A 55,337-nucleotide genomic window follows, 5' to 3' on the forward strand; every position below is an offset into this window, starting at 1 on the left:
GAACACGCGCCTGATCAAGGCCGGAATCGCGACGATTCCCGATATGGAGACTCTTCAGGAGTGTGTTGCCTACGAGAACGCCCACCAGAACCGGACGCAGATTCTGCGCCGGCTCAAGTGGAAGGCTGAAGAGCTGCGTGAGGACGAAAAGTAAGCCCTATTCTTAACCAACACACTCTGCGTGAGTTCCCCTATTGTTGGTTAATCCGCTGTACTTCGGTTTTTCGGGCCCCTGAAAGGGTGCGGGGCAGCCAGCAGCGGCCTCGCGAGCCTAATCATGTCCCTCAAGCTGAGCTCCAGCGCCAGCACCGCCCGCGAAATCGCCGCCGCCAGACAAACAGAGTTCGTGGCGTTCCTCCACCGAGCTCCCTTTGCCGGCGATGCTCTCGCCCTCGGGTTTCTCCCCGGGTTTCGGGAAGACTGTGGGTATCAGACGGATCAGTACCTGAACCTCGAGATTCCCGTTGGGATGCTCGACAACGATTTCCGGAATCCCGATCTGGAGCGGTTCGTCGACCGCTTTTTCGAGTACAAACCAGAGGTCGGGGTCATCGGGGACGTCGACGATATCGACGACGTCGACGCCCACGTCGCTGCTGCTCGTGAGATCCAAGCGAGCTATCCTGAGGCCGAGCTCATCGTCGTTCCGAAGTCACGGGCGGTGATCGACGCGATACCCGAGACCCTCGTCCTCGGGTATTCACACGGGTACGCCGACCGTCTAGCCCAAGAGTTCTCCGATCCGGCTGATTGGAGAGGACGGCGCGTCCACATCCTCGGCGGGAGTCCGCCCAAGCAGCTCCACGCCATTCGACAGCTGACCAGGCCGACACTCACCGACGAGCCACCAGCCGACATCGTCGGCGTTGACTGGAACGGACTCCATCGTGGCGCACAGTTCGGTGAGTTCTGGACGGCTGACGGCTGGGACGACAGCGGTCGCAACGCCGACCACGTCACCGTGCGAAAGACGGTGCGCCATAGTCTCGCTCGCATCCGCGAGTTCTGGCAGTCACATGGGATCTGGCCCGAGACGACACCAGAGGACGCTGGGTTACACTTCGAGTACGAGGGACCGAGTCCTGCCGATCTCGAAAAGGGAGCTTGCACCGAATGCGGAGCGAACGTCTGGCGAACACGTCGCGGCCCCTTCGTCGCTGAATACGATACCGGTGCAGTCTGTGGGTACTGCAGTTACGAGTGCTACTTCACCCATCGCCATCGGAAGGACCTCGAGGAGATCGCTGGCGAACAGAGTGTCTACATCCCCCCAGCGTGACGCAGCGTGCTGTTTTTCGAGCCCGGGGAGGGGGCGGAGGCTCGGTCGTGAGCCTTCGTCCAGAGGTGACTTTCCGTGAGCCAGCAACAAACTGTAGACGACGTTTCAGTCGATGAGATCCCGATCGATATCTCGAACACCCAGTCCGGAGAGATAGAACCAGCCGACGTGCCCGGAGAAATCGAGTCGATAACCCGTGGTTTAGCAAGCGAACAGCCCCCGACGAACCCACTGGTCGTCCTCAAGGCGGGTCGCTGGTGGTACATTCACGGCAAGGGCGGAACAGATCCTGCCTTCCGGTGGGCTATCGAGTGGGCACGTCATCTGGCGACCGACACGCCTAACGACGTCGAGCGGTTCGACGAATTCCTCAAGTACCTCGTCACGGTCGGCTTCGCTGACGAGACCCACGAACTCCGATAACCGAGAGGGTGGTTTTTGTTCGCCCCCGAAGGGGTGCGGCGCGTTCTGAACTGATGCAGTCCCGGTAAACTCGATTCGGTGAACACAATGGCTACGACCAGTAATTCGTCGGTTTCCTTCGAGGAGACCGACACGCGAGATGACGAGATGAACAGCACCATCGAACAGTGGATCGACGACCTCGCCGCCGGCGTCGACGACGCGCAGGCTAGCGCGGAGTTCCAGGAGTGGCTTGACGTCCAGAGTCGATTCCACGACTACTCGTATCGGAACACGCTCCTCATCAAGCGCCAGTGTCCCGAGGCAACCCGCGTGGCGGGCTACAATACGTGGAGATCGGAGTTCGACCGGCACGTCCAAGAGGGCGAACAGGCGATCTGGATCTGGGCACCGATCATCACCAAGCAATGTCCGGAGTGCGAGAATTCGCCGAGTTACCACGAGCAAAGCGACTGTGACTATGACGAGACGCCACCCGAGGAGTGGTCCAAAGGACTGGTTGGATTCAAACCAACAGCAGTCTTCGATGTGTCTCAAACCGAGGGCGAACCGCTCCCCGAGTTGGAAACCGAGGCCACTGGTAACGCCGACGACCTGGTGCCAGCGCTCCTTGATGCGGCAGCTACGCTCGATGTCGACGTCCGCGTCGTCGACGCTGCTGAGTGGGAGCATGGCGACGCGAAAGGCGTCTGCAAACACCGGAATCTCCACGAGTTCCAACCCGTCGTCGAAGCGAAAGCCCGCTCGAATCAGGCCGATCTCGCCGTGACGCTGATTCACGAGTACGCCCACGCACTGCTCCATTTCGATGTCGACGACGAACCCGAGCGTGCAAAACGCGAGATCGAAGCCGAAGCTGTTGCGTACATCGTCGGGCGGTATTTCGACCTGGATACGAGCGGTTCAGCGTTCTATCTTGCCGCGTGGCAGGACGACGATGCGGAGAGCATTCAGGAGCGTCTCGGCCGGATCAGTTCGACCGCTCAGGAGATCATCGACACAGTTGTAGAGGGCTGAACACCCCCTTCCCGGCTGTTAACCAACGCTGGAGGGTACTCTGTCGACATTGTTGGTTAATTCGTTCCGCGTCCCGATCCCGTGTGTTTCGATCGGTCCCGAGACATACCCATCGACAGTCGATGTTATCGTTCAGAATCGATTCGGCGCTGCTGGTCACGAAGGAACTCAACGACGGCATCGATATCCTGTTCGGGAACCGTTTGCTGTTCGAAGACTCCTTTGAATGCATCTGCGAAATCCTCCGACGTGAGGCGGTTGAGGACAGTCTCGATGCGACCAGCGAGCTTCTCGGACTCTCCGCGATGCAGATGAGTCGCGATCCGGTCGAAATCTGCGCCAGCAGCCAGCACCACCAGATCCCGAGAGTCTGCCTTGCGGCCACTGTGGAGTTTCACCGCGAACAGCAACTCCCGTTCCGGAATCCTGGCTGTTACCGGGCGTCCGGTTCGCAGTTCCTCGGTGACAGAGTGCTGGGCCAGATAGCGATACGACCATTCAGCTTCCGTCTGGCGACAGCCCAGCGCGTCCACCATCGCGTCGAACTGAACCGGATTCCCGATATCTTTCGTAAACCGGATAGTCCGGCCCTCGTAGAGTTCGTTTCGCTCGACATCGGCCGTTTTCTCGTAGCCGCGGTCGGTGAGAAGGTCCGTGTAGTCGTCGACCGCTTGGGCCGGAATGACGACGTCGACGTCCGTGGTAAAGCGTTGATTGAACGCCGCGATCGCCCACCCACCGACGAGCACGTACGGCAGGTCAGCGTCGATGACTGCCTCCAGCGTATCCAGTAGTTCGTCTTCGCGTTCACCGAGGCTCATGCATTGAGACGCGGATCCTCGTGGGACGCGTCGATATCGCGGTCGTACTCGTCGGCGATCATCTCCAACGCCGGCTCGTAGTTCACCCGGTACTCCAACATGTGCTCGATTGCCTCATCTAACGGAATGACCGGATTGCCGTCGACCCACTCGCGAGTGATCTCCCCACTCGTCGGGAACAACACGTACGAGACGGTGGCGTCGTAGTCGGTCGCGTCCGGCCGCTCTTCGATCCGGCTCGGAATCCCGAACTCATCAAAGAACGCCGTCCACCGTCCGATATCCCGGTCGGCGACCTGGATGAAGATCGGGTAGTCGTCGTGGCCGCGGGCGATCTGATAGCCGCCGTGGGTCCAGACGTAGACGGCGTCGATTTTCGTGTACGCAAAAGGCATCCCGGCGAAGTGCGGAATGACGTAGCCGTCGTCGATCGAGGGGGGAACAGCGCGAGAGATGGCCGCGACGAGATCGTAGTAGCGATCCCTGACAGCGTACTTCTTGATGTAGACGCCGTCCTCACGTCGGATGAAGCCTGCGTCCTCCAACCGCTCGATCCAGTCGTAGACCCACGAGTAGGAGCCGTCGATCTTCTGGGCGATTCGCCGGATCGAGTCGCCCGGCCGGGCCGCGACCATGATCTTCGCCGCGGTCTCGTCGACGTACTCCATCATCGCTAGTTATCGGTATCGCATCTAACTGTATTAGTCTTGTCCCCCGTATTCCCGATAGAGTTATCTCTATACAGATATACTATTCTTGGTTCCGGTAGTCCGATCCGGCGCAGCATTCGAGCAGAGAGGGGTTAACCAACAGAGGATACGATTGATCGGTATTTGTTGGTTAAGTCTATCAGCGCCCGCCGAGGGGCGGAGGCGCACTCCCGTCTCCACCGACCCATGACCGACCGATATCTAACGACTGTTCTCGACGAGGCAGAGCGAGTCGCAGAGCACCACGAGCAGGTCGCCCAATCTTCAGACAATCCGAATCACGAGTATCTCCGGTACGCCGTCCTTCGGCTGCTCGAAGACGAGGCTGACGAGACATCGGTGGAGATACCGCAGATCGACGGCCTGACCGTTGGATACGGGGAGGATAAGGCGATGTGCGAGAGCTGGGACGACGACGTCGAGTGGTGGGAGACGGTTCCGCCGCAGGCGGAATGTACTCGCTTTCGGATGTTCTACCCCGACAAGCACGAGGCTGTTCCGCGAGTCATCGTCGACGTGATGGCAGCACTCGGGGCGTGGCGTGTCTGGACTGGGAGCGCTGCCGCCTGTGGCTCCTACGATCATCGCGAGCGCCGTGAGGTCCACTACCTGTGGCCGGAAGGCCATCCGGTGGAGGAAGTACTCCACGAGCGGCTCAGTGGCCCTGCGGAATCCGTCGCTCCGGACGGGGGCCGAACGGGCGACGTTCGCGACCGGCTGGTCGTCGACGAGAATACACAGTCGCAGGACGATCTCGAGCCCCGCACGGCGCGTGCCGTCGCTGAAGCGATGGACGTCTCGCTCCTCTCGAAAGGTGGCCGCTACGAAGTACAGTCCGCGTCCGGAAACCGGTACGAAGTTGACGTCGTCGACGAGTCGTGTTCCTGTCCCGACTGGCAGCAGCGCTCACCCGAAGGCGGCTGTAAGCACCTGCGTCGCGTCGATCACGAGATCAAACAGGGTCGTGTTCCACGTCCGGATGGTCGGCTCCCAACGACCTCAGGGTAAATCGCCATCTTTCTCGTCGGAATCGCTCTTCTGATACTGGGTAGTGTGGCGGCACACTAGGCTTTTCACGGTCGGTCACATACCGGGAGGTATGAGCAGCGACAGAATTGACGCCGAAAGCAAGGTGTCTGGAAACCAGGCAAATATCCCCGCCCGGATTCGGCGTGAACTCAATATCGACGATGGTGATCAGCTCCGTTGGCAGCTCGAGGACGACGGGAGCATCCGAGTCCACGTCATCCAACAGCAAACCGGCACGTTCGCCGACTTCGACGGCTATGCCGGTGAGGAGCCGACCGATGTCACGAGCGAGCACGACGCCTGGGGCGTCGACGTCGAGTAAATGCCCCGTGCACTGATCGATACGACAGTCCTCTTTGCCGCCGCATACCGGCGGGATGGATCCCACGATGCCGCGCTTCCCGTGCTCCAAGGCATTGACAATGGAGCGCTCCCGGAGGCAGTCGTCCTCGACTACGTGCTCGCGGAAACGCTAAACGGCCTCACGACCCACGCCGGCCACGACGCAGCCGTCGATCTCCTCGATCGAATCGAAGAAAACGCCCGCTTCCACATCGATTCACTCACCACCGACGCCCTCGCGACCGGGAAGGCCCTCTTTCGCCAACACGAACCGCTCTCCTTCGTCGACGCCTGCATTATCGCGTATATGCAAACCGAGGGGCTCGGCTACCTGTATGCGTTTGACGACGATTTTGACGCTGTCGAGGATGTCTATCGGCTCGAGACAGCAACGAATCCCTACGACCCGAACTAACCCTGGCAGACGCCACGGCTGGCGACAACGTTCGGTCTCAGGCTAGTCGCACCTCGTAGTCAGCCGCCAGCTCCTGGAACTCGTCCCACTCCGGGAGCCGCTCGTCGTCGACCTCGCCGTGCGTCTCGAGGTAGCGCAGCAAGGCGTCGATTTCGTCTTCGAGCCCATACTTCGCCGCCTGCGCTCGGAGGTCCGCCTCGTCGACGTCGACGTGGCTGAGCAGGAGGAGACAGTACGAGCGGTGGCGGCTACCGTCGTCAATCAAGAGGGTGTGACAACAGAGCTCCGCCGGCGAGACTTCGTCAAGTTCCTCGGAGTAGACGTAGTAGCTATGGCCGGTGAGCAGGAACTGGAGGTCGAAGACCGCGAACCGAGCGAGGCCGGTTTCGTGGAACGCCTCCGCGTCGATCTCCGTCTCGGTCTGGACGAGGAATTCGTCGTAGTCCTCCCAGAGAATCGTGCCCTTCGGGGCAACGGCTTCGAGGCGTTGGCGATGCAGATGGTGTGCGAGTTCACGGGCGAACGCGTGGAGGCGGTCGAAGTTTGCATTAAAGTCATAGCGGCCGTCGTCCGTCCCGACGAGCCCACGGTCACGAAACCGCTTGAGGACCCGGTTGACCGTGTTGCGGTAGTTGTCGCTCCGGTCGGCGATCTCGGAGACGGTTCGCGGCTGGTCGAGGTAGTACAGCACCTCGAGTGCCTTGCCGGTCAGCAGCTCGGGGAAGTCGATATGGGAGTGCTGGCGGACAAGATCCTGGTAGCGTTCGACGGCACGAGCATCCGACGGGATGACTCGTTTTCGGCGGCCGTCGCGTTCCGTGTAGACGAGCCCCTTCTCGACGAGGTTGCCGACGGCACGAGAGAGGTAACTCTCGCTGTGGTCGAGCTTCGTCGCGAGCTCAGAGATCGTGTCGCCGCGGTCGACCGTGGCGAGGACCTCCAGTTCGATGCGCCGGAGCACGGTGTAACATAGTACGAAACTTGTATATAAAGAAGTTTCGAGTAGTGTTACAGTCAGCAGGCACGAGAGTCGTCTCCATCGTCTTAACCAACAAAACTATGGGCTCGTGGGTCGTGTTGGTTAACACGAGAGTAGCCGATGTCCTACGAACCCCCGACCCCACCGGCGAACCTCCCGACGGAGATCGTCAACACGCTCAACGAGTCGGATCCGGAGCAGCTCCGAGATGTTGCGACGTACGCTGAAGCGCTCGCCGAGCACAAGGAACGGGAGGCCCGTCTCGAGGAGTCGGCAGATCAAGAAGAGGTCGAAGAGCGACCAGACGATCTTCCGGACGACGTCCCGGCCAAAGCAACGATCACGATCAAGGAGATCAACGACAATCGCTACTACTACTGGCAGTGGCGGGAGGGAGAGAAGATTCGTTCTCAGTACAAGGGCCCAGTCAACCCGGACGAGTAAAACCCGGTGAGGGAGGACACCCACCCCACGTTTCCGTCGTAACTGGATGTTGGTGGAGGGGGTGACGCTGATTTCGAAGGGACCACACCCCCACGTTTCCGTCGTTTCTCCACGACGGCGTAGGGAGAGGCTACGATAGTGCTATGCAGCCACTAATTCTGTTGACCTAGAACCAATCTAGAGATGAACTAACTTCTGCAACACATAGATTAAAGTAGTATAGCTGAGAAACGCTCATTAAGTGAACTTCGACCAACGAGGGGGCGAAGACTTCGCCCCCTCAGATGAAACGATCCTTTCCAGCTGCTTCTGTAGACGGCCAGTATTGGATGGCTAGGCCGCTCTCGTCTTTGGTATCTCGTCGTGGATGTCTTCTTCGAGTCCCCTCCCCACCTGTTCGGTGATTACGACGGAAACGTGGGGTGTGTGGGTTCGGGATTCGACATCGAGGCGATGCTTCCGTCTACGGGTTTCCTCTCTCACGTCGGAAACGCGGCTATATTGTCAGCAATCCAATTCCACCGAATGACGGCATTTTCCGGCTGATATCGGACAAGGAACGTCGGAAACGTGGGGTGGCGTTCTCCACTAGATTTATACTCCCCCCGCTCACACCGTGTGATATTCAATGACGCCCGACTCTTCACCCAGTTCTGTCGACGATCCACTCTTTGAATCTGGGCATCGCATCTTCGCGAACAAGGATCTCCTGAAAATCGGCCACGTGCCGGAGGCTGACCGGATTGTCGGTCGCGACGAGGAAATCTCAAAGCTCGCGAAACGTCTCAACGGTGCTGTCCACGGGTACTCCCCGGAAAACGTGATGATCTACGGGAAAACTGGGACCGGTAAATCTCTCGTTTCAAAACACGTCTGCCAGCGAGCTCAAAATGCCGCTCAGGATGGCGTCGAGATTGGAACAGCGTATATCGACTGTGCTGAAGACAACACGGAGACTCAGGCGATCTCCTCACTGGCCGCGAAGCTGAACGATGAACCTTCGACTGGAATCTCCGTCCCCCATACCGGCCTCAGTACGTCGAAATACTACAAACTCCTCTGGAAGACGCTCGACGCTCAATTCGATTCTGTGATCATCATCCTCGACGAGATCGATCTGATGAACGACGACAGCGTGTTGATGAAGCTCTCGCGCGCTGAGGAGGCGGGGAAAATCGACTGTAGCGTCGGTGTCATCGCGATCAGCAACAAGATCCAGTACGTCGACAACGTGAACGAGCGCGTGAAAAGCAGCTTCCAGCACAAGGAGCTGTTCTTCAAGCCATACGACGCCAACCAGCTTCGGGAGATCATGTTCAACCGCGAGGACGCCTTCCAGGACGGCGTCCTTTCCGAGGACGTGATTCCGCTCTCGGCGGCCTTCGCCGCGCAGGAACACGGCGATGCTCGGAAGGCGATCGACATTCTTCGTCACGCCGGGGAGGTCGCCTACGAGGCCGGGGCAGAGCAAGTGACGGAGGAACACGTCCGCCAGGCACAGCAGCACGCCGAAAAGGACCGGTTCAGAGAACTCGTGAACGGCGCACCCACGCAGGCGAAGGCGGCGTTGCTGGCGCTCACGGAACTGAGTGTCAACAGTAACGACGATGCGTTCCTCACGAGTCGGGTGTACGACCAGTACGAACGCATCTGCAACCATCTCGATATGGATATCCTCTCAGTCCGTCGGTTCCGCGACATCCTGAAAGAGCAGGCCTTCCTCGGGGTTGTCGAAATCGAGAAGATCAACAAGGGGAGTGCGGGGGGCATCCACCTCCAGAATCGACTCATCGAAGATCCCCAGGTCGTCCGCGAAACGATCCTCGAGGACAGCCGGATGCAGGACTGGACTCGCGAGTAGTAACCCCCTACTACTGAGTGGGTGCGGACGACGGAAATTTGGGGTGGGGCGTGAGGAAACGACGGAAACGAGGGGGGTCGAAAATTACGTCGGAAACGTGGGGTTGGATCGAAACGACGGAAACCAGGGGTGGGTCCACTACGACAGTTCGTTGGAGGCTCCGAACGAGCTCAAAACGGCGTCCCTCTCACCGGAGAGCTCTCGACGAATATCGGTTCGGTCCCACCCGAGCGGTGAAAGCACGCTCTCGACCGCTCTGACCAGCTGCGTCTCGTAGTACGAGGCGTCGTAGGTCTCGATCTCCTCGTGGGCGAGGGCGACCCGGTCTCGCGAGGATTTCTCGTCGTCGACGACCACGTACTCGATATCCTGGCCCGGATGGACTGCCAGGTCCTGCTCGCGGGCTCGCTTCAAGGCCGCCACGTTCTGGGTATTCTGTGAGTAGCCTTCCAGCGGCTTGGAGACACGATTCCGCTCGATGAGCCGCTCCACTGCTACGTTGCCCGCCTGCAGTTCATCGATTGCTCGTTCGAGACGCCCGAGCACCGCATCCGGTGACCGCGTGGTATCGAGCCGGTCGAGACAGTCCCGCTGGACGTCCTCGATGAACGGCGGGGTCGAGCGCTGCCGGGCTTCGATGCCTCTGATCTTGAAGTCGTCGTCGCCGGCGACCTTCCCGAAGTACTTGGTTAGCGCGCCGGCGTCGCTCTCGCGCTGCGGTACGAACGCGACCCAGTCGTACTGAGCTTCGTGTTCGAGCCGAATCTCGACGCGTTCCGTAATTTCCGTCGCGAGCGTCTGGAGGTCCTCGCGGTCCTCGTCGTTGACGTCGGGGTCCGGAGTCACCCAGATGGAGTCAACGATGCCGTGGACGACCCGCCAGCCGCCGGCTTCCAGCCGCTGTTTCGCCGTCAGGAGAATCTCGCGAGCGAATGCGTTGATCGCTTCGTGACACTCGATGCGGCCGAACTTCGCGTTGCTGAACCCCTGATAGCCGAAGCAGGCGACGAGGATCCACTTTAGCGCTCCCGACCGCCCTTCGAGTTCCGCCAGCCGGTCCTCGTCGGGGTCGTCCCGTTCCTTCTCGTGACGGATGGCCGCCTTGATCTCGTCGCGAGCGTCGATGATCGGCTGTAGCACGTCGACGAGGTAGCCTCGGTCGTCGCAGATCGAGTATCCGAGGCCGGGGACGTCGTCGCGGTCGCTGTGGCAGTCACACCGGATGACGTCCGGCGAGACGTTCCGGGTACAGATGATGTTTGGATACAACGAGGAGAAGTCAAGCTCGTGGACGTTCTCGTGGAGGCCGACCTCGGGCGCGAAGATGAACCCGCCGCGGTCGGCATCGTGGAGCGTCCCCATCGGCTTGTAGAACTCGTGGCGCCAGGAGTTCCACGGGACGAGGACACCGCGGTCGTGGGCCTCGCAGATCTGGATCGCCGTGAGCACGTTCCCGATCGACGCCCACGCGAGCTCCTGGACGGGCTTTTTCGAGCGCGACACGAGGTCGAGGACGCCCTCGAGGTTCGTCTCCCCGTAGAAGAACGTGTTCGATTCGTCGATGATCACGCGGCCGGGCACGTTGTACCGCGCCGGGAGTCGTGACACCGAATGTTTGTACCAGCCCTCACCGTCGTGGCCTACAAGTAGTGAACAGGATAACTCGAAGGAAATGACATCAGGCGATTCCTCCCGCCGCCCGGTCACCGGCAAAAACACCGAGTGGATGATACCCTCAGACCAGATGATCATCCGGCGCTACAAACCCCTCCGACACTTCGCCGGCACACTCGAAAACGGGTTCCGCGCCGGCCAAGCCGAGGGATACGAAGAACGCGAGGGCCAGGCCTCTGAACCAGCCCGTGAACACGAGAAGCAGCGTTCGGAGCGAACCGAATCGATGATTCTCAACAACGGCGAGGAGATGGATCTTGCCAGCGGAATAGAACAGGCGCGTGAAGCGGCCCGTGAGAATTACTACGCGAGCTGTTGGCGGCTCGGGACGGATGAGGACCCAGAGATCTGGGAGGCGTACGCAGATGGTCGAGGAGTAGCGATCGAGACCACATACCGGCAGATAGAGGAGTTCATCGCGCCCGATCAAGAGGATCTGTATATGGGTATCGTCCGGTACTTGGATTACGAGGAGGAATTTACGCCGACCGGGATTCCGTACGTCCTGTACTTCTACAAACATCGAACGTTCGACAGCGAGCAGGAGTTCCGGGTGCTCACGAACCGGGGCGGCAACCCGATAATCCGGACGGACGGCCAAGAGATGCCACCCGAGAGCAGGCCGGACAATCCGTCGCACGTCAACCTGTCTGCGGATATGGATGCGCTGATCAATCGCGTCATCCTTTCGCTGGGAGCTGATGATGAGCTCCGGGCAGAGGTCGAGGAGACATTAGATGAGCACGGTGTGTCGGCGCCGGTGGTGCCGTCTCGACTGGATGATCCGGCACCGCATCATGAGACGTATGATACTGAACTCGGTGGGGCGGCTAACTACGAGGCCAGCGAAGGGTACCTGGACGACTTGATTGACCGTTTTGTTGAGGAGACGGACTGGGATGTCTGGAACACTGTGGACGTCATCCAGCTGAATCAGCGTGAGAAGCTGCATCCACGCACGGTCTTTGTTGAGTGTTTCCGGTACGTGGATGATCTGCCGGATCGGTCGGAGTACGGCCAGGAGCATCTGAACTACGAGGTCCGTGCGCACCGGGTCGTTGACGGTGAGTACCAGGACACGTTTCTGAATGATCCTGCGGAAGAGACAGATGAGGAATTGGCTGAGGCGGATAATCCGTCTGAGTGATCTGCGGGACGGGTTCCCCCTTGAACCGAGGGGGTTAGACCTCCGAACGTTCGGAAGCTACGACTGTTCGGCGGTCGGTGCTGTCTCAGCCAGCTCCTCAAACTTCTCGAATACAGATTCAAAGTACTCGTCTGTAATCAAGCCAGGAGACTACTCGAACAGCTCGGCCTCAGAACCGTTCAGAGCACTTCGAGCCTTCAGCGGGATTTCAATTAACGCTTTCTCATAATATTGCTCAACAGAGAACTGGACCAGCTCCCGACGAGCTTGCTCCGACACCACTCTGTCAACCTCTTGCCACGGTAGCTGCATCAACTCGTCAACCGTCATCTTTTCCGCCTCCTCCATCCGGCGATCTGCTCTATCTTCAAAACGGGCTAAAATCTGCTCCGCCTCCTCCTGAGAAATATCCACGTCCTTGGGTTGAGCTATCTCACCGATGACCTCCAGCACTTTCCCCATTTCCACATCCGTATCCATCTCTAAAACGTCCAATATTCCGTACTGATGCCTCATCACTCCGGCTATTGAATCCGCGTCCTGGTCCGGCTCCGGAAGATGCACGAAATGATATACAAGCCCAGCAGCCCGTCGCACGTCGTGGAACACGTCTTCGCGAACCATCCGCCTCACTCCTGGAGGTGGGGTGTTGATCTTGGCATCCAAATCGGAAGCAACGGGAATCAGCTCCTCCACCTCACCCAGGTCAACTCCTGTCCGTTTCCTGACTTTGAGGCGGCGACCGACCGAAATCGATTCCGAGAACGCTTCCTGCATATCCCGATGCCAATCATGCACCCGTTGCCGTCGGGCCTTGACGCGGTCACGCCACCAATCCCACAGTTTAGATGCTCCCAGGGTTCCCGCGCCGCCTAGAACTCCGACCACCGTAATTTGTCCGAGAGTGATTCCGAACGGGAGTACCATCTATATTGTGTTTACGCGGACTTTTCAGAAAGGATTACCCCTCACCAAGATCCTGTCCCTCCCCATGTATTTACTCGAATCAACACCTACTGGTGAGAGTGACAGTATATGCCGGCACCTGATGCTGGGGATGCTTGGAGGCGCGTCGTCCAGATTATCGTTGTTCCCTCAGTAGCAGTACTCCTTGCAGTTGCAATAACCCAGGCCTTCTATGGATCGGTCGCAGCTGGGCTAGTTCTAAACGTGGCCACGCTTCTCATCCTTGTCGGCATCGCCATCAAGACGACTTATTGGAACACTGAATACACTGCTATGATCGCCGTCGGAGGTACCTTCCTCTTCTTTATCGCTCCGGGAGTGTTCTCGGCTCTCGTGCACCCGGCCCTAGCAGCGTTGAGCCAGGTTTTCGTTTTAGGATTTCTCGGTTACGTTTGGCTCGTTCTCCTTGGGAAGCTGGGCTTTAATGGTCCATTATTGTGAGGTGGGGACTGCGTCAGTCGTGCTTCCAGCTTTGGCTAAGTTTAGGTGGCAATCCAGCTCGGTGGGGGATGTCTGTATTGTCGACATCGACCAACGAGACCTCTACCCGTTGTCAACCCAGTTGATCAACTTGTGCAGACAGATACCCTTGGAGGGCTGTGACCGTCTCGGTCGAGACCGCTGAGGCCCCGAAGTCACTTCGATACCCGTGCTTGAGTTCGTCGCTCTCCAAAATCTCCAGACCACGCTCAAGTTGCTCCCGGAGCGCATCGTCGTCCCCTCGACGCAGGTGGGGCGTGACAGCGTCGAGGTCGATCTCTTCCGCGACCGCCAGGACATCCCGAAGATCTGTTTCCCGGCCACTGTGGAGCTTTGCCGCCACGAGGACGGCCCCATCGATCACTCTGGCCGCCGTCGTCACTGTACCCCCGCTCACCTCCTGTTGGTGGCTGTGGTCGTACAGGTAGTCGAACGACCACTGTGCCTCCGTCTGGCGACATCCGAGTCCGTTTACCAGGAGATCGAAGCCGATCGGCTGTTGCGGCGTAAGCCGCTTTTCGTATTCGATCACCTCAGTGTCGTAGAACCACTCCTTGGCGTGGCTGTCCGTTTCCTCGAAGTCCCGATGTTCGAGGAATTCGACGAAGTCAGCCTTGGAGTCCGGTGCGACGACGATATCGAGGTCCGTAGAGAAGCGTGCGTTGAACGCTGAGACAGCGTAGCCGCCAACAAGAACGTACTCGTGGCCTTCTTGCGTGAGCTCTTCGAGCAGTTCGATGAGTGCGTCACTTCGATTGTTGAAGCTCATGGCTGTGCCTGTTCGGTCTCTCGATACGTGACGCCGAGGTCGAGGTCCTCGTACATCCGGTCGAGCATTGCCAACGCCGACTGGAACTGGGCGTAGTTCTCGCGCATGTACTCGATCGTCTCTGCTCTCGGGATTACCGGGTACCCTTCGACGTGCTCGATATCGAGTGACGCGCGTGGCTCGAGGACGATCTGCAGCGGTCCGTCCAGCTCATCTCGGGGCTGTCGTTCGAATGCGGTCGGGAGGTCGAACGATTCGAAAAACGTTTCCCAGGCGTCGACGTCCTGCTCACGAACAGCGAGGAATAGTGGATAGTCGTCGGGCTCGCGACCGACCTGGTAGCCGCCCTGAGTCCACACGTAGACGGCGTCGATCCGTGTGAACGCGAACGGCCAGTCACCGAATTGTGGGATGACGTACGTTTCCTCGATGGATGGTGGACTGACGCCAGCGCTGGCAGCGACGAGCTCTCGTGCTGCGTCTCTCACGCGTTCGTCGACGACTGAGAGGCCGTCGTCATAGGTGACGTAGCCTGCGTCTTCGAGTCGGTTAACGGCCTGTCTCACCGTCTCGTACGGCGTGTGGAGGTGCTGGGCGACACGACGGATGGAGTCACCACTCTCGATCGCGAGGATGACCTGCGCCGCGGTGTCATCGAGTACCTCGTACATCTGCTGGTTACCAATAATCCGGTAACAGTTAAAAGTCTTACTCGAATGGCCATGAAGCCACTATCTCTCCATACTCTCGAAGGTAGTCCTGATTCCCGCTGAAAACACGTGGAACGACTATAACGAAATCAACGAACAAAACGAACAGAACGAGAAAAACGAATGAATTGAACGCATTCTGAGGAACGAACTGGCACCCTCTACTCGATGAACAAAACGAAGAAAACGAACGTAACGAACAGAACGAATGAGTTGATGGCAACGAGTGCGTTTACTTCAACGAGTGTAACGAACAGTTGGTTTTAACACCGTAGTAATCCTCTCACCGAGTGAAACACCCTCACCGAACGCACCGAACTAAACGACCAAAACGAACGAAACGAACACAACGAGAGAAACGAAGATAATGACCGACACCAATACCGCACGAATCACGGTGGCGAATCAGAAGGGAGGCGCGGGGAAGACGACCGACGTCATTCATACAGGCGGCGCACTCTCTGCCAGAGGCCACGACGTCCTCCTGGTCGATATCGACTACCACGGAGGACTCACCTGCTCGCTTGGCTACAACGACCTGTACTATGATACCGACCGCACAACGCTGTTCGACGTCCTCGACTTCGATCAGATGGAGTCGGTGAACGACATCATCGTCGAGCACGAGGAATTCGACATCCTCCCCGCCAGTGAGAAGCTCGCGAACAACAAGAACATCCAGACGTTGCTTGAGGCGCCGAAGAGTCGCGAGCGTTTGGAGATGACACTCGACGAACTCGACAATGACTACGACTACATCATCGTCGACACGCCGCCATCCCTGAACGTTCTCACCGACAACGCCCTCGTCGCGACCGGCAACGTCGTCATCCCCGTCATCCCCGAGAAGCTCAACGCCAACAGCCTCCAAATTTTCGCAAAGCAGCTGAGTTCCCTCGAACAGGCGTACGGAGACATCAATCGGCTCGCCATCGTCTGTAACCGTGTCGAGCAGAACGCCGAGCACCGCGACACCATCGAGGAGATCAAGTCGGCGTACTCCCTCCCAGTGTTCGAGATCCCGAAGCGGACCGACCTCTCCCAGTCGATTGGCGAGGGGGTGTCTGTCTTCGGCTTCGGCAAGGAGAACCAGCGCGTCGAGGATGCACGCGACCTGTTCAACGAGATCGCCGACCTGTTCGACGAGACGTTTGAGAAGACCGCACCTGAGGAGGTGGAAGCATGACCGACGGCTGGGGCGATGCATCCGGCATTGAGGGCAACTACGAAGAGGAGGACGACGAGGCTGATTCCAGCGAAACGAGCGAGGTGAGTGAAACGGTGGAAACCAGTTCATCGACCGAAACGACCGAATCGACTTCAACGAGTGAAACGAACGAAACGAGCAAAACGAAGACAAACATCAAGGACGAGTGGAACGGGCGGACGATCTATATTCCCGACGATGTCCTCGACGAGATGGAGGATACCTACCTCGAGTCCCAGCTGAAGCTCCGCAAGGCGGGGCAGGACGAGTTCAAGAAGAACCGCCACTTCTACCCGCTACTCGTCCAGTTCGGTGTTGAGGCGCTCTCTGATGCGGATGCTGAGGAAATTCAGGCTCGGCTTTCGGAACTCGGAGACGAATGACCTCGCGCAGAACGAGGACCGAGTTTTTGTATAGCGATATACGATATACAATATTCTGAAGTGCGGAGTTCCGGCGCTAAGAGACTCTAGACCCCCGAATTCTCCCGATGGCTCGAAAACAACAAGTGGTCATGATTATTCTGGTAATCACGACCACTTTGAAGTACCTCGCCGCCGTCCGGTAAGCACGAATGCTGCAACCGCCTCACGACGGCGCTTCCCCCAGGGTAGAGGCACCGAGACCGGGCCCGCAGGACGGTGGAGGGCCGGTGGATGCCTGATCGAGCGCTTTCGACGCCACTCGAAGACAGCTTCGAGCGCTACCTCCAGGACAAGGGGAAAGGCCGCGGTGGCGACGGCGGGAACTATCGACGAAACGCTGCACGCGAACTCGAGCGGTTCGCCGAGTGGACCGCCGGCGACCGTGGCAATGACGACTGGACTGGGATCGTCCCCGACGACGTCGACCGGGAGCCGAACTTCGACGATCTCGACGAACGCGTGTTCCGGGAGTACGCCCGGCATCTCGGTGGAGATCGGGGACTCAAGCAGAACACGGTACAAACCTATTACCGCTATATCTCTGCGTGGTGCGGGTGGTGTGTCAACGAAGGGTATCTCGAGGCCCACTACGCGCAGAGGGCGAGTGCGATGGCGCCGCTGCCGGAGGACGACGGCCGCAAGCCCGGCGACCAACAGGCCTGGACGTCTGAACAGCGCCACGCCCTCACCCGCCACGTCGACGAACGGGCCCGCGACGCCGTCGAGGCGTACACGACACTCTCACAGGATACTGACCCACTCGACAAGCAGCGAGCGCGCTACGCCGCGCTCAAAGCGGCTCGTGACCGGGCTCTGGTGTTCGTCCTCGCGTACACAGCTGTCCGCGTCGGGGAACTCCTCCGGGACCCGAACGACCCGCGCCGGCGCGGCGTCCGCTGGGAGGACCTCTCCCTCGACGATGGGAGTATGGACGTCTACCGGAAGAAACAGCAATGGGACGCCGCGAGTCTTCCCGACCCGGTGATCTCGCCGCTGCGAAGCTATCGCCAGCTGATGGACCCACCGACGGAGCGGTGGCCGGTGTTTCCAACGTTCGACCAACGGACGCTTGCAGGGCTCGTCCGGGAAGAGCTAGCCGAACGAGGGGAACGCCCAGAAGCAATTACTGAGCGCCGTGAAGAATACGCTCGCGACCTCCTGCTGGCGCTCGATGGGGACATTCGGCCGCCGTCGATCACGACCGATGGTGCACGGTCGATTCTCCAACGACTCTCCAAGGAGGGGGAGGTCGACATCGTCCACCCGAAACACGACTACCTCGCTCCTCACGGCGGTCGACGAGGCATGGGAGAGGTCCTCGTCAGAGCATTCGGCTACACGGTCGCAGCTCGATATCTCGACAACTCGGAGGAGATGGTTCGAGAGCGCTATTCCCACATCGAGGCAGGCGAACTTGGAGACGTGGCGACTGAAGCTCTCGACGAGGTTGACCATCTTGGGAAGTGATCGCCCTCTACAGTTGTTCTCGGTTGACGATGCGAGCGACACGTACGTTGATAGTGAGTGACTACGTTATTCACTAGCAGACCGACTGAACGATCCTGATCCCGAACCCATCCGTGAACCAGCCCTCAATTCAGCGTACCCATGCCAGTTGACCCCGTGTGTGGGATGGAAATCCCACTCGAATCTGCCGAAGCGACTACCGAGTACGAAGGTGAGTCGTTCCACTTCTGCTCGAACGACTGCCAAGCGTTGTTTGATAGCGCTCCCGAGAAGTACGTCGAGACGCCGCACCCCCATCTCATCGAGACAAGCGGTGCTATCATCCCTCGTCTGCCATACGGCCGTGCGAAAGGTGAATTCGACATCGATATCGCAGATCCCACGTCGCTGCAGGAGGGCGACAGCGTCAATTTCTCGAAGGAGATTACGGACGACGACGTCCGGAAGTTCGCCGAAGCGACCAGCGACACGAACGCCCTCCACCTCAACGACGCGTTCGCGGAGAAGACACGGTTCGGCCACCGAATCGTCCACGGGACACTCGTCTCGGGACTGATTAGCGCGGCACTGGCGTGCTTTCCCGGGCTGACCATCTACATCTCGCAGAACCTGGAGTTCCAACAGCCCGTGGACATCGGCGAGACACTGACGGCTCGATGTAAAATCGTCGACGAACTCGACGGTGCCCGGTATCGCCTCACAACTCGAATCGAGAACGACGCCAACGAAATCGTGTTGGATGGAACGGCGACGGTTCTGATCGATCCTATCCCGGAGTGATCACCAGCACGTTCGACACCAGTGATGACAATGCACCCATTTACAGCGCCTCTCGAATTGCAGCGTCGAACGCTCGAACGAGGCGCAGATGCCGTCGAGACGATGCGTTTCCTTCCGGAGCGAATCGACGACCTCGCCTCAGTCGAGGTCGGCCAGACGCCAAGTGAGGTCATCCATTCGGAGAATAAACTCGACCTCCTGCACTACGAGGCCCTGACCGACGACCGACACGACGCGCCCCTGCTCGTCGTCTACGCGTTGATCAACCGACCATATATCCTCGACCTCCAGCCGGACAAGAGCGTCGTACGACGGTTTCTTGAGGACGGCTTCGACGTCTATCTCATCGACTGGGGGGAACCGTCCCGACTCGACGCGTCGCTGACGCTGGGAGACTACGTGAATCGATACATCGACAACTGCGTCGATGTCGTCCGCAATCGAACTGAAACTGACGAAATCAATGTCCTCGGTTACTGCATGGGTGGGACACTGAGTACGATGTACGCTGCGCTACACCCGGAGAAGGTCCGTAATCTCGGCCTCATGGCGACGGGATTGTATTTCGACGATACGGGTGGTATCCTCGAGCAGTGGGGAAGCGAGGAGTACTTCGATCCAGGAGCGATCACCGAGACGTACGGAAACGTCCCGGCGGAGTTTCTCGCGACGGGGTTCGCCCAGATGAATCCCATCGAGAATTACGCCGGGAAGTACACCATCCTGTTCGACAACCTCGAGGACAAGACTGCCGTCGAGAACTTCGGCCGAATGGAACGCTGGGTACGTGATGGGGTCGACGTCGCGGGGGAAGCCTATCGACAGTTCATCGAAGATATCTACCAGGAAAACGCCCTCTACCGGAACGAACTCGTGCTGGATGGCGACCCCGTCGACATCGAGAATCTCACGATGCCGGTCTTACAGATCATCGGCTCGTTCGACCATCTCATCCCGCCGGACGCGAGTAAACCATTCATGGACACTATCCCAAGCGAAGACACCGACATCTACGAGTTTCCGACCGGTCACGTCGGGATGGCCGTCTCGGGCAAGGCCCACGCGGAGCTGTGGCCCCGCGTGGCGACGTGGTTTCGAGAGCGGTCGGTGACATCGACCAAAGGAACGGATACACCCGGCGGGAACGATGTTCCAGAGGGAGCCGACCAGGAACAGTCGTTGCAGAAGCTCGACGGCATCGGACCAGCGTACGAGGAGCGTCTTCATGACGCCGGGATTTCTACGGTGAGTCAACTCGCAGCCGCGGATCCGGCCGCGCTCGCTGAGCGACTGGGTATCAGTGGCTCACGAGTGTCGTCGTGGATCCAGCAAGCCCAACAGCTCTCCAGCTAGTTCGCTCCCCACGCTGTTTCCCGGACAGTTTCCCCGGTGACATCTACGACGGATCCCTATGTGATGACGATGCCACCGTCGATTTCCATGTACGGGTGTCCATAGCCACAGTAGGTCAGGCAACTCAGCGTGTAATCGCCCCGTTGCGTCGCCCCTAACTGTCGAACGATGGATCTGGTGGCATTTTGCGGAAGTGCAACCGGGTGCATCATCATTCCACCGCCCATGTGAACCTGTCCGGAGGGCATGATCGCGAGGCTATGATCTGGGTACTGCTCGTTCGCTTCTTCGAGTAGCTCGTGGAAGTCGCCGTCGGCCGGGGCCGGGATGCGTTCCTCGTTTCGTTCTTCGAGGGCCTCGTGGTCGGGAAGGGCGTCTCGAATCGACGCTGGGAGGGATTGGACGGCCTGACTCGCGAGCGTGTTGAACGAAACGACACGGAGAACATCGTTCCGTTGCAGGCTGATACGGTCCTGTTCCTCGCCGGATTCGTCGACGATGATGAACCCCCAGTGATACGCGCCGACGTAGATCGTTCGATCGACCCCGCCGCTGGTTCCCGGGAGATTGCCGACGCAGCCCGCTAGACCTGCGATGCCGGCTCCGAGCGCAGTGAGAAACTCACGTCGCTGTACTGTCGGGGACATGATTACAGACTACTGCGACTCCTCGCGGGTGAGTTTCGCACGCCGTTCCTCGAACTCCTCGTCGGAGAGATCGCCGCGTGCGTACGCCACTCGGAGCTCTTCGAGTGCCCTATCAGTGGTTAGCGACGACCCGACCCCACCGACGAGGCCGCGATAGAGGAGGTAGCCGATGCCGACCAGGACGACGAGCCAAACGAGCATCATCCCGATGCCCCACAGTGGCGAGAGACCGCCGGCCGTGCCGCCGCCCCACCACCAGCCCATCATCCCCATCATTGGAGCGGCGAAAACCATCATTAACATCGGAAACAGGACGATCACTGCGAGGACGATTAGGACGATGCGGAGCAGGCCGTCGGACGTGCGCTCTGTCGACATGGGTACCCACTACTGACTTCGCCGGCTGCATTCATAAAGTTGGACGACCAGAACTGCTCCATTGGTAGTTCCTGGGCGGGGTGGCGGCCAATACGTTGCTCCGTGTCTTGCTTGGGGTGAGCGCACTCAGCAGCAGTGGGGGTCGTCAGGCGACCACTCGCACGCGTCGCCAGCCGTCAAGTTGTGTTTGTCCACGTAGGTCGAGAGACACGCGTAGTTGCAGAAGTAGGTCGGCGACCCGCAGTCGTCGGTACAGTCGCGCACACAGATCGGGTCGTGGTCGAAGATATGCGATCCGCAGTAGGCGCACGTCTCATCAACGTTGGGGGGTTCGACGGTCGTAGACATACCTGTGCTACGGGCACGAGCCAAAAACGTATTTCGCCAGTCGAACATCCATATACTTCGACTCCGGGCTGTCCGCGGTGTAAGCGTGAGACGGAGCGACTAGAACTCGATCGCTCCGATCATCGGCTCGCCGACACACTTCGGGCAGACCTCGGTGTCGTATTCCTCCATACAGTGCCGGTGGCAGGAGATCCCACAGTGCTCGCAGACGAACACCTCGCCGTCGCTAGCGCATTTCGAGCCACAGATATAGCACCGAACCATGGTTCGTAGAACGTACGGTGGCTATCGGCATAAATCGCTGTCCTCGGAATCTGGCACTCGGTTTCCCGCAAAGTGAGGTACCTATGCGACGTGCTCCCCGTGGTGCTCACACATCGTTTCCGCGCTATGCTGGTGGTCTGGATGATGCGAGGGATGCTCGTCCATGCGGATATCATCTCCGTGGTTCGAGTGGCCGTTCTCCCATCCCTGCTCGGAAACCGTAATCAATTGCGCATTGCTGGGGTTCCCTGCAGGAACGTGGCAAACCTCGATGTTCTCTGTATCCCTACTCTGATGCTCTGCGCCTGCAACGGCTCCAATCATACCCGAAGTGAGCGTCGTTGCGACCGCGACGACGATCGCGAAGCGGATAACGGTCCGTGTCACTGTGTTCTTCCTCATCGTATTACGTGGTTTATCGGTCAATTTCGCACCTCAAACTGTGGTGTCTGGTCAATCGGTACTGTTCATTATTCGTGGTCAGGAAATGGCTGTCCTACCTAGAGTATATTCTACGGCATCAACTATCAAAGTAATTGGGTAAGCAATCGTCGTCGAGTAGGGACAACTTTTCAGTTTGACGTTGGTGATTCGCCGTGGTCGACATCGGTGAGACTTTCGAGTTGCGCGGCTACGTGTGCACTCTCACCCCTCCAGATGAACGACGAGGTCGTCGGTATCGGTGGCGATAACGTCACCCCCCGTCTGTGCGATGTTACCGACCGTTGTCTCGTGGGATGCATTCACTACGACCTCGCGCGCAATTCATCTCCGTTCGGTGTCGACCAGGCGAGAGCGCTGGAGACGTAGAACGTGACGGATCACAATGACATCGACGCATTCGGACTGGTGCGGTCGGACTTGCTGTCCGTAGAAGAGTACCTAGGCGTAAGAGGAGGTCCTCAAAGGATTCCCGGGCGAGTGACTTCACACGTGTAGAGATCTACCACCAACACTGTGCCTTACAGAGATGCGTCGTCTCCCCCAGTCTCCAACCGTTCACGGCGCCGTTGGAACTCCGCTTCGTCGATTTCGCCCCGTGCGTATCGGCGTTGGAGTGTTTCCATCGCAGAATCGCCAGTCTCGGGAGGGGCGTCATTTCGACCCAGTGCCCAGTAGAGCAATCCGCCAACTAGGCCGAGCATTCCAACTGCCCCGCCGACGATCGGCAGCCCGCCACCCCAGCCGCCGTTTCGGCCGTTCATCATTCCCGGGCCAGACCCCATCCCGGGACCCATCATTCCGCCATCGGAGTTCCAACCACCTCCGGTGCTGGACCCATACGCTATCGCGCCCTGTTCGACGATCGCGTCACTCTCTGGCACGTCACCGTCCGGAATTGGACTCGCTTCGGCTGGCCCACCAGGGCTGTCAACGACAATACGACCAACCATCCCGACTGACTTGTGCGGGATGCAGTAGTAGTCGTACGTGCCCGGTTCCTCAAACGTGTACTCGAAGGCTCCCGACGAGATGGTTCCACTGTCGAATGTGCTGGCGTCGGCCGGAATCCGGTTCTCGTAGGCCGTCGCCGAGTGGGCTCCGGCTGCTATCTCGAAGCGAACGGTCGTGCCTGGGTCGACGTGAAGGCCGATCGGGTCGAAGTAATTGTTGCCCATCCTGACGACGGGCGTCTCCTGTGCGGCGACTGGCTGGGTGAGTCCCGCACTTGCGACTGTGCCGGCACCGAGTGCTCCTAGGAACTGGCGTCTACTGTAGTCTGTCATTGTTGTTGTTTTACTGCAGTTATCCGCGGATGATGCTAGCGAGCCGTTGTGTGAGTCCGGTCACTTGCTGGTCTGCACGTTCGATAGCCGCCTCCAGTTGGTCCCGGTCGACGATGCCGATGAACTCGTCAGTCCGCTCCCCGTTCGCATACACGAGCGTCGTTGGTGTCTTTCGAACGCCGTACTCCTCGGCCGTCTCCAGATCGGTCTGGATGTCGACCTCGCGAAATTCGACACCCGGATACGCATCTTCGATGCCTTCGTTTTTCTCTCGTTGCGTTGCGCACGCCCCACACGTCTCCTGTGTGAACAGGATTACTTCCGTCATAGTAGCTAGTATGGTCTTGTACCTTTAGCACATTTCTATTCACATCCGAAAGCTGTGAGGGTCACAGATTTCAGAATCCAAGGGAAGCGGACGTGGGTAACGCGGGAGTTGGTGGTCGAGACGATTACTCCGACCGTTCGAGTCTCTCGCGGCGGGCTTCGAACTCTTCGTCAGTGAGGTCACCACGAGCGTATGCCGTGCGGAGTTCCTCCATCGCGGGATTTCGAGACGTCTGCGCTTCGTTCATACGCTGGAAGACGAGGTAGCCACCGCCGAGGAGAATAAGGAGGAAGATGAGCGGGACGAGCATCCCGACGAGCGGCCACCACCCACCAGTACCGCCATACTGACCCATCATCCCACCGTACCCCATCATCCCGCCGAATCCCATCCCCATCGTGAGCAACGGGAGCAAGATGATAGCTCCGAGGATCAGGAGCACGATGGTCGTGGTGTCGAGCTGGTTCGATGAAGACATCGAGATCAGGCCTCCGACTTGGAGCCTAGCTCGTCGGTGACTGCAGAGAGAACACGCTCAAAACGCTCGTTGACCTCGGTCGCGATTGAATCAAGCGCGTCGTTGTCTGCGATGCCGACCAGCTGTTGCGGATCGACGGCACTCACCATGACCTCGCCGTCGTCGGTTTCGTAGACGATGACGTTACACGGGAGGAGTGCGCCGAGTTCGATTTCTTCGGTCAGTCCCTCGTATGCCAGCGGGGGATTGCATGCACCGAGAATGCGGTACTGACGGAACTCTTCGCCGAGTTTCTCCTTGAGCGTCGCCTGGATATCGATGTCACAGAGGACCCCGAATCCTTCGTCTTCGAGCGCAGCAATCGTCGTGTCGACGACGTCGTCGAACTCACCGGTGACTGAAGTCTGTATTGTGTATTCCATGGAATATCATACCCCGTCCACGGGGTTAACGGTTGGGTGCCACAACGACGGGCGTTGGGAGTGTAATGTGTTGGCTGGAACAGCACTGGATCCGATCATCCGGTACGTTCGAGCTGTTTTCGCCGTCGATCGAATTCATCGTCCGAGAGCTCACCGCGGGCGTAGCGCTCACGGAGAACCGACAGCGACTGCGCATCGTTCCCGTCGGATCCTCGGTTGAGGAGCGCATAGACGAGGTAGAGTGGGACGGCGATGAGGAGCCCCATCCAGAGGAGTCCCCAGAGCCCCATCGCTCCGCCGAAGAGGCCCCAGCCGCCGCCCATCATGCCCCCGCCGTAGCTCCCACTACCGTGGGCGGCAGCCGTTCCAGTCGTCGCGACCAGCAGCGGGACGGCGAGGATCGCGAGTCGCCGAGCAGTGCGTCCGATGTGAGTGGTGAGTTGCGTCATTATCTTGAGTTGGTGGATCGTGGTATTCGGTTGAAGCGATCGAAACGGTCAGGGCCGTCAGCAGTGGCCCTGCCCGTACATCCCGCCGTTGTAGTCGTCGTTAGCCCCGTCGTGGTATTCCTCGTCAGCCATGTCCTGGGCCATCTCGTCGACGGTCACACCCATGTGCGACTCCATCCACTCGACAGCACCGGGACCCATGTGTTCGGTCATCTGTGCCTCCATCCAAGTGGCCCATTCATCTGCGGTGGTATTGTCCGTGGGCGCGTCGTCAGCGGCCGTTTCGTCGCCGTGTGCGCTGACAACGGGGGCGGCGAACACGAGTCCGACGATCGCGAGCGCCACGAGCAGCCAGCGGCCCAGTTTGAAGTTGGTCATTGTCTTTCTCCTCGGTTAGCCGTAGGACTGCTCGGGAGTTATCGACGAGGGTGTGAATCCACACAGGAGAACGTTCGAGAACGTGTATAGGGCGTTCTAATCGTTTTTCATAACTGGGATCGTTCATCTGTACCGAATACGATGGATTTGGGCGAGACACGTGTTCTCCAAGAAGAGGACCGGAACCGCACACGAGTACAAATAGCCACAAACCAGAAGCACCAGTGGTCACTCGACGTATCTCACGACACGCGCCATTCCTGCATCGAGATGGTAGAGGTTGTGGCAGTGGAATAACCACCGGCCGGGATTGTCCGCGTGGAAGTCGATCGTCACCTGCCCTCTATGTCCGGGGACGATGACGGTGTCTTTGACTGCGTTACCGACCTGAAAGAAGTGGCCGTGAAGGTGCATCGGGTGAACGACCGGGCTCTGATTGGTCATCCGAATCCGGACGTGTTCCCCGGGTCGAATATTTAGTGGATCGGCATCCGGATAGGTCTGTCCGTCAATCGTCCACACGTACTCACCCCTGCCGCGAGACAGCGTCAAGTCGAACGTCCGGTCGGGATCGTCGCTCACACCGTCGAGCGAGGAGAGTGCTCGAAGGTCGCCGTACTGCAATCGGTTACTCGAGGACGATGGGGTCTGGGGGGTGCCCGAACCACCTGTGGATTCGTACTCGACGGCGGCTCTAGCTGGTGGTTCGTTCCCGTCAAGTGCGTCCGCCTGAACGAACCATCTTCCCGGATTCGTCGCTTCGACCACGACGTCGTACCGCTCGCCGGCTCCGAAGACGAAAGAGTCTGCGTCGACGGGTTCGACGGGTCGGCCATCGGTGTGGGTCACCGTCATCTCGTGACCGGCGATCCGCACCCCAAAGACCGTCGCACTGGAAGCATTCACGAACCGGAAGCGAACCCGCTCTCCCTCAGTGACGTCGAATGTCTGGGGGTTCTCGGGCAGTCGACCATTGATCAGGAGCCCCTCGTACGGTGGCCGAACATCGCCCATCATCCCGCCTCTCCCACCCATTCCGCCACCCCTGCCTCCGTCCGAAGGAAGCTTCGGCTCTCCGGGGAGGTAATCATCGACGACCACGACGTACTCGCGATCGTACTCGACATGTGGCTCACGTTCTTCGACGATCAGTGGCCCCAGCAATCCCCGGTCGAGTTGGAGTCCGACGTGGCTGTGATAGAAGTACGTCCCGGCGGGTTCGGCGCGGAACGTGTAGGTGAACGTGTTGCCGGAAGCGATCGGGTCCTGAGTCACATTTGGCACGCCATCGACCGGATTCGGAACCGGGACCCCGTGCCAGTGAATCGTCGTCTCCTCCTGGAGGTCGTTGGTCAGTTCGACGCTGAGCACGTCGCCCTCCTGAACGCGTAGCTCCGGTCCAGGGAATTGCCCCTCGTACATCCAGTTGGTCGTCGATGTATCGGGGGTTGGTCGAATCGTCCCGGACGCCGCGGTGAGGCTGACGGATGTATCTGGCTCGGCCGTCACTGTCGGGCGGGGCGACACCTCACGACCCCCACCATCGTCGGTGCCCGGTAGCTGACCGGCACAACCCGCGAGCGCTCCCAGGGTGGTTGTCCCAGTCAGTTGGAGGAGCCTGCGGCGCGAGAGCGACCGTTGTTCTCTATGCGGCACAGTTGTTCGGACCCAGTTCGAGTTCTGTCGCCTCGCCCTCGTCGTCGACGGTCTCTTTGCCGGTGTTGATGGCGATGACCCGCTCGTAGTTCGGGGGCTTCTCCGGGGCATCCTCGGTTAATCGCTCGACGAACGCGTCGCGGTCGAGCCCGAGGAAGCTGAGTTCTTTGCGGAGATCCCCGAGACGGGCCTTGAGGGATTCGCCTGGCGAGCCGTGTTCGTAGCGGCCGTCGCTCGTGACGGTGAGGTGGCCCGGCAGAATCATCGTGTCGTCCGGGAGGTCGAGAATCGTCTCGTGGAGCGAGTCGTATAGCAGTTCGGCCCCACGCGAGGCATCGTCCTCACCGAACTGAAGTTCCGTCCGCCCGACGGAGTCGACGAACAGCGTATCGCCCGTCAACAGGAGTTCGCCGTCGACGAGGTAATTCATCATCTCCGAGGTGTGCCCGGGCGTGTGCAGCGCCTCGATCTCGACGTCGCCGACCTCGACGATGTCGCCGTCCGACAGCGCCTCGTACTCGTACTCGACACTGCGCTCGCTGGCTGCGTCACCGAGGTGGTAGGGCACACCGATCTCGTCGGCGAGTGCCGGACTGCCTGAGATGTGGTCGGCGTGGACGTGCGTATCGAGCACCCGCGAAATGGAGAGCCCGGCGTCCTGGGCGGCGACTTTGAACTGGTTGGTCTGTCTGGTCGCGTCGACCACGATGGCCTCTTCTGCCTCCTTCGATCCGACGATATAGCCGAGACAACCCTTCGCACGGCGCTGGACCTGCCGAACGACGAGGTCGTCGCTGGCTGTCTCGATGGGGACGGCCTCGTAGAGTTTGCTCCACTCTTCCATTCCACCGGTGACGACCGAGACGTCCTCGTAGCCGTGTTCGTCGAGCTCGAACCCGAACGGCGTTGACGTCAGACCCTTCCCACAGATAGCGACGACCGGCCGGCCGTCGACCAGTGCGTTCACCTCGTTCAGTTGGTCCTCGCTCAACCCCTGGTCGGGGTCGTACGGAACGTTCTCCGCATCACGCACGTGCCAGGCCTCGAAACTATCTTCCGGGCGCACGTCGATGAGCGTGAACTGGTCGCCGGCGTCTATCCTGTCCGCGAGTTGTTCCGCGGTAATGTTCTTGACCATCGTATCTCACCTGTATAGTGTCCGTTCGCCGTTCGTTGGATCTGTCGCGTGTACCGTCGCTATCTAGCGCGTTCGATTACGCCCTTCTTCAGGGAAAGCGTTCCCACGGGGAATCATGGACGTCTCGCAGTAGGCCTCTCCGTCCCGGTAGTCGACGCCCGGTTGGATGAACGGATACGGCCCGTCGGCGGGCGTGTTCTGTGCCCGACCGCCGTCGTCTGCAGTCTCGACCAGCCCCATCACCTCGTAGTCGACTGGTGAGTGCTCTTCGAGGTACTCGACGATGACGTCGACAGGTATCGTCCCGTCGTCGACCTCGACGTCCTGGAACGGGAACCCGCAGTTGCCGAGGTCACGTTCTGGGTCGCCAGGACGGCGGAACGTCGCCACCGAGTACGTTTCCTCCGGGTCGACCAGCTCGCCGTCGATACGCATCTCGACGAGGCGACGGCCGCGCTTGGCGGTCGGGTCGACGGTCACCTCGACATTCGAGGAGAAATTTCGGACGCGGCCGTCCTCCTGGTCGTAGGGGTACGGCGTGAAGTTGTCCTCGAGGAACTCCTCCATGTGGCTCGTGAGTTGCTGGCCGTACGCGACGCCGCGGGCAACGGGCGTCGCCATCGGGAAGAACGTGTACAGTTCGCCGAGCGTGATGTCGCCGGGCGGGATAGCGGTCCCGTAACGGAACCCGTGTGAGACGGCGAGGTCGGTGTCGAAGTGTGCCTGCAGTGCGTCATTGAACAGCGTGTTCCAGGCGCTTTCGAGGAACGACTGCCGGTAGAGCGGCGTCTCCGTTTGTCCGACGATCGTGTCCAGGGGGCGTTCGAGCGTGCCGGCTCCACGCTCGAATTCTGAATTTCCTTCGAAGAATGGTGCACGCACCGACTCGACGGTTTCCTGTGCATCGGCGTCCGGGTCCGGCGTGTACTCGCCGTCCTCGGTGAGGCAGTAGAGGTGGTGTCTGAACTGTATCTCCCCGTTTCGAATTCGGAGGTCGACACGGCCGAGCGCTTCGCCCATGCCGGACTCGACGACCACGGTTTCGGTCTCCTCGACGACGATTGGTTCGTACGTATACTCGTGGGTGTGCGCGCTGAACATCACGTCCACGCTCGCACAGTCTTTCGCAGCCTGGACCATCCACGGCAGGCCGATTTCGGTGACTGCGACTACGACATCCGCGCCGTCATCGCGGGCGGCCTGTGCGGACTCTTCGAGGAGCGCGGGATGCTTCCCGAAGCGGTACTTCCCTTCCCAGAACGAAGGAGCCATCCGGTCGACGTAGACGTTCGTCATGCCGACGACGCCTACAGAGAGTCCACCGACCTCGAGGATGCTGTACGCGTCGTACAGCCGCTTGTCAGTCTCCCAGTCGTAGAGGTTGTTCGCGAGGACCGGGGCGTCAAGGTCATCCATGAGTTCCACGAAGTTGCCGTCCTCGACGGCCTCGTTCGAGTAATCCCAGTTCCCGGGGACATAGACGTCGGGCGCGACGTGCTCGTTGATGGGCTCGAGCATTGCCCGCCCGTCGGTGTAGGTGGTTACGGCGGAGCCGTGGAATGTATCACCACTCATCAGGGTACAGACCTCGTCGTCCTCGCGGAGTTCGTCCAGTTTGGCCGCGAGCAGGGGAACCCCGCCACTGCGCTTGATGACGCGGTCGTCGTCTCTGAACTCGAAGTTCGGTTTCGACGTTGGGTTGTCGTAGTAGACCTGGTGGCGTGGCGTGAGCTGTCCGTGGAGGTCGCTGACGTGCGCGAAGACGACGTCTGGGTCGCCTGTGCTGTCACGCGCAGGGTCACCGTCTAGGGATTGCCACTCGCCGACGGATGTCTCGTCCTGGTTCATCGTGACGCGACTGTAGATACGACCGTTGGCTGTTCATACGTTGTGGTTGAAATTCGAAAGACCGAACAAGACCACGTATGGGTTCGCTATCGGCTACATATTCGATTGAACGCCGAGACCGGTCGAGTTCGGTTTGCAAAACAGTCTCGTAGTGCGTTCTAGTGGCAGGTGCGAAGGATGAGTGAGACACTGGCCTTTCGCTTCCTAGGGAGAACTTGCCTAAGGGAGAAGGCCGTAGTATTGGCCGAGCAGAGATGTACGCGCTTGTTCGAACGTCGAGGTGGTCTCGATGACAGCTAATTGGGTAACGACGGGGTTGTCTGCGGTCGTCATCCTCGTTGCGTCCGTTGTTCACGGGATCGCCGGGTTCGGCTTCGCGCAGGTGTCGATGGGTCTGATGCCGCTGTTCCGGTCGCCTTCGAGTGCCTCGATCATTTTCACCGCGACGGCAGTCGTGAGTAACGCCCGCGTTTGGTGGAGCGTCCGGGACGCGTTCGACTGGCGCAAGTGGATCGTTCCAGTCGGCGGACTCGTCGTCGGGATGCCGCTTGGCATCTACGTGTTCAGCCAGTTCAACAAGGCACAGATGCGCGTCGCTATCGGGGCGGTTCTCGTGCTCGCGGTCATCATCGTCGGGGCGACCCAGCAACTCGACGTCGTCACTGACTGGATCGAAGCACGGGACTACCGACCGGGGAAGATCGTCGGCGCGACGGCCGGTCTCCTCGCGGGGATTTTCGGCGGTGCCGTCGCCGTCCCCGGCCCGCCGATGATCGTTTACGGCGCGTTCATGTCCGCCAGCGGATTCTGGAGCGGTGAAGAGATGAAGGCGACGTTCACCGCCTTCTTCGGCACGCTCATGCTGTATCGTCTAGGGAGCCTCACGTACACGGGGGCCGTGACGACGCCGCTGATGATTGAGGCCGCAATAGCCGTTCCGATGGTGTTCCTCGGTGCGTGGGTCGGCGTCTACATCTTCGACCACATACCCGAGCGTATCTTCCAGTGGGTCGTGCTGGCGCTTCTGACTGTGAACGCGTTTGTCCTCCTGTTTACAGCAGTTCCGGAACTCTAACCGTGTCTCTCTGTCCCCGTTCAGGGGTCCGGTGTCTCCTTACCGAACTGGTTTCACTCGCTAAATTCAGAATTCAACGAGACGTACTCGCTGGGCAGTCTAGCCCGAGCTAACTAGTGACTTTCCGGCTTGAAGACGAAGGTACATTTCACCTCTATCGACCGGAGCACTAACGATCAACTGTGAATGCCGCTTCGAGAAACAGAGACACTACTACGATGAGACTGCTCAGAACGACACCATTCAGGACGCGATTAGCGACGGAAAGTGAAAATCGAACAACCAGCACATCGACGTCCCAGGTAACCCAGCCGACACGACGAGGGGAGAGACGATGAATCTCATTCCATTGGTCCTGGGTATCGTCTTCCTCGTCGTCGCGGTCGGTGACCTCCTCTGGACGACGCTTTGGGTAGAGGGTGGAGCAGGCCCCTTGACATCCCGAGTGATGGAGGGGGCGTGGCGAACGATTCGAAAGCTCGGCGGTCGGCGCTCTCGAGTTCTAACCCTCGCCGGCCCTGTCACTCTCCTCCTCGGTCTAACGGTATGGATCGGACTCCTTTGGTCGGGATGGGCCCTTGTCTTCGCGGGGGCCGAGAATTCGCTCATCGACACTCGGGACCCCGGTCCTATCTCCTGGGTCGAGCGCTTCTACTTCGCCGGCTACTCGTTATTCACAATGGGGAATGGGGACTTCACGCCGAAAGACGGCATCTGGCAGATCGTGACTAGTCTCACGACTGCAAGCGGGATGCTCTTTGTCACGCTGATCGTCAGCTACGTGATCTCTGTCCTCGAGGCCGTCACGCAAAAACGGGCGTTCGCCAGCAACGTCAGTGGCCTGGGACAGCGAGGTGAGGCGATCGTTCGGACCGCGTGGGATGGTGAGCGGTTCCAGGGTCTCGAACTGCCATTGAACTCGTTCACGAGCGAGATCAACGAACTCACGACGAACCACCAGGCCTACCCAGTCTTACACTACTTCTACACCGACCAGCGTGAGTACGCCACCGTCCTCAGTATCGTCGCCCTCGATGAGGCCTTGACACTCCTGCGATTCGGCGTGCCGGAGGACGAGCGGCCGAGTAAAGCCATCCTCGAAAACGCCCGTGCAAGCGTTGGGAATTACCTCGAATTGGTCACGTCGTCGTTCGGTCATACCGCCGCGCAGACGCCGCCTTCTCCCGATCTCGATATTGTTCGTGAAGCAGATGTCCCAACAGTCTCTGACGAAATGTTTTCCCAGTCACTTAGCGAGTCGGAGAAACGGCGAAAGGGATTGCTTGGGCTCGTAGAGGCCGATGCTCGTGACTGGCCCATCTCGGACGGGGAATGACTGACACCAAACACTGGTCCCTCCATGGGTCTCATCAAGCGGAACACCGTCGTGTTTCCGTGAATTCACGCTGCTCCAGAGCGTTCGTAGTGGTAGAGATAGGTCTGGGCGTACCCAGCGTACTTTCCGAATCGATCCCGGAATGCAGTGGCCGTCGTCTCGTAGGAATCTCCTGCGATATCAGGGAAGTAGCGTTCGATGAACCGACGCGTCCACGTATCTATCGGCACAGCCTCCAAGTGACCGAGTGCGAACAGCGAGACGCAATCGGCGATCTTCGGACCGACTCCCGCGAAGGACTGGAGTTTCCCGTGAGCGTCGGAGTACGAGACGTCCTGAAAGTCGTCCGCGGTCAACTCGCCGGACGAAACCATTCGCGCCGCTCCACTACGTAGGGCGCCCGGAATCCGAGACCGAGCTGGCGGAGATCTGTTTCCGATGCCGTCTCGAGTTGTTCGGGCCGTGGGAAGGCATGATAGGTGGACCCCTCGTCAGTAACGGTGTCTCCGAGCTCCCGTGCGAGGTGCGTGGTGAGGTCATGAATCCGGTCGACGGTCGTCCGAGCCGAACAGATGAACGAAACCAGACATGGGAAGAACGGATCGCTGACGACTCGGAGCCCGGGAAACGCTCGTCGGGCCGCATACAGCGGTGAGTCGTCGGGGAAGGTGGCGAAGATGTCGTCAAGATCGTCGTTAAGCCGGAGCCTCTCGTGGAGTGTGTCGACGGCGTCCGTCGTGGCTCGCCATTCCAACTGCCCGGATTGCTGGCGGACGAAGACGGCGTCGTCTCCTGTGACCGTGTAGTACCACCAGTCACTCCCATGCGGCGTGGCTTCCTCGTACATTCGTCCGTCGGTCCGTCGCCACAGAAACGACTGAGCGCTTTCGAGCGTCGACTGAAGGTCGATATTGCTTGCAACGTCCGAAACCCGGATGGTACCCGAGTTCATGGATCTGGCTCGAAAGACAACGATTTGGCGGTGCGTTCTCTACGAGGTGAGACTGCGTCCACACCTCTCACGTTACTTCTCGAACGTCAGTCGTTTCCATCGCCTCGTCACTCCTCTCACGCTGTACCCGGAGTCGAATCCCACTCTGGGTATCACTCGCTTCGACCTCGTCGACCACTTTCGGTGTCGCCTCCGAATCCAGCACGGTTAGTCGGTCGTCTTCGGTCACGATGCCGTACCCACTTTCGATACAATGGCCCATCAGGGCGCACTCTCGCGTGTGAGTCCGGGCCTTCTCGAGGAGTTCGCCGCGGGAGTTCTTCCGGATACACCCGACGTCGATGACGTATCCTTCGAGCGTTTCAGACATGGTGGCCCCTCTAGGGACTCCACTCCTTTGTGTGTTCGGTCGTCGCCAGTCGTTGCTCCAGCGGGAGGCTGTCCGCCGGACAGCTCAGTACAGGCCTGCCGTCAAATCAGAAACCGTGGTAGGGACACTCCCAATACTGCTCATCGCTGCCCCGGAGATGACAGTTCATACTGCTGAACCGCGTTTCTCCCGTATGGGACGAGCCACCGTCGAGATGGACGACTGAGCGTTCGATCCCGTTCGAAAGCAGGTCCCAACGGGGACCACGGTCGTCTGGAAAAACACTGGGTCAGCCGACCACGTAGTTGATAGCGTCCAGTTTCACGACATTGCAGACCAGTGGCAGTTCCGGACCCAGGCCCTCCGCTCCGGCGATAGTGCCGTCTACACGTTCGACCAAGAGGGGATCTACGAGTACTACTGCGGACTCCAAGGAGAGACCATGTGTGGAGTGATCCTCGTCGGCGACGTCTCGCTGCCCGAGTCACTTCCTTGCGAGTGACAGCCTGAGACGAGCCGGCGTGGCCCCGCCGGAGGGAACTCGCACACTGAGGAGTTACTCGCAGCGTCCATCGGGCTCAGCGCCAGGAATTACTCTGTAAGCGTACGCGGTCCGGAGTTCTACGAGCCCCGGATGGGTTCGTGTCGACGATCCGAAGCCACCGAACCGTCTCGACTATCGTTCGAGCAGGTCAGAGGCCTTCTCACGCAACTCACGATCCGATAGCTCTCCCTCGGAGAGGTCACGGAGCGTCGAATCACACTGTGGTGTCGCCAGGGCCTCGAGCGCTTGGTGACGAAACCGTTCGTCAAGACTCTCCGTTTGGACGAGGTCCGCCAGCTCGTCGCACTCGTTCGCCTGTTTGAGCGCGTGGATCGCGTCTTTCCGATCTTCGTCACTCGCCGACGAGTTGGTCGCGAGTTCGACGCACTCTGTCGGTGTCCGTGAGCTCATAGGTTTCGTTGGTCTTCCAAACGGATAATCCTAAATCCAAACCGTGCTTTTCTCACTGGCCACCGTGATGCGTTATTACATCGTCGACTGTCGAAGCACCATGGTCATGCAGACGATATTTGACGTCGTCGACGTGTGCATCGGACAGTCCGACAGCAATGCGTGGTCCCGTGGGTTCGAGAACTTCTTTGAGGATTCCCCAGATGCTCCAATGAAGCCGCCCACGGCGGTGCTGACGGTGAATCCAGAGGTGATGAGGGCGAGACAACCCGTGGATATAAGCCGACAAGAGACTACTCTCTCAAATCGTCCAGTATCTGGTGAGACAAGTCCAAAGTTGCAATATGCAGGATTATCGTTGAGCGAATGCCAATAAATCGGTGTATGTGGATAGCGATCGGATAGCTAGCCAGAGGACGTCTCCGACTCTGTGACCTCCATTCGTTGTGGATGTTCGTGATGAGTTACAGCGCCCTCGACTGTCGTTGCCCCGAGTGAGCGGAGAAGCGACTCCACCTCACCCGTTCGGTGATCTGGAACAGTAACAGCAACTCGCGGCTTATCCAGCTCAGGAGTCCGTCGAACTACCCCAATTACTCCACCAATAAATCCACCAATCGCTGCACCAAGACCAAATCCAAGAAAGATGAGTTCGTATCGTCCAGCAGTCATAATCGGGCTCAGACGGGGGATCGAGAAGATATGCTCATTCCAGGCGAACAAGAGTATAGCACCGATCAGGCCACCGATAAGGCCGCCCCATAGAAGCCCTCGGCCTTCGGGCATCTTCGTCGACGGATCGAAGAAGGGATTGTCGATACTCGGTTCCCTTGATTCCAGATCTTCCTCGCGGAGAGCCTGTCTGGCCTCCCCAGCTTCGTCCGCGTTCTCGAAGGCCGCGACGATCCGTTTCATTGTCCACCTACGGGTTCTTGGAGCATTGCGTGGAGTTGTGCCTGGACTCGCTGACTGATCTGCTCAGTGTCGCCAACAATCCAGCCGTGGTTGTATTTCCGGTCGTACGGTGCGGCCTCGTGTGGTCGCGTGAGATTGGTTAGATAGTTCCCGACCGTTTCCGGGATTGTGTCCTGCCGGACGTGGAGCATCGGGCCGTGTTTCCCTCTGTGGCTTTCGACGCTTGCTGGGAGTGCTGTCTGCCAGTTCTCGGGGTTCGTGAAGATGAAGTTGTGGCCGGATTCGGCGATGCCCCAGCCGAGGTTCCGGGGCCACTCGCCGAAGATCCAACCCTGATTTCGACCGATGTCCTTGTAGCCAGCAAAGCCGACGCTGACCTTGTACGGATTGGAGCCCTGCGGGATCCGCTGAACGTGTCCGAACCGTCCGAGTTCGCGGGCTACTCGAGAACTGATTTTACTCTCGTCACCGAAGAGGTACATGTACGCTTCGTCGAACCGAGCCTCAAGCTGGCGCTGCGTGACTTCAGGGATGCGATCGCTGTCGACGTAGAGGAAGCCGTCACCGCCGTGAGCGTTCCAGGATTGGGCTGGGATTGCAGTTTGGGCGTTTTCAATGTCTGCAATGAAGGCTGTGTCTCGGTGGTTCGCGTGGATCGTGCTGAGGTACTGGTCAACGTTCGCCGCAACCTCTGCGGGTGAATCTCCGCCGATCCGGTTCGTCTTCAGGCCCATCTGTTTGACCGTTTCCTCGACATCGCGGCTGATGTACCGTTCACCGCCCACGATGTATACCTGGACGTCGCCATCGACGTGGACGCCTTCGGGGTGGAGTCGTTCGATCTCCTCTCGTGTCGCATCAGGTAGTGAGTCCTGCGCTGTCAGGAGGACAGCACCATCTATCGGATGGTGGATAACGGCCACGCCCGGGAGCGCTGCGGCGAGGTTGCTGTCGTTGATGAGGATCGCAGCTCCTGGTCGAGTGTGGTCGTTAATGGCCTGGTAGACGTTCTGTGTGAACGCCGTCGCCGTCTCGTAGTCGTTCGCGCCGGCGAGTCTGGTCGTCATAGTCGTAACAGTTTCGTCGTCGAAGTCGGCAGACTCTGGCCCTCGGTGTGGACCCTGGCTGGACGAACTCACCTCTCGGTAGGTTAGCGCGGCACCGCCGAGGGTCGCCCCGGCCGGCAGTGCAGCGAGGTCGCGCAGGAACTTCCGGCGACTACGGTCGCTCATAGTGCACCACCCGGTTTGAGGTTCTTTCGGACGAGTAGGCCGTTCACCGGCCAGGCGATGACGAACCCGACGAGGGTGGCGAACGTCATCACGCCGAACCAGAGGATGTTATCGTCCCCCGGCATCATCGGGAGGTTGAGCATCATCAGTACCCACATACCACCCATCATGCCGACGGAAACGCTGGTCATACTCACCGCAACGATCTTTGCGCCTTTCTTCGCTGCCGCACTCGTGTCGAGGGCCTGTGTATCCTTGAGCATGGGTATGTGGAAGACGAGCCAGGAGACGAGGAACGCGACGACGTACACGATGGCGATGAGGACCGTCATCGCGTTGCCGAGCCAGAATAGCGGGCCGTTGAGGACGAACATCGGGATTCCGAAGTAATTGAGCAGGAACCCGGTCGCGATCATGGTACTGCCTGCAAATCCGATGCCAATCGCGGTCGCCGTCGCCGCTCGTAGCCAGTACGGTCGTAAGACGCGTGGACCTTGCTCTGTGCTAACGATCTGACGTCCCCGATAGGAGAGCCAGTACAGCGCCAATCCGAACGGGCCCAGTACTAGGGTAAAGAGTGACCAGGCCATCGTCGTCCAGTCGTTCATCTCCGGGAGTCGCTGGCGGGTATGAGCGAAGACGAACGACGCGCCGAGAAGACTGAACGCGACCCAAATAGCCGCGAGGGACTCTAAGGGGCTCAGCCCGGCACCTTGGTGACGATACTGCGTAATCTCGACGGCATAGTCGAGTCGTCCCTGGGATACCCAGGACACGTCGTCCGTTGGCCCCATAGCGAAGAGATGATTGAACGGTCCTTCTGCCGGTGACGAGAACCACGCCGGCTGGCTCTGCCAGGCGTAGTCCTCCGTAACCGCTGGCAGGCTTCCGTCCTCGTGAACGAGCAGGATTGGCCCTGCCTTCCCCCACTGGAGGTTCGTCGTTGCGACCGCATCCCGAGGTTGACTCGGGTTGACGAGCATGAAGTTGTAGTACCCGACCTTGTCGCGCTCGTGAATCCCCCAGCCGAAGTCACGCGATTCGTCGCGGAACTCCGCGATCTCAACGGCGTGAGCCTGCGGCGTATCTCCCGACACACGCGTCGACTCGACGTTCAGTTCAGAGAGTGCGCTGTCGCTCACGAGATCAGGGGGTGCGAGGACGTAGGCGTGAGAGGCATTCAGGTCCTCGATCGCTTGCTGTGTAGCGTCCGGGACACCATCCTCGTTCGCATACAGGATCGGATCGCCAGAATAGGCACTCCACGCAGCGGCCGGGAGCGCCCACTGCGGCTCCTCAGCACCCACGATGATGACGTTGTTCGGGCTCGTTTGGTCGGACCCGCTCTGCCGGGTAGCGATGGATGCAGCCGCCTCAGCGGGATTGCCGCCGGAGATATTCACTGTCGATACGTTAGCAGGGGTCGTCGTATTCGAGCTATTCGGGCGGCTTGCGTTTCCGAAGAGCAATACTGCATCCTCACTCTCCCGAAGGGACGACGCTGCGAGTGCAGCCTGCCAGTCGTTCTCAGGAACCCGAACGACTGTCGAATAGTTCAGGCCGGACTGTGGCGGCCGCGCGGCGCTCGCAGTGAGCTCGCTCTGGCGTACCGGATCGTCGGCGGGGAACCGGCTGACGTCTTTCGTCTGCATCGTCGAGTACGATTGACTTGGGACGTCACCGTAGTCGAATATCGTGAGCCCAAGGACGTACACGGGTTGCGTCGCGACGAGGATGGCCACGATGGCGGCGACACCAATTGCGACGACCTTCCAGACATTCATACGACTATCCCCTCCATAGCCGTTGCCCGATACTACCAAACTTCCCGGAACTCTGCTGTTGAATCGTACTGGTATGTGTTTTCATTTTCATAATTATAATTCATCTGTTGGCGTGTGGTGCCTCGTCTGTTCAATGAGCTGTGCGGCATACGCGCTATAACCAGCAAGTGCCGTCACTAGCACGGCGACGACGACGTCGTTCCACAGGAGGAGACCAGAGACACCGACGAGAAATGGAACGAAGAACAGCCACACGCCGAGTAGGATAAGAATGCCCGCTATCCATTGACTCGGTTTGCCCTGCTCTCGTTCACTAGCGTAATTGTGGCCGGCAAGAAGGGAAAGTGCACCACCGACAATTACGTCGTTCCAAGTATCGACCATCGGGGCACCGAGAACAAACGGAGCTGCCATAAGCCAGATCCCTAGCCCCCCAAGGGCAACTGCGACCCAGCGAGTTGGGGATACCATACGAAGAATTAGAGAATTCATTTCTGGGTTGGTCCTACTAGGAGGCCATCTCGCGACAGGTCTCGGCGCAGTCACGAAGCACTTCGGCACAGACCTGACAGTGTTCGGCATCATGGCGTTCGCACTCCTCGGCACACTCCTCACACGCCCCCGCGCAGGCTTGGGCGAGTTGGGGACTGTAGTTCGAGTTCCGGGCCATGAACCGCGCGTGCATTGCCGTCAGGTCGGCGACATCCCGACAGAGCCGCGCGCACTTCTCCATGTCCGGGTCGCCCAGACACTCGTCAGCACACCACTCGCAAGCTTGGACGGCTGCGAGGCAATTGTCGATACACTCGGCCATTAGGTCGTTCTCGCTTACGTGGTCGATTTGGGTTAGCGCCATCAATCTCAACCACGACGGCATCGGACTTTGTTATTAACTCACCCCGTCTGGACTGGAAACTAGTGAGACGGCTCAACAGCTGTACCCTCTCGTACGTCTAATAGATGAGATGGAGTGTAACGGTGTATTTCATCCAAGGGAGAACTGCCGATATTAGGGAATACAGGCGGCAACAGGCCAGTTTAGCGCGTAATCATTCCTTATGTGACTATTAGAGATGCGACCAGTAATTCTCATAAGGTGGTCTTTGGCTCTGCAAATGGACTAAAGAGGGTCAGGACCGTATTCTACTTATGGTCGATACGCCCGTCCATATCCTGAGTGCGCTCTTTGCAGTGATCACTGCAACAGGAGCTGGGTTTCTCTCCATCCTCTACTGGCACACACTCCGGGAATCTCCGTTTGGGACGGTTATTGCGTTGCTCACTCTCACAATGTCGGCTATGATTCTGTACCACATTATGCTATTTCTCGTTGAACCGAATACCCTGTTCCTCGATACGCTTCAGAGCGCACTCTATACCGTCGTCGCGATCTTCCTCTGGCTTGTGGTCGCAACCCACCAACGGATCAAAAATAGTGCAGCAGAGGGGTAAATGGCTGTGTTCAACGCTTCACTCTTCGTTTATTACAATCTCACAATTGGGCTTGTGACTGGGATCGGTATCTGTTATTTCCTCTTTTTCAAACAGTCTGTTGTAGACTACCAACGATACCTTCTGCTCACAGTCGCTGGTCTGCTGTTGTTCCTCATTGGCGGCCCGATTACAGAATTACTCTTTCCTGAACTCGTTCACTGGACACATGGCCTTGCCGCGCTCCTCGTCATTCTCGGGCTCTACGATCCTCTGGAAAACGATCTGCGTCGTGATGCGTGGGCGGACGTCCTTCTTAAGGAGCCGGTCCAAGTCAGGCGACAAGCAGATTGGATGTTACCGGTTGACGACACAATCCTCGAACTCTTCCACTCGAAAGACCTGATCCTGACACCGACGATTATCGCCTACAACATCGAGTACAGCCGTGGGGAGGTGAACCGTCGCTTAAGCGTTCTGGAGGATCATGGCTTCGTCACGAAGGTAGAGCGTGGAAAATATAGGATAACGGCCATCGGACGGCAATACGTCACAGGAGTTGTTTCTCATGGTGTTGTTGCCCGTCTGAGGCATTTCTGGAGAGAGTATCGGAAGGCACGATAGCTGACTATCAGACTGTGTTCAAACCTTGAGCTTTAAATAGAACACTTCCGGTTGCTTGTGACGGTACCGGACGCAGGTGACACATAGCTCGTGATTTAATCTGTTGGCCCTAGGTCGTTCCGATGGTGAGAGTCCTGTAAGACTCGGTACCGAGAGGTCAATTCTCCGGAGTAGTTGCTAAAGTCACGCGACCTGTCGCGATTCTCCGCGATCTCGACGGCGTAGTCCTGCAGTGTCAACTCGGGGACACGCGTCCACTCGACGTTGAGCGCCTAGAGTGCGTCCTGACTGACGAGGTTGGGCGGGACGAGAACGTACACGTGCGATACGTTTAGCTCCACGATAGCTAACTGTGTCGCCTCCAGAACCTCATTTTCGCTGGCGTAGAGGATCAGGTCGCTACTGTAGGCGCTCCACGCTGCGGCGGGGAGCGCCCACTCGGGCGAGTCACTATCCTCGTCACTGAGGCACTCATCAACAAACTACTCACAGACCTCAGCTGCCTCGTTATAGATCTCTATACACTCGCATTGTTCGTCGTCCAGGTGGTTGATCTTAGAGACCGTTTCTGCAAGGGACATCACACGCTATCGTACGATGTCCTTCGAGTACACCATCTTGTTTGGCCTTGCGGGGTCCCTACGTTCTATGTCGGCCATAGGCATCGACGAGGGTAGGTACACCGAGCGGGAACGCGAGGACTCCGAACGTCGCCAGCGCGTGTTTTGCATACGATGAGTCGCGATAGGCGAGGTACATCGCACCGACGCCGAAGGCAGCGACCACGTAGGCAAGATTACTCCAGAGTGGATCGTACGTCGAGCAGTAGCCCCAGCAGACGAGCGTGTATGAGGGGGCGTTCCACGTCGGCGGCTGTAACTTGGGCCAGAAGAACCGGCAGTACGTGGTGAAGGCGAACATCACCGTTACGGGAAGGCCAGCGAGCCACGTACTCGAGCGAAGCGAGACTCGTGACCCGTATCGGTCGAAGGCGCTTAACAGCACGAGCGGGAGCGTGAAGACCACCAGCCACAGGCCGACGGTGTAGGTGACCGGCCAGTGTTCGATCCGCGCCTGGGTGTATCCGACTCTGAGTGACTCTGGGAGCGTCGCCCACGGGAAGGAGGGATCAGGGATAGGATTCGTGAGAAAGGATAGTCCCATGAGGAGGACACCGGCGACGAGTGCGTACACACCTATTGTCGTCACTCGTGCAATCGAGGCGGGTAACGGCTGGTGGCGCGAATTGTCACCGCCATCATCGTCGAACCGATCGGAATGGAGGGCATCCGCTCTCATACGACAAGTTACGCTAGAATGATTGATTGCAGTTATCCTTTCAAATCCGAAGTCGTCGGCTTCGAACGGGTACCTCCCTAACCCAGCCTTCGAGACAGGAGAGAGGTCGACGTGGCCAGTGATTATCGAGCGAGGCGACGTCTGAGAGTCGCCAGCAATCCTGACTGATCCCCCGTCGGCTGTTCCGCATCGCGAGACTCGGACTTGTCACTCTCCTCCTCGTCTTCGTCGAGCCTCGCCGCTTCGTAGTCCGCAATCATGTGAGCGACGTGGCGATTACACATGAGAGAGGATACGACGTCCAGCTACAAAACTGTTCGACAGATGCTAGCAGATGCTAGCTCTGCGTCTGCTTCAGGTCGTCACTCGGATAGATCCGGTACGTCCGGCCCTGACGTTCGCGGTATAGCAGGCCACGTTTCTCGAGGGCACTGACCGTCTGGCTCACCTTGCTCTTCGAGAAGTCCGACCGATCCCGGAGTTCGATTTGTGTGATCCCTGGTGAGGAGAGAACCGGTTCGAGGATGCGGCGTTCGTCGTCCGGCAACAGGTCCAGCACACGGGCTTGAGGTTGGGTCTCTGGATTGATGCCATCACTCGGTTGAGTGGTCTGGGTCGATGGTTCGGATTCGAATTCAGAGCGGTCCTGGTCGGTTTGCTCCGAGGCTTCACTCTCTTGTCGCTTGACCGCCTCCGTGTTGGTGACGTCGTCGCGAATCATCAGATATCCCCCGCCGATGACAACCGAGACGAGGATGGTTCCGAGGACGTACCAGAGCGGATTCGTGCCATGAACTGCTCCCATCGACGTCCCCATCATCGATCCCATCTGCTCGAACGCCTGCTGTTGCTGGTACGCTTGCCAGCTGAGTGCTCCACCGATGATAACGACGGCAGTGACGATGAGACCGACGATTGCATCGGCTCGCCGTCGATTCATCCATCCCACCTCGAGTTGCTCTGATACTCGTTCATGCCTGTGAATTGGCCAGACATCGCTGTACCAGTTGTGATTGGGCTCGCAGGACCCCAGACGCCGCGCACGCTCTTCGGAGTCGAGACGCAGTGCTCAGTGATGCTCATGGCTCTGTGAAGACTCCGCCCCTGCAACCCCTGGGTGTTGCTGAGCGAACTCGTTGGGATGGTTCTCGAACGAGCGTTTGCACCGCTTCGAGCAGAAGTAGTAGATTTCGCCGTCGTGGGTGAGACTCGGCCCGCTATTGTCAGTTCGCATTCCGCAGACCGGGTCGCGGTACTGACCGGGTGCACCGAGCCCGCGCCGGTAGACGTAGAGAAGGAACCCAGAGAGGGCGAACGCGATGATGTTTAGATAGAACGTGTAGTTCAGCTCGAAGTACGTCTGTTCGGAGGCTGTCTGCCCGCCAGCGAGGTTCGGGATTATGTCAAGCGCCGCGAACAGTTCCTCCATGAGGAAGCCCGTGAACGCCATCGTCACGAAGAAGATGCCGAGGATGTACAGCATGACCTTCCAGCCGTAGTACTTCCGGTAGACGTTCAGGACGGGGATGGTGATGAGGTCGGCGTAGACGAACGCGATGACTCCCGCAAAGCTGATGCCCCCGCCCCAGAGCGCGACGGCGAACGGGACATTCCCCATGCTCCCCACGAAGCTGATGACCGCGATCGCTACCCCCATAATCGCGTTCTCGGCACTCACGAGCAGCCCATCGCCTCGGAGGAAGAGCGTGTTCCACACCCACTGCGGGACGAACACGATGACGAATCCCGAGATAAGAAAGCCCGCGATGACGTCTTTCCAGATCATCGACCACTCCTTCCGATACTGGTTCCCGATCTTGTACCAGCCGCCCCACGAAAGGAGTTCGTCGCGCCAGCCGCCGCTGCTAGCGGCCTCCTGCTGGTAGGTCTCCATGCACCCCTCCGAACAGAACTTCAACGTCTCGCCGCCATCGGTCGTGATCGAGTACTCGTCTTTGCCTTCCATCCCACACGTCGGATCCTCGGTGATGCCATGTTCCTGATCGCGCTGATTCAGCTCCTGTCGGACCTCATCAAAGAGATTCTCCGGGAGGGTCAGATGGACGAGGAGTGCCATGACAGCGATAAGGATGACCCCACCGAGGAGTTCGGCAACTAGAAACTCCCAGCCAAGGAGGATCAGGATCATCAGCCCGAGTTCGACGATGAGGTTCGTCGAGGCGAACATGAACGCGAGGAAATTCACCGTATGTGCTCCCTTCTTGAACAGCCCCTTCCCGATGGCGACCGCGCCGAAGCTACAACCACTACTCGCGGCGCCGAACACTGTTGCCTTCGTGAGACCACTCAAGTTTCCCTCTCCGAGAACCTGAGCCATCCGCTCTTTGGAGACGTAGACCTGGACGAGACTCGTGATGACGAGCCCCATGATGATCGCCCAAGCCGCTGTCCAGAGGAACCCAACGCCGATCCGTAGCGACTCGAGAATTCCGTCGACGAGGGCGGCTTGCATATCTAAACTATCACAGCCATCTGTTTTGTTAGTTGTTCTTAAGAAACGGTGGTAGTTCGGTGGAGTAATTCTTGGATTCAAAGGTACTCCGTGCTATCAGCTGCGGTAAACCGTTCGAGGACTGCGTTCGTGCTCGACAGTTGCTGCGCGTCATTGATTCAGTTCGCTGGTTGTTGCTTATTCTTTCGTAAGGGGGTTCCACAGAGGTAAGCGTAGCACCACTGTTTCCCCCACCATATTCCCATGCCGTGTTGACAGAGTGACTCTCCCTTTCGAATTGTAAGAGAAACCCGAATGAAGGAGTCGAGCGTATCTCTAGGCATGAGCACGACTACCACAAACCAAGACGCGTACGAACCGGAATCCACGACCAGTGTGATGCACCTCGATGCGCTGGCATTGGCAGGCGCAGCAGCAGTCGTCTCTGCCATCGCGATGCTCCTGCTCGGTGTGTTCGGAGCGATCGGCGTCTACGAGGGGGCAGTCGAAGCGATGGAGCAGTGGCACCTGTTCTTCGAACCGACCGTCGTCGGGACTGTGGCGGGGATGGTCGAGGCAGCGGTGATCAGCTTTGTCCTCGTGTACGCCTTCGCGTGGCTGTACAACGTCTTCGCGCGGTAGGAGGCGCTGGAGACACCAATGTACGTCACCGACAAAGCCGAAATCGTCATCGACGCATCACCCGAAGAGATCTGGGAGTACGTAACCGATCCAGTCCATTGGACGGCGTCGAACCCCGAGGAACACCATGGGCTCGAATACGACACGCCCGATAATCGTCCCCGGGAGGGCGCAACGTTCCACCAGGCCGAAGAGGTCGCCGGGATGTACGCCGACCTGCATGGCCGATTCCAGTATATCGATCATCCACACGTGGCGGTCTGGGCGGGGACGGCGTACTATCCGCTCCTTCGCGGACTCGTCACCGTTCGGATCCCCGAAGGAGGTACTATTCGACTTGAAGAGACTGAAGACGGGACTCGCATGTCACACGCCGTCTGGATGGACTTCCCGAACAACCGACGGGGACGGGCGCTGAAATGGGTGTTCACGACCGCTCTCAATGGGAAGGCGAAACTCTACGACCACACGAACAAGGAACTCGTCTTCTTCAAGGAACGCTTCGAGTCGACAGCCCCTGAGTCGCCCAAACCGACGGATGAGAGTCCGTAGCGAAATCAACGCACACATCCAATCATGTACACCGACATCCTCATTCCAACTGATGGCAGTGATAACGTCGAGCCCGCAGTCCAGTACGGACTTGACCTCGCTGGCCGATACGACGCAACCGTCCACGCTCTCCACATCGTGGACAGTTCACCGATCGAACGGAAGCTAGAACTGACCGCGCTGGAAATCGACCTGGAGACGCTCCCGGACACGTGGTATGACGCTGGTGATGCCGCCACCCAGCAGATCGCAACTCGAGCCGCAGAACATGGCCTCGAAGCGGTAACTGAGGTTCGCCGTGGTTTTCCAGCGCGTGAAATTCGTTCCTACATCACCGATACCGGGATCGACCTTGTCTGTATGGGAACCCGAGGACACTCGGGTCTCGACCGATTCCTGCTCGGCAGTGTAACGACCCGAATCGTTCGTACTGTCGATATCCCCGTGCTCAGTGTCAAATCGAAGCTGACGGAGGCGCTATCAGAATCCGAGAAGCGGGGAGGCTTTGAGGATATCCTCGTCCCGACTGACGGGAGTAAGCCCGCACGAGAGGCAGTCACTCACGCTCTTGATTTGGCTCGGACGTACGATGCGACACTTCATGCCCTCTACGTTGTCGATAGAGGTGCCTACGCGTCTCGTCCGGGATGGACATGGGACGAACTGCAGCAAGTACTGGAGCAAAACGGGGATACTGTCGTAGAAGATGTCCAATCCCGGGCAGCTGCCGACGGTGTTTCAGTCGCTGCTGAGATCACCCACGGCGTTCCTCATCAGGCAATAGGGGAGTACTGCGATCAACACGGAATCGACCTCATCGTGATGGGAACACACGGACGGTCCGGCATTTCACGACGGCTCATCGGAAGTGTGACCGAACGAGTTCTCCGGAACTCGGATGAGCCAGTTTTGACCATTCGAGGAGTGTAGACGCGGCTTGGGCTACCGGCGAAGCGAGATGAGAAGGACAATGAATCCGAGACCGATGGCGACCGATTCGATGATGTGGACAAGAGCGAGATCGAGCCCTCCGAACTCAAACAGTACTCCTTCGATGAACACACCGAGTGTGATGATTCCAAAGCCAATTGCAGCGTTTCGCATATAGTACGTACCAGTTCGTCGATACGCCTCGAAACTGTAGTACGTGATCAGAATACCGAGTGCGAGTACGAGCGTGCGGACGACCAGGAGAATTGCTGTTGTCGCATCTACCATTCACTTAGTCCTCCATTTTCTTCGAGTCGCGTCCGTATAGAGCGTACAGGATCGTGAGCATACCAATTGCGACGATGGTTGTTGCCACCGTTCCCGCATTATGAAAGGTCAGGCCAACCACGTCGAACAAGATTCCTTCGACGATCGCGCCGAAGCTGATGATGGCGAAACCAACCGCAAGGTACAGCATCGATTGGCTGTTACTACGCCGATATCCTCGATAGGCCTGATATGCGATCAGGAATCCCAGAACCATTGTAACGAGTTTTGCGACGATGAGTCCGGGGTGCATGGTTATTCGTTCCTCATTGTGTCCCAGATACGCGTAAAGCGGTCGGCGGCGTCTTCCCGAAGTTCGATACGGACGTCGAAGCCAGACTCGAGGAGTCGGACGTCAACGCGATCGAGCTGGGCTTCGTATTCGCTGTAATGATGACCGTCGGGATCAACGTGCGTTCGCTCGATAAGCAGGTCGTACTCCAGTAACGTGTTGACCCGTCTGGAAACTGTTGAGACTGACATGTCACACTCTTCGCTAAGTTCCTTGGCGGACATCTGTTTCTGGCGAGTCGCCTCGAGGATTGCGCGTGCATAGTCGTCGTCAAGGATTTCGAGGATCCCCGAGATGTCTCGCTCCTCACTCACAGGCTACGTTTCTGCGGAAGGGTATATAAATAAACGCCGATTTGCTGACCCAGCAAATCTGCTTTCCGGACTATATCCCCTGAGCGTGTAGGTTCACCTGTAAGGTGACCGATTCCATGACCGATTCACTCACGCGTCGACGGATGCTCCAGCTGACTGGCGGTACGGCAGTCGTTGGGCTTGCCGGGTGCACTGGAACGCAGAACAACGACGGCGGAGCGACGAACGGAACGCCGACCGAGAGTGGCCACGACGACGGTGGCACGGAGACCGGTCACAGCGACGACGAGGATGACCACGACGAAGCAGTCGGGGCACCGTCCGATACGGCCGAGGTGCGGATGATCACCGAGGACGGCGGCTACCACTTCGAGCCCCACGTCGTGCGGGTGAACGTCGGTGGAACCGTGACTTGGCACAACGAGAGCGGGAGTCACTCGACGACCGCCTACCACCCCGACAACGACCAGCCCCAGCTCGTCCCCGACGGCGCAGCGGCCTGGGACAGCGGCATCCTCTCCGAGCAGGGCGCGACGTTCGAGCACACGTTCGAAACCGAGGGGGTCTACCACTACTACTGTACGCCCCACGAGAGCCTCGGCATGATTGGGAGCGTCATCGTCGGCGAACCGGATCCCCACGAGCAGGTCGCCTTGGAAGACCCGCCGGCTGACAAGCCCGAGCGCGTTCGCGAGAAGCTCGAAGAACTGAACGGGATGGTCAGCACAGCTCTCGGCGACGACCACGAGTGAACACGCGTCGTTCCGTCGATGAGTGATCGGTAGCTGACACGCGATTTTCGTCCCCTAAATCCTCCTCGTGTTTCTGTTTGTACGACTAGGCGAGTATATTGTAGCCGACGTGTGCAAGTGCGAGGCCGAGATAGCCGAGGACGAGCAGCGCCACGGTTCGCCGAGAGAGCGACGGGATTCCAATCGGTTCGTTTCCGTGAATCCGTTCTCCGAGCGCGTACACGAACCGCCCGGCGAGCAGCGCAAACGGGATATGTACGAACACCAGCGGAAGGAATAGCGAATCGAACCGGACCGTCGCCTCTAGCTGCGCCAAGTACTCGAGTTTGAGCAGTACTTCGAGTCCAGCGACAGTGAATCCGGACGCCACGGTAGCAAGCAATCCCTCGGTTTTCGAGAGGAGTCGTCCCCGCCAGTAACTCCAGCCGTAGAACGTGAGAATCAGTGGGAGGAAGCGAACGAGTGCTTCCTCGATGAGCCCAACCAGTAGTGGCCACGTCATGTTCGTCGTCGCCTGAAGCAGAGCGAGTTCGAGCAGATAGGCGAGCCAGACGCCGACACCGGTCACGATAGCACTCACGACTGTAATGCCAAGGAGTGACCGATATCGATACGTCATATTTCACGAGAGGCGTATTCTGATACTCGGGGAGCAATCGGCATAGGCGTACCCGTTCTGGGAGGACATTGTTCCTCGAAGAGGCTTTATTACTGTGTGACTGTTAATCAATACCACGACGTTCGATAGGCCCATAGTACAGTATCATGGCTTCCGATGACTCCACCGCGACCCAGCTCCCTTCCGATTCGGAAAGCGATGTCATTGGTCGGATCGAAGACGAGATTCTGTCACGGCGCGGATTCCTTGTCGGACTCGCCACCGGTGGTGTCGGAGGTGCTGGAGCAGTTCTCGGTCTCACACACTCCGGCGAGGGGTTTCAATCGCTGGCGACTCTTGCCGGTGGGGCGACGCTTCCCGCCATGGTACAGTATTATCTTCCAGCAGTCGATTCGTCTGGCGAGGGCCTCATACTCCCGGTCAAGTTTGTTTTTTCGAAGGGAGATGGTGAGTTGTTTGTCGATGTGGGCGACGTTGAGGTCCGTCACGATTTACAGCTCGCACTCCGGGAGGCGACGGAGACGGCGACGCGTCTCACTGGCAGTTCGCTCGCGGGAACGGCGATACGAGTCACGTTCGATCCTCCTGATTCAGACGTACTCGCTCTCGGCGGGAAAAGCTGGGAAGCTGGCCTCACGGTCGCACTAATCGCTAGTCTTCGGAGACAGTCCCTTCCACGAACGAAGCTGATAACCGGCGTTGTGAACGACGAAGGAGTGTTGCTTCCTGTCGGTAAAATCGAAGCGAAGGCCCGTGCAGCACGAGCATTGGGAGCGACGGAACTGATCGTTTCTGACGACACACCGTCAGACGTGACGGTTCAGGGGATTCGAGTCGTTGAAGTCGCGTCAATCTGGGATGCACTCGATCGTATTTTGTAACCTTCCACATCGTCACCCCGTCCAAGGAGGAGACAATTCAAGAGCCAGGTCACCGTAGCACGAGGTATGAACGAAGAGTCTCCATTCGATGCAATCCGCGAATTCGAGTTCGACGGCACCTCCTACAAGATGGCCGACCTCACAGTCCTCGAAGAGGAGGGTCTCTGTGAACTTGATCAGCTCCCCGTCAGTATCCGAGTGCTGCTTGAATCCGTCCTCCGGAACGCCGACGGAGAAACCATCACCGCCGAGGACGTTCAGAACGTCGCGTCATGGCAACCTGACGTTCCAGATGTCGAACTCCCGTTCACGCCGTCGCGGGTCGTTCTCCAGGACCTTACCGGTGTCCCCGCGGTAGTCGATCTCGCAGCGCTCCGATCGGCGGTCGACCGAAAAGGCCGGGATCCCGCGCTCGTCGAACCCGAGATCCCCATCGACCTCGTGATCGACCATAGCGTGCAGGTCGACTACTTCGGGAGCGAGGACGCCTACGAGAAGAACTTCGAACTTGAGTACGAACGCAACAGTGAACGGTATCGGGCGCTCAAGTGGGCACAGCAGGCATTCGACGACTTCCGCGTTGTGCCGCCGGGAACGGGCATCGTCCACCAGGTAAATCTTGAATACCTCGGACAGGTCGTCCACGCCCGCGAGCGAGACGGCGAGAACTGGCTATTGCCGGATACGCTCGTTGGAACGGACAGCCATACGCCGATGATTGGTGGGATCGGCGTCGTCGGCTGGGGTGTTGGCGGCATCGAGGCCGAGGCCGCGATGCTCGGCCAGCCGGTCACGATGGAACTCCCCGAGGTAGTCGGCGTCCGCCTCACGGGCGAACTCCCGGAGGGCGCGACCGCGACCGACCTCGTCCTTCACGTCACTGAGCAGCTTCGAGAGGTCGGCGTCGTCGATCGGTTCGTCGAATTCTTCGGCCCCGGTGTGTCGAATCTCACCGTTCCAGACAGGGCGACCATCGCGAACATGGCGCCCGAACAGGGCTCAACCATCAGTATGTTCCCCGTCGACGAGGCGACGCTCGAGTACCTCGCACTCACGGGCCGCGACGAGCAGCACATCGAACTCGTTCGCGAATATCTTGACGCACAGGGGCTATTCGGTGAACAGAATCCCGAGTACACCGAGACGGTTGAACTCGACCTCTCGACGATCACCCCCAGCCTCGCCGGACCGAAACGCCCCCAAGATCGCGTCGCGATGGGCGACATGAAGACGCACTTCCGGGGACTGGTCCACGGCGAATTCGAAGACGAACTCGACGATATCGACAAAGATGCGCTCACGCGATGGATTGGCGAGAGCAGTGGTTCCGACGACGACCGACCAGACCCCGATCTTCCGGAGCCGGACGTCGGCGATCTTAATGACCGAGTCGAAGTCGACGTGAATGGCAAGTCGACTGAAATCGGGCACGGTAGTGTTGTCGTCAGCGCCATCACCAGTTGTACGAACACGTCGAATCCGTCCGTGATGCTCGCGGCGGGGCTGCTCGCCCGCAATGCTGTCGAACGTGGGCTCGACGTCCCGGCGTACGTTAAGACGAGTCTTGCGCCCGGGAGCCGCGTCGTCACCGAATACCTCGAAGCCTCGGGATTACTTCCCTATCTGGAAGACCTCGGCTACAACGTCGTCGGCTATGGCTGTACGACCTGTATCGGGAACGCCGGCCCGCTTCCCGAGGCCATCGAACGCGCAATCGACGCTGAGGATCTCTGGACGACGAGTGTCCTCTCTGGCAACCGGAACTTCGAGGCACGTATCCACCCGAAGATCCAAGCAAACTACCTTGCCAGTCCGCCGCTCGTGGTCGCCTATGGTCTCGCCGGACGCATGGATATCGATCTCGAACACGATCCGCTCGGCACCGACGATGACGGCAATCCGGTCTATCTCTCTGACATCTGGCCCGGCGCCGACGAGATCCACGCGGCAGTCCACGACAGTGTCGATTCTTCGATGTTTAAAGAGAAGTACGCCGAAGTGTTCGAAGGTGACGAGCGCTGGGAGGCACTCAATGCGCCGACCGGTGAAGTCTACGAGTGGGACGACTCTTCGACGTACATCCGCGAACCGCCCTTTTTCAAGGACTTCCCGCTGGAAGAGCCCGGCGTCGCGGACGTTGAGGACGCTCGTACGCTGATGCTGCTCGGTGATACGGTCACGACCGACCACATCAGCCCGGCGGGCCCGTTCTCTCGAGAGCAACCGGCCGGAGACTGGCTCGTCGACCACGGCATCGAACCTCACGACTTCAACACGTATGGCGCTCGCCGGGGCAACCACGAGGTGATGATGCGCGGCACCTTCGCCAACGTCCGCATCGAGAACGAGATGCTCGACGATGTCGAGGGAGGCTACACGGTTCATCAGCCGACGGGCGAACAGACGACCGTCTTCGAAGCGAGTCAGCGCTATCGAGAGGACGATACGCCCCTCGTCGTGTTCGCCGGTGAGGAGCTTGGCACCGGATCGAGCCGCGACTGGGCCGCAAAGGGGACTGATCTCTTGGGCGTTCGCGCAACCATCGCTGAGAGCTACGAGCGCATCTTCCGTGACAACCTCGTCGGGATGGGAGTCCTCCCGCTTCAGTTCGCCGACGGCGACTCATGGGAGTCACTCGATCTCGACGGATCGGAGAACATTGCGATCCACGGCCTTGACGACGGCCTGAGTATGAACGACGAACTTACTGTCGTCGCTGAACGATCTGACGGATCGACCGTTGAATTCCCAGTCACTGCCCAGATTAGTACACCGGCTGCTGTTCGATACGTCGAAAACGGCGGTATTCTCCATCTCGTTCTTCGTCGGCTACTCACCCAGGAGTAGGTGCGACGTTTCAGTTTATTATTTCGAACGTGCGACGATTTCGTCGCTCTTGGAAGAGTGGCCTTCGTAGCGAACTATTGGTTTTCGAGGGGTCGTCCGTTCCACCAGGATCGGCGGGGAACGCGTAGATTTATTTGACATACACGAATCAGTCTGTGTATGTCATCACAGGAAGTAACGCTAGAAAGCACAATTGGTGGCTTCACGGTGAGCGGGAAGCTCCATACGTTAAGTGTCTGGTTTATCCTCGCACTTAGACTGATGATGGGGATCGCGTTCTTCCAGAGTGGATTTGATAAGATTCTCTCGGGGAGTTTTAGTGCCGGTGGATATCTCACCGGAGCGGTTCCAAACAATGGGAGTCCGCTTGCAGATTTGTTCATCGCTATGGGGAACACACCGTGGTTCGTCGACTTCGTAAACGTTGCAGTGCCGTGGGGTGAGGTGCTTATCGGACTCGGGTTGTTCTTCGGCGCGCTCACTCGACTCGCTGCATTCTGGGGGGCGTTTATGATGCTCATGTTCTACTTCGGCAACTGGGACATCGCGCACGGCTACATCAACGGGGATTTCGCGTACATGCTCGTATTCCTCTCTGTTGCCGCATTCGGGGCGGGACGGATACTCGGCCTCGACGCGTACATCGAACAGTACGAGGTTGGTGGGGTGCCGCTCGTTGAACGGTATCCCTGGACTCGGTATCTTCTCGGGTAGGCTGGTGACGTGAATCACTACAGCATGCCTCGAAGCATCTATGCCACGACAACAATAGACGCTTCTCTCACGAACCCTGCAGCTTGGGGTCTCGCGCTTATCGTCATCGTCGTTGTTTCCTGGTTCTTCTATCGGTACTTCGCTCCTGATAGCTGGCGGGAATGGGTTGGCGCAGGAGTTGTACAGGCGTTCATCATCGCACTTTATGCGGAGATGTACGGCTTTCCACTCACGATCTATTTGCTGGTCCGGTTTTTCGGCCTGGATCGCGAGTACGTCAGTACCAATCTCTGGTCTACACTGGTCGGGTTCGGCGAGACGGGTATGTTCGTATCAATGCTGCTCGGCTATGCGGTAGCGTTTGTCGGCATTGGCCTGTTTGCACAAGGGTGGCGACAGGTCTATCGAGCTCGACAGGACGATCAACTGGTCACAGATGGGCTTTACAGGTACGTCCGTCATCCACAGTACACTGGTCTATTCATCGCGCTGTTCGGCGAGGGGATTATTCACTGGCCGACGATCTTTTCTGTCGGTCTATTTCCGCTCGTCGTCGTGGTCTTCACGTGGCTTGCACGGAGAGAAGAGCGTGATATGATCGACCAATTCGGTGAGGGCTATCGAACGTATCAGCGTAGGGTACCGATGTTTATCCCCCGCTGGGAGCAGTGGCGCAGTCTCGTGGCAGAGTCTCGTAGCGGCGGTGATGATTTTGAAGACTCTTAATTAATCTTCTCCCATAGGAGGATTCGAAGCCCAAACCATCAGTAACTACCACGTGAGCGATCAGAGATTGAGTACATAGCTTCATCTGTCACACTCCGATTTTCTGTGTATACAACATTATACTTCTGTGTACTCGGTTTCGGCTCTATCCTCGCCAATAGCATATATCGTCAAAGATCCATCTTTCTCTCCACCCATCCCCGGTGTCCCAGGTGGCATATCAGGGAGTGCAATTCCATCTATCGGTGGGTTTTCATCGAGAAGCTGGTCGATCACTTCTACAGGGACGTGTCCTTCTACAACGTAATCTGTGAGGACGAGTGTGTGACAACTCTGGAGGTCTTCGGGAATTCCGTATTCCTGCTTTACTGCTTGGATATCATCCGGTACTGTCTCTGAAAGGTCGCCAGTGATATTCTCACGAAGATATGATGCATATTGCTCGCAACAGCTACATTCTGGTGAGTTATATTGTTTCGCTGATGCCACTGTTATTGGTTCATCAATATCCCATGAATTCGTGCTTGAGCCACCTATACAACCTGTAAGACCTAGTATTCCGATTGTTCCACTAAGTCGAAGAAGCCGTCGACGATTCCACTGTTGGGGCATTATCGGACGATACAACAGTACATCCCATACGCTTTATCCCCGTTACTGACAACCAGGAATGTGAGTTCAGTCACCTTCGATAGGATTGCCTATACTAGGACACATCAGTCCCACACTCTCGCCCCCTGTATTCTTTCGAAACGGGAGTGATCCAGAAAGGGCTACACGCGATGAACCCCTCAATTCACTATCCCAGAGACCATTCGGCCGGTTTCGATTCTTAACAGAAATCGCAGTAAACCGTCGTTGCGTATAGATATGTATGAAATCCCCCAGTCGTCTAGAAGTTCGAGAAGGCACGGATATCAACCTGTATAACCAGGTCCTCCTTCCACTATACGGAAC

Annotated in this window: 60 protein-coding genes and 3 pseudogenes (1 of these 63 running past the window's edge); 29 read left to right on the plus strand and 34 right to left on the minus strand. The window is 58.6% G+C overall.

The features are described 5' to 3' along the window. Nucleotides 1-277 precede the first annotated feature (277 nt). From BM167_RS15915 to BM167_RS15925, 3 genes are all read left to right on the plus strand, one after another. Entirely contained in the window at nt 278-1,279 is a 1,002-nt protein-coding gene (locus BM167_RS15915; protein ID WP_092893726.1) for a DUF6610 family protein, read from the plus strand. A gap of 75 nt (nt 1,280-1,354) precedes the next feature. Beyond that, nucleotides 1,355-1,702 (plus strand): DUF8013 domain-containing protein, encoded by a 348-nt coding sequence (locus tag BM167_RS15920; protein ID WP_092893727.1) that lies wholly within the window; start codon nt 1,355-1,357, stop codon nt 1,700-1,702. 87 nt (nt 1,703-1,789) lie between these two features. Beyond that, entirely contained in the window at nt 1,790-2,719 is a 930-nt protein-coding gene (locus BM167_RS15925) for an ArdC-like ssDNA-binding domain-containing protein (RefSeq protein ID WP_092893728.1), read from the plus strand. 125 nt (nt 2,720-2,844) lie between these two features. Here BM167_RS15925 and BM167_RS15930 read toward each other — a convergent pair whose 3' ends face one another. Both BM167_RS15930 and BM167_RS15935 read right to left on the minus strand, forming a co-directional pair. Beyond that, complete coding sequence (locus BM167_RS15930; RefSeq protein ID WP_092893729.1) at nt 2,845-3,540, minus strand: nucleotidyltransferase domain-containing protein; 696 nt, start codon at nt 3,538-3,540, stop codon at nt 2,845-2,847. Next, nucleotides 3,537-4,208: a helix-turn-helix domain-containing protein gene (locus BM167_RS15935; protein ID WP_092893730.1), complete on the minus strand. Its 672-nt coding sequence runs from the start codon at nt 4,206-4,208 to the stop codon at nt 3,537-3,539. The genes BM167_RS15930 and BM167_RS15935 overlap by 4 nt, the downstream gene beginning before the upstream one ends. A 228-nt stretch (nt 4,209-4,436) precedes the next feature. On the opposite strand from BM167_RS15935, the gene BM167_RS15940 reads away from it, so the two are divergent. From BM167_RS15940 to BM167_RS15950, 3 genes are all read left to right on the plus strand, one after another. Next, the gene (locus BM167_RS15940; protein ID WP_092893731.1) at nt 4,437-5,258 is read left to right on the plus strand and encodes a hypothetical protein; all 822 of its coding nucleotides are present in this window, start codon (nt 4,437-4,439) and stop codon (nt 5,256-5,258) included. Nucleotides 5,259-5,349: 91 nt separating this feature from the next. Then, nucleotides 5,350-5,601 carry an AbrB/MazE/SpoVT family DNA-binding domain-containing protein gene (locus BM167_RS15945; protein ID WP_092893732.1) on the plus strand — a complete coding sequence of 84 codons (252 nt, stop codon included), beginning with the start codon at nt 5,350-5,352 and terminating at the stop codon, nt 5,599-5,601. Continuing rightward, nucleotides 5,602-6,036, plus strand: a complete 435-nt coding sequence (locus BM167_RS15950; RefSeq protein ID WP_092893733.1) for a PIN domain-containing protein — start codon at nt 5,602-5,604, stop codon at nt 6,034-6,036. It abuts the gene before it with no gap. 37 nt (nt 6,037-6,073) lie between these two features. On the opposite strand, the gene BM167_RS15955 is transcribed toward BM167_RS15950, so the two are convergent. Further along, complete coding sequence (locus tag BM167_RS15955) at nt 6,074-6,997, minus strand: MarR family transcriptional regulator (protein ID WP_092893734.1); 924 nt, start codon at nt 6,995-6,997, stop codon at nt 6,074-6,076. A gap of 138 nt (nt 6,998-7,135) precedes the next feature. Here BM167_RS15955 and BM167_RS15960 point away from each other — a divergent pair, with 138 nt between their 5' ends. Together BM167_RS15960 and orc4 are read left to right on the plus strand one after the other, a co-directional pair. Next, entirely contained in the window at nt 7,136-7,459 is a 324-nt protein-coding gene (locus tag BM167_RS15960; protein WP_092893735.1) for a DUF6788 family protein, read from the plus strand. A gap of 628 nt (nt 7,460-8,087) precedes the next feature. After that, a complete protein-coding gene (gene orc4, locus BM167_RS15965) occupies nt 8,088-9,320 on the plus strand; it encodes a DNA replication protein Orc4 (RefSeq protein ID WP_092893736.1) in 1,233 nt (410 codons plus the stop codon). 138 nt (nt 9,321-9,458) lie between these two features. On the opposite strand, the pseudogene BM167_RS15970 reads toward orc4, so the two are convergent. Further along, nucleotides 9,459-10,928 (minus strand): annotated as a pseudogene (locus tag BM167_RS15970) (type B DNA-directed DNA polymerase); the annotation flags it as partial. A 118-nt stretch (nt 10,929-11,046) separates the two neighbouring features. Here BM167_RS15970 and BM167_RS15975 point away from each other — a divergent pair. Continuing rightward, on the plus strand, nt 11,047-12,141 hold the full coding sequence (locus BM167_RS15975) for a hypothetical protein (RefSeq protein ID WP_143095527.1): 1,095 nt from the start codon (nt 11,047-11,049) through the stop codon (nt 12,139-12,141). A 150-nt stretch (nt 12,142-12,291) separates the two neighbouring features. On the opposite strand, the gene BM167_RS15980 is transcribed toward BM167_RS15975, so the two are convergent. Then, a complete protein-coding gene (locus tag BM167_RS15980) occupies nt 12,292-12,918 on the minus strand; it encodes a hypothetical protein (protein ID WP_143095528.1) in 627 nt (208 codons plus the stop codon). Between the two features lie 258 nt (nt 12,919-13,176). On the opposite strand from BM167_RS15980, the gene BM167_RS18205 reads away from it, so the two are divergent. Continuing rightward, the gene (locus BM167_RS18205; protein ID WP_143095529.1) at nt 13,177-13,548 is read left to right on the plus strand and encodes a DUF8216 family protein; all 372 of its coding nucleotides are present in this window, start codon (nt 13,177-13,179) and stop codon (nt 13,546-13,548) included. Nucleotides 13,549-13,660: 112 nt separating this feature from the next. Here BM167_RS18205 and BM167_RS15990 read toward each other — a convergent pair whose 3' ends face one another. Further along, on the minus strand, nt 13,661-14,356 hold the full coding sequence (locus BM167_RS15990) for a hypothetical protein (RefSeq protein ID WP_092893740.1): 696 nt from the start codon (nt 14,354-14,356) through the stop codon (nt 13,661-13,663). Next, the gene (locus BM167_RS15995) at nt 14,353-15,027 is read right to left on the minus strand and encodes a helix-turn-helix domain-containing protein (protein WP_092893741.1); all 675 of its coding nucleotides are present in this window, start codon (nt 15,025-15,027) and stop codon (nt 14,353-14,355) included. The genes BM167_RS15990 and BM167_RS15995 overlap by 4 nt, the downstream gene beginning before the upstream one ends. 406 nt (nt 15,028-15,433) lie before the next feature. Between BM167_RS15995 and BM167_RS16000 the strand changes: the two genes are divergently transcribed. The 5 genes from BM167_RS16000 to phaC all read left to right on the plus strand — a co-directional run bounded on the left by BM167_RS16000 (nt 15,434) and on the right by phaC (nt 20,298). Then, on the plus strand, nt 15,434-16,252 hold the full coding sequence (locus tag BM167_RS16000; RefSeq protein ID WP_092893742.1) for a ParA family protein: 819 nt from the start codon (nt 15,434-15,436) through the stop codon (nt 16,250-16,252). Then, nucleotides 16,249-16,656, plus strand: coding sequence for a DUF8160 family protein (locus BM167_RS16005; RefSeq protein ID WP_092893743.1), 408 nt, complete (start codon nt 16,249-16,251; stop codon nt 16,654-16,656). Before BM167_RS16000 ends, BM167_RS16005 begins: the two co-directional genes overlap by 4 nt. A gap of 273 nt (nt 16,657-16,929) precedes the next feature. After that, nucleotides 16,930-18,165 carry a phage integrase SAM-like domain-containing protein gene (locus tag BM167_RS16010; protein ID WP_092893839.1) on the plus strand — a complete coding sequence of 412 codons (1,236 nt, stop codon included), beginning with the start codon at nt 16,930-16,932 and terminating at the stop codon, nt 18,163-18,165. A gap of 141 nt (nt 18,166-18,306) precedes the next feature. Beyond that, nucleotides 18,307-18,945 (plus strand): MaoC/PaaZ C-terminal domain-containing protein, encoded by a 639-nt coding sequence (locus BM167_RS16015; protein WP_092893744.1) that lies wholly within the window; start codon nt 18,307-18,309, stop codon nt 18,943-18,945. Between the two features lie 24 nt (nt 18,946-18,969). Beyond that, the gene (phaC, locus tag BM167_RS16020; RefSeq protein ID WP_092893745.1) at nt 18,970-20,298 is read left to right on the plus strand and encodes a class III poly(R)-hydroxyalkanoic acid synthase subunit PhaC; all 1,329 of its coding nucleotides are present in this window, start codon (nt 18,970-18,972) and stop codon (nt 20,296-20,298) included. A gap of 56 nt (nt 20,299-20,354) precedes the next feature. On the opposite strand, the gene BM167_RS16025 is transcribed toward phaC, so the two are convergent. The 12 genes from BM167_RS16025 to BM167_RS16085 all read right to left on the minus strand — a co-directional run bounded on the left by BM167_RS16025 (nt 20,355) and on the right by BM167_RS16085 (nt 30,359). Further along, nucleotides 20,355-20,945 carry a cupredoxin domain-containing protein gene (locus tag BM167_RS16025; protein ID WP_092893746.1) on the minus strand — a complete coding sequence of 197 codons (591 nt, stop codon included), beginning with the start codon at nt 20,943-20,945 and terminating at the stop codon, nt 20,355-20,357. Between the two features lie 9 nt (nt 20,946-20,954). Next, a complete protein-coding gene (locus BM167_RS16030) occupies nt 20,955-21,323 on the minus strand; it encodes an SHOCT domain-containing protein (protein ID WP_092893747.1) in 369 nt (122 codons plus the stop codon). Between the two features lie 126 nt (nt 21,324-21,449). Next, nucleotides 21,450-21,671, minus strand: coding sequence for a hypothetical protein (locus BM167_RS16035; RefSeq protein ID WP_092893748.1), 222 nt, complete (start codon nt 21,669-21,671; stop codon nt 21,450-21,452). Nucleotides 21,672-22,897: 1,226 nt separating this feature from the next. Beyond that, entirely contained in the window at nt 22,898-23,662 is a 765-nt protein-coding gene (locus BM167_RS16045; RefSeq protein ID WP_092893750.1) for a plastocyanin/azurin family copper-binding protein, read from the minus strand. A gap of 19 nt (nt 23,663-23,681) precedes the next feature. Continuing rightward, nucleotides 23,682-23,990 carry a thioredoxin family protein gene (locus BM167_RS16050; protein WP_092893751.1) on the minus strand — a complete coding sequence of 103 codons (309 nt, stop codon included), beginning with the start codon at nt 23,988-23,990 and terminating at the stop codon, nt 23,682-23,684. Nucleotides 23,991-24,114: 124 nt separating this feature from the next. Next, nucleotides 24,115-24,468 carry an SHOCT domain-containing protein gene (locus tag BM167_RS16055; RefSeq protein WP_092893752.1) on the minus strand — a complete coding sequence of 118 codons (354 nt, stop codon included), beginning with the start codon at nt 24,466-24,468 and terminating at the stop codon, nt 24,115-24,117. 5 nt (nt 24,469-24,473) lie between these two features. Next, nucleotides 24,474-24,890 (minus strand): DUF302 domain-containing protein, encoded by a 417-nt coding sequence (locus BM167_RS16060; RefSeq protein ID WP_092893753.1) that lies wholly within the window; start codon nt 24,888-24,890, stop codon nt 24,474-24,476. Between the two features lie 95 nt (nt 24,891-24,985). Beyond that, nucleotides 24,986-25,339: an SHOCT domain-containing protein gene (locus tag BM167_RS16065; protein WP_092893754.1), complete on the minus strand. Its 354-nt coding sequence runs from the start codon at nt 25,337-25,339 to the stop codon at nt 24,986-24,988. Nucleotides 25,340-25,396: 57 nt separating this feature from the next. Then, a complete protein-coding gene (locus BM167_RS16070; RefSeq protein WP_092893755.1) occupies nt 25,397-25,717 on the minus strand; it encodes a hypothetical protein in 321 nt (106 codons plus the stop codon). Nucleotides 25,718-25,945: 228 nt separating this feature from the next. Beyond that, entirely contained in the window at nt 25,946-27,373 is a 1,428-nt protein-coding gene (locus BM167_RS16075) for a multicopper oxidase family protein (protein ID WP_092893756.1), read from the minus strand. Then, nucleotides 27,363-28,511 (minus strand): MBL fold metallo-hydrolase, encoded by a 1,149-nt coding sequence (locus tag BM167_RS16080; RefSeq protein WP_092893757.1) that lies wholly within the window; start codon nt 28,509-28,511, stop codon nt 27,363-27,365. The genes BM167_RS16075 and BM167_RS16080 overlap by 11 nt, the downstream gene beginning before the upstream one ends. Nucleotides 28,512-28,574: 63 nt before the next feature. Continuing rightward, entirely contained in the window at nt 28,575-30,359 is a 1,785-nt protein-coding gene (locus BM167_RS16085) for a 5'-nucleotidase C-terminal domain-containing protein (protein ID WP_092893758.1), read from the minus strand. Nucleotides 30,360-30,648: 289 nt separating this feature from the next. Between BM167_RS16085 and BM167_RS16090 the strand changes: the two genes are divergently transcribed. After that, nucleotides 30,649-31,434, plus strand: coding sequence for a sulfite exporter TauE/SafE family protein (locus tag BM167_RS16090; RefSeq protein ID WP_092893840.1), 786 nt, complete (start codon nt 30,649-30,651; stop codon nt 31,432-31,434). A 334-nt stretch (nt 31,435-31,768) separates the two neighbouring features. Next, nucleotides 31,769-32,770 carry a potassium channel family protein gene (locus tag BM167_RS16095; RefSeq protein ID WP_092893759.1) on the plus strand — a complete coding sequence of 334 codons (1,002 nt, stop codon included), beginning with the start codon at nt 31,769-31,771 and terminating at the stop codon, nt 32,768-32,770. 65 nt (nt 32,771-32,835) lie between these two features. Here the strand turns inward: BM167_RS16095 and BM167_RS16100 are convergent. Then, nucleotides 32,836-33,722, minus strand: a pseudogene (locus tag BM167_RS16100) (DNA-3-methyladenine glycosylase family protein). 67 nt (nt 33,723-33,789) lie between these two features. Then, nucleotides 33,790-34,092, minus strand: a complete 303-nt coding sequence (locus BM167_RS16105; RefSeq protein WP_092893760.1) for a hypothetical protein — start codon at nt 34,090-34,092, stop codon at nt 33,790-33,792. A 241-nt stretch (nt 34,093-34,333) separates the two neighbouring features. Between BM167_RS16105 and BM167_RS18980 the strand changes: the two are divergent. Then, nucleotides 34,334-34,594: pseudogene (locus tag BM167_RS18980) on the plus strand (cupredoxin domain-containing protein); the annotation flags it as partial. An 858-nt stretch (nt 34,595-35,452) separates the two neighbouring features. Here BM167_RS18980 and BM167_RS18215 read toward each other — a convergent pair. The 5 genes from BM167_RS18215 to BM167_RS18830 all read right to left on the minus strand — a co-directional run bounded on the left by BM167_RS18215 (nt 35,453) and on the right by BM167_RS18830 (nt 39,834). After that, complete coding sequence (locus tag BM167_RS18215) at nt 35,453-35,962, minus strand: hypothetical protein (RefSeq protein WP_143095531.1); 510 nt, start codon at nt 35,960-35,962, stop codon at nt 35,453-35,455. Continuing rightward, nucleotides 35,959-37,194: a cell wall-binding repeat-containing protein gene (locus BM167_RS16115; protein WP_092893762.1), complete on the minus strand. Its 1,236-nt coding sequence runs from the start codon at nt 37,192-37,194 to the stop codon at nt 35,959-35,961. The genes BM167_RS18215 and BM167_RS16115 overlap by 4 nt, the downstream gene beginning before the upstream one ends. After that, the gene (locus BM167_RS16120) at nt 37,191-38,978 is read right to left on the minus strand and encodes a DUF4396 domain-containing protein (protein WP_092893763.1); all 1,788 of its coding nucleotides are present in this window, start codon (nt 38,976-38,978) and stop codon (nt 37,191-37,193) included. The genes BM167_RS16115 and BM167_RS16120 overlap by 4 nt, the downstream gene beginning before the upstream one ends. A gap of 93 nt (nt 38,979-39,071) precedes the next feature. Beyond that, nucleotides 39,072-39,563: an SPW repeat domain-containing protein gene (locus tag BM167_RS19015; protein ID WP_449271682.1), complete on the minus strand. Its 492-nt coding sequence runs from the start codon at nt 39,561-39,563 to the stop codon at nt 39,072-39,074. Next, the gene (locus BM167_RS18830) at nt 39,487-39,834 is read right to left on the minus strand and encodes a four-helix bundle copper-binding protein (protein ID WP_092893765.1); all 348 of its coding nucleotides are present in this window, start codon (nt 39,832-39,834) and stop codon (nt 39,487-39,489) included. Before BM167_RS18830 ends, BM167_RS19015 begins: the two co-directional genes overlap by 77 nt. Nucleotides 39,835-40,127: 293 nt before the next feature. Between BM167_RS18830 and BM167_RS16135 the strand changes: the two genes are divergently transcribed. Continuing rightward, on the plus strand, nt 40,128-40,430 hold the full coding sequence (locus BM167_RS16135) for a hypothetical protein (protein ID WP_092893766.1): 303 nt from the start codon (nt 40,128-40,130) through the stop codon (nt 40,428-40,430). Further along, a complete protein-coding gene (locus BM167_RS18930; RefSeq protein WP_342708178.1) occupies nt 40,431-41,033 on the plus strand; it encodes an IclR family transcriptional regulator in 603 nt (200 codons plus the stop codon). Nucleotides 41,034-41,672: 639 nt separating this feature from the next. Here BM167_RS18930 and BM167_RS16150 read toward each other — a convergent pair. The 3 genes from BM167_RS16150 to BM167_RS16160 form a co-directional block, all read right to left on the minus strand. Next, complete coding sequence (locus tag BM167_RS16150) at nt 41,673-42,227, minus strand: hypothetical protein (RefSeq protein WP_245781399.1); 555 nt, start codon at nt 42,225-42,227, stop codon at nt 41,673-41,675. Between the two features lie 442 nt (nt 42,228-42,669). Beyond that, the gene (locus BM167_RS16155) at nt 42,670-43,272 is read right to left on the minus strand and encodes a helix-turn-helix transcriptional regulator (RefSeq protein ID WP_092893767.1); all 603 of its coding nucleotides are present in this window, start codon (nt 43,270-43,272) and stop codon (nt 42,670-42,672) included. Nucleotides 43,273-43,401: 129 nt separating this feature from the next. Further along, on the minus strand, nt 43,402-44,805 hold the full coding sequence (locus BM167_RS16160) for a permease (protein WP_092893768.1): 1,404 nt from the start codon (nt 44,803-44,805) through the stop codon (nt 43,402-43,404). Nucleotides 44,806-45,204: 399 nt separating this feature from the next. Here BM167_RS16160 and BM167_RS16165 point away from each other — a divergent pair, with 399 nt between their 5' ends. The 3 genes from BM167_RS16165 to BM167_RS16175 are packed head-to-tail and all read left to right on the plus strand — an operon-like array spanning nt 45,205 to nt 46,908. Then, complete coding sequence (locus BM167_RS16165) at nt 45,205-45,426, plus strand: hypothetical protein (protein WP_245781400.1); 222 nt, start codon at nt 45,205-45,207, stop codon at nt 45,424-45,426. An 18-nt stretch (nt 45,427-45,444) separates the two neighbouring features. Continuing rightward, on the plus strand, nt 45,445-45,978 hold the full coding sequence (locus BM167_RS16170) for an SRPBCC family protein (protein ID WP_092893769.1): 534 nt from the start codon (nt 45,445-45,447) through the stop codon (nt 45,976-45,978). Nucleotides 45,979-46,002: 24 nt separating this feature from the next. After that, the gene (locus tag BM167_RS16175) at nt 46,003-46,908 is read left to right on the plus strand and encodes a universal stress protein (protein ID WP_092893770.1); all 906 of its coding nucleotides are present in this window, start codon (nt 46,003-46,005) and stop codon (nt 46,906-46,908) included. 12 nt (nt 46,909-46,920) lie between these two features. On the opposite strand, the gene BM167_RS16180 is transcribed toward BM167_RS16175, so the two are convergent. From BM167_RS16180 to BM167_RS16190, 3 genes are read right to left on the minus strand one after another with little or no spacing between them, the layout of a single operon-like run. Beyond that, on the minus strand, nt 46,921-47,196 hold the full coding sequence (locus tag BM167_RS16180; RefSeq protein ID WP_092893771.1) for a DUF7521 family protein: 276 nt from the start codon (nt 47,194-47,196) through the stop codon (nt 46,921-46,923). A gap of 4 nt (nt 47,197-47,200) precedes the next feature. Further along, complete coding sequence (locus BM167_RS16185; protein ID WP_092893772.1) at nt 47,201-47,488, minus strand: DUF7521 family protein; 288 nt, start codon at nt 47,486-47,488, stop codon at nt 47,201-47,203. Between the two features lie 2 nt (nt 47,489-47,490). After that, entirely contained in the window at nt 47,491-47,841 is a 351-nt protein-coding gene (locus BM167_RS16190) for an ArsR/SmtB family transcription factor (protein WP_092893773.1), read from the minus strand. A 116-nt stretch (nt 47,842-47,957) separates the two neighbouring features. Here BM167_RS16190 and BM167_RS16195 point away from each other — a divergent pair, with 116 nt between their 5' ends. Then, the gene (locus BM167_RS16195; protein WP_092893844.1) at nt 47,958-48,593 is read left to right on the plus strand and encodes a cupredoxin domain-containing protein; all 636 of its coding nucleotides are present in this window, start codon (nt 47,958-47,960) and stop codon (nt 48,591-48,593) included. 85 nt (nt 48,594-48,678) lie between these two features. Here BM167_RS16195 and BM167_RS16200 read toward each other — a convergent pair whose 3' ends face one another. After that, on the minus strand, nt 48,679-49,173 hold the full coding sequence (locus tag BM167_RS16200; RefSeq protein ID WP_245781401.1) for a hypothetical protein: 495 nt from the start codon (nt 49,171-49,173) through the stop codon (nt 48,679-48,681). A 185-nt stretch (nt 49,174-49,358) separates the two neighbouring features. Between BM167_RS16200 and BM167_RS16205 the strand changes: the two genes are divergently transcribed. The 4 genes from BM167_RS16205 (at nt 49,359) to BM167_RS16220 (ending at nt 54,380) form a co-directional block, all read left to right on the plus strand. Then, entirely contained in the window at nt 49,359-50,093 is a 735-nt protein-coding gene (locus BM167_RS16205; RefSeq protein ID WP_092893775.1) for a twin-arginine translocation signal domain-containing protein, read from the plus strand. 66 nt (nt 50,094-50,159) lie between these two features. After that, entirely contained in the window at nt 50,160-52,940 is a 2,781-nt protein-coding gene (acnA, locus tag BM167_RS16210; protein ID WP_092893776.1) for an aconitate hydratase AcnA, read from the plus strand. A 159-nt stretch (nt 52,941-53,099) separates the two neighbouring features. Next, the gene (locus tag BM167_RS16215) at nt 53,100-53,654 is read left to right on the plus strand and encodes a DoxX family protein (RefSeq protein WP_092893777.1); all 555 of its coding nucleotides are present in this window, start codon (nt 53,100-53,102) and stop codon (nt 53,652-53,654) included. Nucleotides 53,655-53,678: 24 nt separating this feature from the next. Next, nucleotides 53,679-54,380 carry a methyltransferase family protein gene (locus BM167_RS16220; protein ID WP_092893778.1) on the plus strand — a complete coding sequence of 234 codons (702 nt, stop codon included), beginning with the start codon at nt 53,679-53,681 and terminating at the stop codon, nt 54,378-54,380. 117 nt (nt 54,381-54,497) lie between these two features. Here BM167_RS16220 and BM167_RS16225 read toward each other — a convergent pair whose 3' ends face one another. Beyond that, on the minus strand, nt 54,498-54,869 hold the full coding sequence (locus BM167_RS16225) for a DUF411 domain-containing protein (protein ID WP_245781402.1): 372 nt from the start codon (nt 54,867-54,869) through the stop codon (nt 54,498-54,500). A 385-nt stretch (nt 54,870-55,254) separates the two neighbouring features. Between BM167_RS16225 and BM167_RS16230 the strand changes: the two genes are divergently transcribed. Then, nucleotides 55,255-55,337, plus strand: partial view of a universal stress protein gene (locus BM167_RS16230; protein ID WP_092893780.1) — the 5' portion only. Its footprint extends 916 nt past the window's final position; only the first 83 of its 999 coding nucleotides appear in the window; its start codon is at nt 55,255-55,257; its stop codon lies beyond the right edge, outside the window.

The sequence above is a fragment of the Halopelagius inordinatus genome (genome assembly GCF_900113245.1).
Taxonomy (GTDB): Archaea; Halobacteriota; Halobacteria; order Halobacteriales; family Haloferacaceae; genus Halopelagius; species Halopelagius inordinatus.

Bases quoted from the DNA above. Each gene is read 5' to 3' on its own strand.
- BM167_RS16185 (WP_092893772.1), bottom strand. From the start codon at position 47,488: ATGCACCCCGGACTCATCGTCGCAAAACTCGTTACAATGGTTCTGGGA.
- phaC (WP_092893745.1), top strand. From the start codon at position 18,970: ATGACAATGCACCCATTTACAGCGCCTCTCGAATTGCAGCGTCGAACG.
- BM167_RS16025 (WP_092893746.1), bottom strand. From the start codon at position 20,945: ATGTCCCCGACAGTACAGCGACGTGAGTTTCTCACTGCGCTCGGAGCC.
- BM167_RS15995 (WP_092893741.1), bottom strand. From the start codon at position 15,027: ATGTACGAGGTACTCGATGACACCGCGGCGCAGGTCATCCTCGCGATC.
- BM167_RS16090 (WP_092893840.1), top strand. From the start codon at position 30,649: ATGACAGCTAATTGGGTAACGACGGGGTTGTCTGCGGTCGTCATCCTC.
- BM167_RS19015 (WP_449271682.1), bottom strand. From the start codon at position 39,563: ATGATGCCGAACACTGTCAGGTCTGTGCCGAAGTGCTTCGTGACTGCG.
- orc4 (WP_092893736.1), top strand. From the start codon at position 8,088: ATGACGCCCGACTCTTCACCCAGTTCTGTCGACGATCCACTCTTTGAA.
- BM167_RS16220 (WP_092893778.1), top strand. From the start codon at position 53,679: ATGCCTCGAAGCATCTATGCCACGACAACAATAGACGCTTCTCTCACG.
- acnA (WP_092893776.1), top strand. From the start codon at position 50,160: ATGAACGAAGAGTCTCCATTCGATGCAATCCGCGAATTCGAGTTCGAC.
- BM167_RS15935 (WP_092893730.1), bottom strand. From the start codon at position 4,208: ATGGAGTACGTCGACGAGACCGCGGCGAAGATCATGGTCGCGGCCCGG.
- BM167_RS16205 (WP_092893775.1), top strand. From the start codon at position 49,359: ATGGCTTCCGATGACTCCACCGCGACCCAGCTCCCTTCCGATTCGGAA.
- BM167_RS15930 (WP_092893729.1), bottom strand. From the start codon at position 3,540: ATGAGCCTCGGTGAACGCGAAGACGAACTACTGGATACGCTGGAGGCA.
- BM167_RS16195 (WP_092893844.1), top strand. From the start codon at position 47,958: ATGACCGATTCACTCACGCGTCGACGGATGCTCCAGCTGACTGGCGGT.
- BM167_RS16030 (WP_092893747.1), bottom strand. From the start codon at position 21,323: ATGTCGACAGAGCGCACGTCCGACGGCCTGCTCCGCATCGTCCTAATC.
- BM167_RS16160 (WP_092893768.1), bottom strand. From the start codon at position 44,805: ATGCAAGCCGCCCTCGTCGACGGAATTCTCGAGTCGCTACGGATCGGC.
- BM167_RS16215 (WP_092893777.1), top strand. From the start codon at position 53,100: ATGTCATCACAGGAAGTAACGCTAGAAAGCACAATTGGTGGCTTCACG.
- BM167_RS16170 (WP_092893769.1), top strand. From the start codon at position 45,445: ATGTACGTCACCGACAAAGCCGAAATCGTCATCGACGCATCACCCGAA.
- BM167_RS16115 (WP_092893762.1), bottom strand. From the start codon at position 37,194: ATGAGCGACCGTAGTCGCCGGAAGTTCCTGCGCGACCTCGCTGCACTG.
- BM167_RS16080 (WP_092893757.1), bottom strand. From the start codon at position 28,511: ATGGTCAAGAACATTACCGCGGAACAACTCGCGGACAGGATAGACGCC.
- BM167_RS16010 (WP_092893839.1), top strand. From the start codon at position 16,930: ATGCCTGATCGAGCGCTTTCGACGCCACTCGAAGACAGCTTCGAGCGC.
- BM167_RS16085 (WP_092893758.1), bottom strand. From the start codon at position 30,359: ATGAACCAGGACGAGACATCCGTCGGCGAGTGGCAATCCCTAGACGGT.
- BM167_RS15980 (WP_143095528.1), bottom strand. From the start codon at position 12,918: ATGCAGGAAGCGTTCTCGGAATCGATTTCGGTCGGTCGCCGCCTCAAA.
- BM167_RS16135 (WP_092893766.1), top strand. From the start codon at position 40,128: ATGGTCGATACGCCCGTCCATATCCTGAGTGCGCTCTTTGCAGTGATC.
- BM167_RS16000 (WP_092893742.1), top strand. From the start codon at position 15,434: ATGACCGACACCAATACCGCACGAATCACGGTGGCGAATCAGAAGGGA.
- BM167_RS16055 (WP_092893752.1), bottom strand. From the start codon at position 24,468: ATGTCTTCATCGAACCAGCTCGACACCACGACCATCGTGCTCCTGATC.
- BM167_RS15960 (WP_092893735.1), top strand. From the start codon at position 7,136: ATGTCCTACGAACCCCCGACCCCACCGGCGAACCTCCCGACGGAGATC.
- BM167_RS15925 (WP_092893728.1), top strand. From the start codon at position 1,790: ATGGCTACGACCAGTAATTCGTCGGTTTCCTTCGAGGAGACCGACACG.
- BM167_RS18930 (WP_342708178.1), top strand. From the start codon at position 40,431: ATGGCTGTGTTCAACGCTTCACTCTTCGTTTATTACAATCTCACAATT.
- BM167_RS15975 (WP_143095527.1), top strand. From the start codon at position 11,047: ATGATACCCTCAGACCAGATGATCATCCGGCGCTACAAACCCCTCCGA.
- BM167_RS16120 (WP_092893763.1), bottom strand. From the start codon at position 38,978: ATGAATGTCTGGAAGGTCGTCGCAATTGGTGTCGCCGCCATCGTGGCC.
- BM167_RS16015 (WP_092893744.1), top strand. From the start codon at position 18,307: ATGCCAGTTGACCCCGTGTGTGGGATGGAAATCCCACTCGAATCTGCC.
- BM167_RS16045 (WP_092893750.1), bottom strand. From the start codon at position 23,662: ATGACAGACTACAGTAGACGCCAGTTCCTAGGAGCACTCGGTGCCGGC.
- BM167_RS16105 (WP_092893760.1), bottom strand. From the start codon at position 34,092: ATGTCTGAAACGCTCGAAGGATACGTCATCGACGTCGGGTGTATCCGG.
- BM167_RS16035 (WP_092893748.1), bottom strand. From the start codon at position 21,671: ATGTCTACGACCGTCGAACCCCCCAACGTTGATGAGACGTGCGCCTAC.
- BM167_RS16060 (WP_092893753.1), bottom strand. From the start codon at position 24,890: ATGGAATACACAATACAGACTTCAGTCACCGGTGAGTTCGACGACGTC.
- BM167_RS15915 (WP_092893726.1), top strand. From the start codon at position 278: ATGTCCCTCAAGCTGAGCTCCAGCGCCAGCACCGCCCGCGAAATCGCC.
- BM167_RS18215 (WP_143095531.1), bottom strand. From the start codon at position 35,962: ATGAAACGGATCGTCGCGGCCTTCGAGAACGCGGACGAAGCTGGGGAG.
- BM167_RS18205 (WP_143095529.1), top strand. From the start codon at position 13,177: ATGCCGGCACCTGATGCTGGGGATGCTTGGAGGCGCGTCGTCCAGATT.
- BM167_RS16175 (WP_092893770.1), top strand. From the start codon at position 46,003: ATGTACACCGACATCCTCATTCCAACTGATGGCAGTGATAACGTCGAG.
- BM167_RS15940 (WP_092893731.1), top strand. From the start codon at position 4,437: ATGACCGACCGATATCTAACGACTGTTCTCGACGAGGCAGAGCGAGTC.
- BM167_RS16065 (WP_092893754.1), bottom strand. From the start codon at position 25,339: ATGACGCAACTCACCACTCACATCGGACGCACTGCTCGGCGACTCGCG.
- BM167_RS16005 (WP_092893743.1), top strand. From the start codon at position 16,249: ATGACCGACGGCTGGGGCGATGCATCCGGCATTGAGGGCAACTACGAA.
- BM167_RS15950 (WP_092893733.1), top strand. From the start codon at position 5,602: ATGCCCCGTGCACTGATCGATACGACAGTCCTCTTTGCCGCCGCATAC.
- BM167_RS15990 (WP_092893740.1), bottom strand. From the start codon at position 14,356: ATGAGCTTCAACAATCGAAGTGACGCACTCATCGAACTGCTCGAAGAG.
- BM167_RS16070 (WP_092893755.1), bottom strand. From the start codon at position 25,717: ATGACCAACTTCAAACTGGGCCGCTGGCTGCTCGTGGCGCTCGCGATC.
- BM167_RS16095 (WP_092893759.1), top strand. From the start codon at position 31,769: ATGAATCTCATTCCATTGGTCCTGGGTATCGTCTTCCTCGTCGTCGCG.
- BM167_RS16155 (WP_092893767.1), bottom strand. From the start codon at position 43,272: ATGAATCGACGGCGAGCCGATGCAATCGTCGGTCTCATCGTCACTGCC.
- BM167_RS16050 (WP_092893751.1), bottom strand. From the start codon at position 23,990: ATGACGGAAGTAATCCTGTTCACACAGGAGACGTGTGGGGCGTGCGCA.
- BM167_RS15945 (WP_092893732.1), top strand. From the start codon at position 5,350: ATGAGCAGCGACAGAATTGACGCCGAAAGCAAGGTGTCTGGAAACCAG.
- BM167_RS16180 (WP_092893771.1), bottom strand. From the start codon at position 47,196: ATGGTAGATGCGACAACAGCAATTCTCCTGGTCGTCCGCACGCTCGTA.
- BM167_RS18830 (WP_092893765.1), bottom strand. From the start codon at position 39,834: ATGGCGCTAACCCAAATCGACCACGTAAGCGAGAACGACCTAATGGCC.